Origin of the sequence: Nonomuraea sp. NPDC049725, from assembly GCF_040674795.1 — a bacterium.
Classification (GTDB): domain Bacteria; phylum Actinomycetota; class Actinomycetes; order Streptosporangiales; family Streptosporangiaceae; genus Nonomuraea; species Nonomuraea ceibae.
This window is the reverse complement of sequence record NZ_JBFANJ010000023.1, coordinates 57,672-113,240: the sequence shown is the minus strand read 5'-3', so window position 1 is coordinate 113,240 and position 55,569 is coordinate 57,672. Positions and strand designations below refer to the sequence as shown.

The 55,569-nt window shown below is 73.5% G+C and carries 54 protein-coding genes and 1 tRNA gene (2 of these 55 running past the window's edge); 32 read left to right on the top strand and 23 right to left on the bottom strand.

Translation table 11 applies throughout. The features are described 5' to 3' along the window. On the top strand, window positions 1-348 hold the 3' portion of the coding sequence (locus AB0J53_RS40295; protein WP_364182371.1) for a hypothetical protein. 42 nt of this gene lie to the left of the window's left edge; the window shows 348 of its 390 coding nt (coding positions 43-390); its start codon lies off the left edge, out of view; its stop codon occupies window positions 346-348. A 42-nt stretch (window positions 349-390) separates the two neighbouring features. Beyond that, window positions 391-1,266: a siderophore-interacting protein gene (locus tag AB0J53_RS40290; protein ID WP_364182368.1), complete on the top strand. Its 876-nt coding sequence runs from the start codon at window positions 391-393 to the stop codon at window positions 1,264-1,266. On the opposite strand, the gene AB0J53_RS40285 is transcribed toward AB0J53_RS40290, so the two are convergent. Then, window positions 1,233-1,661, bottom strand: coding sequence for a MerR family transcriptional regulator (locus tag AB0J53_RS40285; protein ID WP_364182365.1), 429 nt, complete (start codon window positions 1,659-1,661; stop codon window positions 1,233-1,235). The two genes, AB0J53_RS40290 and AB0J53_RS40285, sit on opposite strands and share 34 nt — an antisense overlap. Window positions 1,662-1,707: 46 nt before the next feature. On the opposite strand from AB0J53_RS40285, the gene AB0J53_RS40280 reads away from it, so the two are divergent. Further along, on the top strand, window positions 1,708-2,535 hold the full coding sequence (locus AB0J53_RS40280) for an MBL fold metallo-hydrolase (protein WP_364182362.1): 828 nt from the start codon (window positions 1,708-1,710) through the stop codon (window positions 2,533-2,535). A 17-nt stretch (window positions 2,536-2,552) separates the two neighbouring features. On the opposite strand, the gene AB0J53_RS40275 is transcribed toward AB0J53_RS40280, so the two are convergent. Continuing rightward, window positions 2,553-3,809, bottom strand: a complete 1,257-nt coding sequence (locus AB0J53_RS40275) for a hypothetical protein (RefSeq protein WP_364182359.1) — start codon at window positions 3,807-3,809, stop codon at window positions 2,553-2,555. Between the two features lie 69 nt (window positions 3,810-3,878). Here AB0J53_RS40275 and AB0J53_RS40270 point away from each other — a divergent pair, with 69 nt between their 5' ends. The 3 genes from AB0J53_RS40270 (at window position 3,879) to AB0J53_RS40260 (ending at window position 7,675) form a co-directional block, all read left to right on the top strand. Beyond that, window positions 3,879-5,183 carry an MFS transporter gene (locus tag AB0J53_RS40270; RefSeq protein WP_364182356.1) on the top strand — a complete coding sequence of 435 codons (1,305 nt, stop codon included), beginning with the start codon at window positions 3,879-3,881 and terminating at the stop codon, window positions 5,181-5,183. Between the two features lie 97 nt (window positions 5,184-5,280). After that, window positions 5,281-6,822, top strand: a complete 1,542-nt coding sequence (locus AB0J53_RS40265) for a beta-N-acetylhexosaminidase (RefSeq protein WP_364182353.1) — start codon at window positions 5,281-5,283, stop codon at window positions 6,820-6,822. A gap of 19 nt (window positions 6,823-6,841) precedes the next feature. Further along, a complete protein-coding gene (locus AB0J53_RS40260) occupies window positions 6,842-7,675 on the top strand; it encodes an MBL fold metallo-hydrolase (protein ID WP_364182350.1) in 834 nt (277 codons plus the stop codon). A gap of 5 nt (window positions 7,676-7,680) precedes the next feature. On the opposite strand, the gene AB0J53_RS40255 is transcribed toward AB0J53_RS40260, so the two are convergent. After that, window positions 7,681-8,859, bottom strand: coding sequence for a DUF418 domain-containing protein (locus AB0J53_RS40255; protein WP_364182347.1), 1,179 nt, complete (start codon window positions 8,857-8,859; stop codon window positions 7,681-7,683). Window positions 8,860-8,942: 83 nt separating this feature from the next. Here AB0J53_RS40255 and AB0J53_RS40250 point away from each other — a divergent pair, with 83 nt between their 5' ends. Both AB0J53_RS40250 and AB0J53_RS40245 read left to right on the top strand, forming a co-directional pair. After that, complete coding sequence (locus AB0J53_RS40250) at window positions 8,943-9,584, top strand: TetR-like C-terminal domain-containing protein (RefSeq protein WP_219508381.1); 642 nt, start codon at window positions 8,943-8,945, stop codon at window positions 9,582-9,584. Between the two features lie 96 nt (window positions 9,585-9,680). Then, window positions 9,681-10,853, top strand: coding sequence for an alpha/beta hydrolase (locus AB0J53_RS40245; protein WP_364182344.1), 1,173 nt, complete (start codon window positions 9,681-9,683; stop codon window positions 10,851-10,853). Window positions 10,854-11,013: 160 nt separating this feature from the next. On the opposite strand, the gene AB0J53_RS40240 is transcribed toward AB0J53_RS40245, so the two are convergent. The 5 genes from AB0J53_RS40240 to AB0J53_RS40220 all read right to left on the bottom strand — a co-directional run bounded on the left by AB0J53_RS40240 (window position 11,014) and on the right by AB0J53_RS40220 (window position 16,045). Continuing rightward, a complete protein-coding gene (locus AB0J53_RS40240; protein ID WP_364182341.1) occupies window positions 11,014-13,767 on the bottom strand; it encodes an FAD-binding and (Fe-S)-binding domain-containing protein in 2,754 nt (917 codons plus the stop codon). 60 nt (window positions 13,768-13,827) lie between these two features. Next, window positions 13,828-14,058, bottom strand: a complete 231-nt coding sequence (locus AB0J53_RS40235) for a hypothetical protein (protein WP_364182338.1) — start codon at window positions 14,056-14,058, stop codon at window positions 13,828-13,830. After that, window positions 14,055-14,177, bottom strand: a complete 123-nt coding sequence (locus AB0J53_RS40230) for a hypothetical protein (protein ID WP_364182335.1) — start codon at window positions 14,175-14,177, stop codon at window positions 14,055-14,057. The genes AB0J53_RS40235 and AB0J53_RS40230 overlap by 4 nt, the downstream gene beginning before the upstream one ends. A 75-nt stretch (window positions 14,178-14,252) precedes the next feature. Further along, entirely contained in the window at window positions 14,253-14,909 is a 657-nt protein-coding gene (locus AB0J53_RS40225; RefSeq protein WP_364182332.1) for a response regulator transcription factor, read from the bottom strand. Next, complete coding sequence (locus tag AB0J53_RS40220; RefSeq protein WP_364182329.1) at window positions 14,906-16,045, bottom strand: sensor histidine kinase; 1,140 nt, start codon at window positions 16,043-16,045, stop codon at window positions 14,906-14,908. Before AB0J53_RS40220 ends, AB0J53_RS40225 begins: the two co-directional genes overlap by 4 nt. Before the next feature lie 175 nt (window positions 16,046-16,220). On the opposite strand from AB0J53_RS40220, the gene AB0J53_RS40215 reads away from it, so the two are divergent. The 4 genes from AB0J53_RS40215 to AB0J53_RS40200 all read left to right on the top strand — a co-directional run bounded on the left by AB0J53_RS40215 (window position 16,221) and on the right by AB0J53_RS40200 (window position 21,604). After that, window positions 16,221-17,480 carry an erythromycin esterase family protein gene (locus AB0J53_RS40215; RefSeq protein ID WP_364182326.1) on the top strand — a complete coding sequence of 420 codons (1,260 nt, stop codon included), beginning with the start codon at window positions 16,221-16,223 and terminating at the stop codon, window positions 17,478-17,480. Window positions 17,481-17,531: 51 nt separating this feature from the next. Next, entirely contained in the window at window positions 17,532-18,539 is a 1,008-nt protein-coding gene (locus AB0J53_RS40210) for a DUF389 domain-containing protein (protein WP_364182323.1), read from the top strand. A 98-nt stretch (window positions 18,540-18,637) separates the two neighbouring features. Further along, entirely contained in the window at window positions 18,638-19,753 is a 1,116-nt protein-coding gene (locus AB0J53_RS40205; protein WP_364182321.1) for an AI-2E family transporter, read from the top strand. A 51-nt stretch (window positions 19,754-19,804) separates the two neighbouring features. Further along, the gene (locus AB0J53_RS40200) at window positions 19,805-21,604 is read left to right on the top strand and encodes an alkyl sulfatase dimerization domain-containing protein (protein ID WP_364182318.1); all 1,800 of its coding nucleotides are present in this window, start codon (window positions 19,805-19,807) and stop codon (window positions 21,602-21,604) included. Between the two features lie 3 nt (window positions 21,605-21,607). Here the strand turns inward: AB0J53_RS40200 and AB0J53_RS40195 are convergent, their stop codons facing one another. Genes AB0J53_RS40195 through AB0J53_RS40185 form a run of 3 tightly spaced genes read right to left on the bottom strand, consistent with a single transcriptional unit; the run spans window position 21,608 to window position 25,115 of the window. Then, window positions 21,608-22,798 (bottom strand): DUF2254 family protein, encoded by a 1,191-nt coding sequence (locus AB0J53_RS40195; RefSeq protein WP_364182316.1) that lies wholly within the window; start codon window positions 22,796-22,798, stop codon window positions 21,608-21,610. A 20-nt stretch (window positions 22,799-22,818) separates the two neighbouring features. Beyond that, complete coding sequence (locus AB0J53_RS40190) at window positions 22,819-24,459, bottom strand: SulP family inorganic anion transporter (protein WP_364182314.1); 1,641 nt, start codon at window positions 24,457-24,459, stop codon at window positions 22,819-22,821. Beyond that, window positions 24,456-25,115, bottom strand: coding sequence for a GAP family protein (locus AB0J53_RS40185; protein WP_364182311.1), 660 nt, complete (start codon window positions 25,113-25,115; stop codon window positions 24,456-24,458). Before AB0J53_RS40185 ends, AB0J53_RS40190 begins: the two co-directional genes overlap by 4 nt. 105 nt (window positions 25,116-25,220) lie before the next feature. Here AB0J53_RS40185 and AB0J53_RS40180 point away from each other — a divergent pair, with 105 nt between their 5' ends. The 5 genes from AB0J53_RS40180 (at window position 25,221) to AB0J53_RS40160 (ending at window position 30,380) form a co-directional block, all read left to right on the top strand. Further along, window positions 25,221-27,047 (top strand): SulP family inorganic anion transporter, encoded by a 1,827-nt coding sequence (locus AB0J53_RS40180; RefSeq protein WP_364182308.1) that lies wholly within the window; start codon window positions 25,221-25,223, stop codon window positions 27,045-27,047. Between the two features lie 39 nt (window positions 27,048-27,086). Next, window positions 27,087-27,404: a hypothetical protein gene (locus AB0J53_RS40175; protein ID WP_219508369.1), complete on the top strand. Its 318-nt coding sequence runs from the start codon at window positions 27,087-27,089 to the stop codon at window positions 27,402-27,404. A 364-nt stretch (window positions 27,405-27,768) separates the two neighbouring features. Further along, window positions 27,769-28,785 carry a helix-turn-helix domain-containing protein gene (locus AB0J53_RS40170; RefSeq protein ID WP_364182305.1) on the top strand — a complete coding sequence of 339 codons (1,017 nt, stop codon included), beginning with the start codon at window positions 27,769-27,771 and terminating at the stop codon, window positions 28,783-28,785. Between the two features lie 48 nt (window positions 28,786-28,833). Beyond that, complete coding sequence (locus AB0J53_RS40165) at window positions 28,834-29,472, top strand: hypothetical protein (protein ID WP_364182302.1); 639 nt, start codon at window positions 28,834-28,836, stop codon at window positions 29,470-29,472. Between the two features lie 224 nt (window positions 29,473-29,696). After that, window positions 29,697-30,380, top strand: coding sequence for a hypothetical protein (locus tag AB0J53_RS40160; protein ID WP_364182299.1), 684 nt, complete (start codon window positions 29,697-29,699; stop codon window positions 30,378-30,380). 530 nt (window positions 30,381-30,910) lie between these two features. On the opposite strand, the gene AB0J53_RS40155 is transcribed toward AB0J53_RS40160, so the two are convergent. Continuing rightward, window positions 30,911-30,982 (bottom strand) — tRNA-Arg (locus AB0J53_RS40155). Between the two features lie 115 nt (window positions 30,983-31,097). Between AB0J53_RS40155 and AB0J53_RS40150 the strand changes: the two genes are divergently transcribed. Beyond that, window positions 31,098-31,478 (top strand): response regulator, encoded by a 381-nt coding sequence (locus tag AB0J53_RS40150; RefSeq protein WP_364182297.1) that lies wholly within the window; start codon window positions 31,098-31,100, stop codon window positions 31,476-31,478. Here the strand turns inward: AB0J53_RS40150 and AB0J53_RS40145 are convergent. Next, on the bottom strand, window positions 31,475-34,225 hold the full coding sequence (locus AB0J53_RS40145; protein ID WP_364182294.1) for an AAA family ATPase: 2,751 nt from the start codon (window positions 34,223-34,225) through the stop codon (window positions 31,475-31,477). The genes AB0J53_RS40150 and AB0J53_RS40145 overlap by 4 nt on opposite strands. A gap of 91 nt (window positions 34,226-34,316) precedes the next feature. Here AB0J53_RS40145 and AB0J53_RS40140 point away from each other — a divergent pair, with 91 nt between their 5' ends. Together AB0J53_RS40140 and AB0J53_RS40135 are read left to right on the top strand one after the other, a co-directional pair. Further along, window positions 34,317-34,934, top strand: a complete 618-nt coding sequence (locus AB0J53_RS40140) for a LysE family translocator (protein WP_219508361.1) — start codon at window positions 34,317-34,319, stop codon at window positions 34,932-34,934. Window positions 34,935-34,938: 4 nt separating this feature from the next. Further along, on the top strand, window positions 34,939-35,484 hold the full coding sequence (locus AB0J53_RS40135; protein WP_219508360.1) for a TetR/AcrR family transcriptional regulator: 546 nt from the start codon (window positions 34,939-34,941) through the stop codon (window positions 35,482-35,484). Here the strand turns inward: AB0J53_RS40135 and AB0J53_RS40130 are convergent. From AB0J53_RS40130 to AB0J53_RS40105, 6 genes are read right to left on the bottom strand one after another with little or no spacing between them, the layout of a single operon-like run. Beyond that, on the bottom strand, window positions 35,474-36,673 hold the full coding sequence (locus AB0J53_RS40130; RefSeq protein WP_357583919.1) for a hypothetical protein: 1,200 nt from the start codon (window positions 36,671-36,673) through the stop codon (window positions 35,474-35,476). The genes AB0J53_RS40135 and AB0J53_RS40130 overlap by 11 nt on opposite strands. Before the next feature lie 9 nt (window positions 36,674-36,682). Continuing rightward, on the bottom strand, window positions 36,683-37,066 hold the full coding sequence (locus AB0J53_RS40125; RefSeq protein ID WP_219508358.1) for a Rid family detoxifying hydrolase: 384 nt from the start codon (window positions 37,064-37,066) through the stop codon (window positions 36,683-36,685). Further along, window positions 37,063-38,142 (bottom strand): alanine racemase, encoded by a 1,080-nt coding sequence (locus tag AB0J53_RS40120; protein ID WP_219508357.1) that lies wholly within the window; start codon window positions 38,140-38,142, stop codon window positions 37,063-37,065. The genes AB0J53_RS40125 and AB0J53_RS40120 overlap by 4 nt, the downstream gene beginning before the upstream one ends. Window positions 38,143-38,200: 58 nt before the next feature. Then, window positions 38,201-39,727 (bottom strand): amidohydrolase family protein, encoded by a 1,527-nt coding sequence (locus AB0J53_RS40115; RefSeq protein WP_364182289.1) that lies wholly within the window; start codon window positions 39,725-39,727, stop codon window positions 38,201-38,203. 18 nt (window positions 39,728-39,745) lie between these two features. Next, on the bottom strand, window positions 39,746-42,715 hold the full coding sequence (locus AB0J53_RS40110; protein ID WP_364182286.1) for a DUF4153 domain-containing protein: 2,970 nt from the start codon (window positions 42,713-42,715) through the stop codon (window positions 39,746-39,748). Next, window positions 42,712-43,398: a response regulator transcription factor gene (locus AB0J53_RS40105; RefSeq protein WP_364182283.1), complete on the bottom strand. Its 687-nt coding sequence runs from the start codon at window positions 43,396-43,398 to the stop codon at window positions 42,712-42,714. The genes AB0J53_RS40110 and AB0J53_RS40105 overlap by 4 nt, the downstream gene beginning before the upstream one ends. A gap of 73 nt (window positions 43,399-43,471) precedes the next feature. On the opposite strand from AB0J53_RS40105, the gene AB0J53_RS40100 reads away from it, so the two are divergent. The 3 genes from AB0J53_RS40100 to AB0J53_RS40090 all read left to right on the top strand — a co-directional run bounded on the left by AB0J53_RS40100 (window position 43,472) and on the right by AB0J53_RS40090 (window position 46,166). Then, window positions 43,472-44,311 carry an arylamine N-acetyltransferase gene (locus AB0J53_RS40100; RefSeq protein WP_364182280.1) on the top strand — a complete coding sequence of 280 codons (840 nt, stop codon included), beginning with the start codon at window positions 43,472-43,474 and terminating at the stop codon, window positions 44,309-44,311. Window positions 44,312-44,366: 55 nt separating this feature from the next. Further along, window positions 44,367-45,866, top strand: a complete 1,500-nt coding sequence (locus AB0J53_RS40095; RefSeq protein ID WP_364182277.1) for a protein kinase — start codon at window positions 44,367-44,369, stop codon at window positions 45,864-45,866. A 105-nt stretch (window positions 45,867-45,971) separates the two neighbouring features. Further along, window positions 45,972-46,166, top strand: coding sequence for a hypothetical protein (locus AB0J53_RS40090; RefSeq protein ID WP_219511221.1), 195 nt, complete (start codon window positions 45,972-45,974; stop codon window positions 46,164-46,166). A gap of 25 nt (window positions 46,167-46,191) precedes the next feature. On the opposite strand, the gene AB0J53_RS40085 is transcribed toward AB0J53_RS40090, so the two are convergent. Further along, window positions 46,192-46,509, bottom strand: coding sequence for a DUF3817 domain-containing protein (locus AB0J53_RS40085; RefSeq protein WP_364182275.1), 318 nt, complete (start codon window positions 46,507-46,509; stop codon window positions 46,192-46,194). Between the two features lie 2 nt (window positions 46,510-46,511). After that, on the bottom strand, window positions 46,512-47,297 hold the full coding sequence (locus tag AB0J53_RS40080; protein WP_364182272.1) for an SURF1 family protein: 786 nt from the start codon (window positions 47,295-47,297) through the stop codon (window positions 46,512-46,514). A 103-nt stretch (window positions 47,298-47,400) separates the two neighbouring features. Between AB0J53_RS40080 and AB0J53_RS40075 the strand changes: the two genes are divergently transcribed. Beyond that, window positions 47,401-47,571 carry a hypothetical protein gene (locus tag AB0J53_RS40075; RefSeq protein ID WP_219511226.1) on the top strand — a complete coding sequence of 57 codons (171 nt, stop codon included), beginning with the start codon at window positions 47,401-47,403 and terminating at the stop codon, window positions 47,569-47,571. A 69-nt stretch (window positions 47,572-47,640) separates the two neighbouring features. On the opposite strand, the gene AB0J53_RS40070 is transcribed toward AB0J53_RS40075, so the two are convergent. After that, window positions 47,641-49,383 (bottom strand): gamma-glutamyltransferase family protein, encoded by a 1,743-nt coding sequence (locus tag AB0J53_RS40070; RefSeq protein WP_364182270.1) that lies wholly within the window; start codon window positions 49,381-49,383, stop codon window positions 47,641-47,643. A gap of 94 nt (window positions 49,384-49,477) precedes the next feature. Here AB0J53_RS40070 and AB0J53_RS40065 point away from each other — a divergent pair, with 94 nt between their 5' ends. After that, a complete protein-coding gene (locus AB0J53_RS40065) occupies window positions 49,478-50,587 on the top strand; it encodes a sensor histidine kinase (protein WP_364182268.1) in 1,110 nt (369 codons plus the stop codon). Then, on the top strand, window positions 50,587-51,234 hold the full coding sequence (locus AB0J53_RS40060) for a response regulator transcription factor (RefSeq protein WP_364182265.1): 648 nt from the start codon (window positions 50,587-50,589) through the stop codon (window positions 51,232-51,234). The genes AB0J53_RS40065 and AB0J53_RS40060 overlap by 1 nt, the downstream gene beginning before the upstream one ends. Here AB0J53_RS40060 and AB0J53_RS40055 read toward each other — a convergent pair. Beyond that, the gene (locus AB0J53_RS40055) at window positions 51,215-52,438 is read right to left on the bottom strand and encodes an FAD-dependent monooxygenase (RefSeq protein WP_364182262.1); all 1,224 of its coding nucleotides are present in this window, start codon (window positions 52,436-52,438) and stop codon (window positions 51,215-51,217) included. The two genes, AB0J53_RS40060 and AB0J53_RS40055, sit on opposite strands and share 20 nt — an antisense overlap. Window positions 52,439-52,495: 57 nt before the next feature. On the opposite strand from AB0J53_RS40055, the gene AB0J53_RS40050 reads away from it, so the two are divergent. From AB0J53_RS40050 to AB0J53_RS40025, 6 genes are all read left to right on the top strand, one after another. Beyond that, the gene (locus AB0J53_RS40050) at window positions 52,496-52,693 is read left to right on the top strand and encodes a hypothetical protein (protein WP_197094079.1); all 198 of its coding nucleotides are present in this window, start codon (window positions 52,496-52,498) and stop codon (window positions 52,691-52,693) included. An 8-nt stretch (window positions 52,694-52,701) separates the two neighbouring features. Then, the gene (locus tag AB0J53_RS40045) at window positions 52,702-53,169 is read left to right on the top strand and encodes a Clp protease N-terminal domain-containing protein (RefSeq protein ID WP_364182259.1); all 468 of its coding nucleotides are present in this window, start codon (window positions 52,702-52,704) and stop codon (window positions 53,167-53,169) included. 116 nt (window positions 53,170-53,285) lie between these two features. Further along, window positions 53,286-53,531 carry an SHOCT domain-containing protein gene (locus AB0J53_RS40040; RefSeq protein WP_219511249.1) on the top strand — a complete coding sequence of 82 codons (246 nt, stop codon included), beginning with the start codon at window positions 53,286-53,288 and terminating at the stop codon, window positions 53,529-53,531. A gap of 93 nt (window positions 53,532-53,624) precedes the next feature. Continuing rightward, window positions 53,625-53,825, top strand: coding sequence for a hypothetical protein (locus tag AB0J53_RS40035; RefSeq protein ID WP_219511251.1), 201 nt, complete (start codon window positions 53,625-53,627; stop codon window positions 53,823-53,825). Next, complete coding sequence (locus tag AB0J53_RS40030) at window positions 53,795-54,700, top strand: sulfite exporter TauE/SafE family protein (protein ID WP_364182427.1); 906 nt, start codon at window positions 53,795-53,797, stop codon at window positions 54,698-54,700. Before AB0J53_RS40035 ends, AB0J53_RS40030 begins: the two co-directional genes overlap by 31 nt. Before the next feature lie 54 nt (window positions 54,701-54,754). Then, a protein-coding gene (locus AB0J53_RS40025) for a sel1 repeat family protein (RefSeq protein WP_364182255.1) crosses the window boundary here: on the top strand, window positions 54,755-55,569 show its 5' portion. It continues 613 nt past the right edge of the window; only the first 815 of its 1,428 coding nucleotides appear in the window; the start codon lies at window positions 54,755-54,757; its stop codon lies beyond the right edge, outside the window.

Here is a 55,569-nt window from a genome sequence, read left to right as displayed (position 1 = left end):
CGAGCGTGCGGGCGTGCACGGCGGGGTCGTGCCGGGTGTGCTCGGCGGCCAGGGCCGACGCCGGGCACCGGCCTGTCGCGCAACTTCAGTCCGGCGATCCGGCCGGCCTGGGCGCTGCTCGGCTCGCCGCTCGGCCGCCTGGTGCCGCGCACGAACACCCGGCAGGCCGCCGGCGCGACCCTCGCCGACCTGGCGCTCGGCGCCGTACGCCCGCCGTCCGGCCAGGGGTACGCGTCGCCGGTCCGGGGGAACCCGACCTGGCCACAGCCGTCCGAACCGGCCCGCGACCGAGACGTGGCCGCGACCCTTTGGCGCGACAGCGCGCCGCTCACCGGCTTGCCCGGATAGCGTTTTAGGTTAGGCTCACCTAATATGACGGAGCCTTTTGGTATGTTCGATGTCGAGGTGAGCAGGACCGAACGGCTCAGCCCGTCGTTCCTGCGCGTGACCTTCAGCGGTGCCGACCTGGCACACTTCGCCGACATCGGCTACGACCAGCGGATCAAGCTCATCCTGCCGCTGGCCGGGCACGGCCTGGCTCCCATGCCCCAGGGCCCCGGCTGGTATCAGCGCTGGCGCGAGCTGCCCGGCGAGCTGCGCAACCCCATCCGCACGCTCACCGTACGGCTGGCCCGGCCGCACCTGCGCGAGGTCGACGTGGACATCGCGCTGCACGACGACGACGGCCACAGCGGCCCGGTCGCCCGCTGGGCCGCGACCGTGCGGCCCGGCGCGCCCGCCCTCCTGTTCGGCCCGAACGCCGGCTTCGACGGCCCCAGCGCCGGCATGGCCTTCCGCCCGCACGCCGAGAACGGCCCGGTGCTGCTCGCCGGCGACGAGACCGCCGTCCCCGCGATCGCCGCCACCCTCGAACGGCTCCCCGCCGGGTGCACCGGCGAGGCGCTGATGGAGGTCCCGTACGAGGCCGACGCCCTCGACATCGAGACGCCCAGCCAGGTCAAGATCACCTGGCTGGCGAGGTCCGGCGTCCCGCGCGGCAGCCTGCTCCACCCGGCCGTCGTCGCCGCCGCCGACCGGCTGCTGCCCCCGCTGGCCGCCAACGACTCCGTCGAGGACGTGGACGTCGACGACCTGTGGGAGGTCCCCGAGGACGAGCGGCCTCCCGGCCCCCTGTACGCCTGGCTGGCCGGCGAGGCCGGGGTGATCAAGGGGCTGCGACGGCACCTGGTGGCCGACCGTGGCATGGACCGGCGCGCGGTCGCGTTCATGGGCTACTGGCGCGAGGGCCGCTCCGAGACCGACTGACCACCGCCGTCCGGCCGGAAGTGGCGCTTGAAGTCGGGGCATTCCACCAGGGGCTCGTGCGCGCAGGCCGAGGCGTGCCGCAGGGCGTCGCGCATGCGTTCCAGGCGGGCGATGTCGTCCTCCAGCCGCACGGCCTTGTCCGCCAGCCGGGCGCGCAGCTCCGGATCACCGGGGGCCGCCCGCAGGAACCCCGCGATCTCGGCGATGGTGAACCCGGCGTCACGCGCGCAGACGATCAACGCCAGGCGGTCGAGCACGTCCGGGCGGTAGCTGCGGCGCAGCCCGTTGCGCCCGGCCGGGGCGATGAACCCCTGCTTCTCGTAGTAGCGCAGCGCCGACGCCGCCAACCCGGTCCGTCGGGCCACCTCGCCGATGTCCAGCAGTTCGCCGTCCATCCCGCCTCCTTGACTTGAAGCGCGCTTCAAGTAAGACCCTAGCGGCATGAAGATCCATCACCTCAACTGCGGATCCGTACGCCGCATCGAACCCACCTACCAGGGCCCGCCCGGCGCGCACGCCGTCAACCACTGCCTGCTGGCCGAGACCGAGTCCGCCGGGCTGGTCCTCGTCGAGACCGGCCTCGGCCTGGCCGACGTGCGCGACCCCGCCGGCAGCCTCGGGGCCGACTGGGTCGAGCTGGCCGAGCCCGTGCTGGACGAGAGCGAGACCGCCGTCCGCCAGGTCGCCGCGCTCGGCCACGACCCCCGCGACGTGCGGCACGTCATCGTCACCCACCTCGACGTGGACCACTGCGGCGGGCTGCCCGACTTCCCGGCCGCCAAGGTGCACGTCCTGGCCGCCGAGCTCGACGCGGCGACCCGCCAGGCGCCCAGCTTCCGCTACCGCCCGGCCCACTGGGCGCACGGCCCGGACTGGGTGACGTACGAGAGCGGCCCGGTTCCGGACGGCTCAGGTGACGACTGGTTCGGCTTCACCTCCGTGCAGGTCGAGGGCCTGCCCCCGGAGATCCGGCTGGTCCCGCTCGGCGGCCACACCGAGGGGCACACCGGCGTGGCCCTGCACGACGGCGACCGCTGGCTCCTGCACTGCGGCGACGCGTACTACTACCACCGCGAGCTGGACGCCGACCCGCACCCGCACCCGGTCCTGAACCTCGTCCAGACCAGCTCGGAGGTCCACCACGACCTGCGGCTGGGCACCCAGGCCCGGCTCCGCGAGCTGGTGCGCCACCACGGCGACCAGGTGACGCTCATCAGCGCGCACGACCCGTGGGAGTTCGCCCGCGCCACGTCCGGCGGGGGCTTCTGACCGGTCGCACCCCGGCCTCAAGCGACCGATACGTCATCCCGGAAGAGGAAATATCCGGCGGCGTCCGCCTGGAAGTAGTTGTGGAACTTCGTCGCCTTGGATTCGGCCGCCTTGGTCGCCGTGACGATCGTGACGACCACGACGTTCCGGGCGTCACCCATGCGGATCTTGCCGTACGCGTAGCTCGCGTGCGTCCTGTCCTTGCGCCACAGCACCGCGTCCGACGACAGCTTGCCCAGCTTCGTCGAGGCTTCCTCGGCGTCCGCCTCGGTCGGGAACGCCATGACGATCCGCACCCCCTTGAGCGCGCCGCCATACGCCGTGTACGCCATCTGCACGGCGTGGTCGCAGTTGGTCTTGGCCAGCACGCCGGCGCCGTCGACCGGGTCGCAGGAGGAGTAGTTCCAGCCGCCCACCTTCTTCGCCTGGTACGAGACGCCGCTCAGCTTGAAGTTCCAGTCCTTGAACTCGTCATGGCTGAGTTTCGCCCCCGGCTCGGCCCGGGCCGTGTCGCTGGGGGACGGAGCAGGGGTCTCGGCCGCGGACGCCGAGGGGTCGGGAGTCGCCGGGGCGGACGTGGCCGGGTCCGGGGTGCCGGGCGGGGTGGTCTCCGGGGCCGTGGGGGTGTCGGAGGCGGCGGGCGGCTGGGCGACGACGCGTTCGTCCGGCCGGTTGTTCACCACGTAGACGACCGCCGTCGCCGCGCCGCCCAGGATCAGCACCGCCAGGCCCGCGACCAGCGCGATCACCAGGCCCTTCCCGCGCTTCGGCGGCTGCGGCGCGCCATAGGGAGGCTGCCCGTACGGGGGCTGACCATAGGGGGGCTGGCCGTACGGAGGCTGCCCGTACGGGGGCTGACCATAGGGGGGCTGGCCGTACGGAGGCTGCCCGTACGGGGGCTGACCATAAGGGGGCTGCCCGTGCGGTGGCTGGCCGGGCGGCGTCCCGTACGGGCCCTGCGGGCTGCCGTACTGGCCGGGGTTGTGCTGCCCGCCGTAGTGCCCCTGCCCCTGGCCCTGTCCGCCGTAGTTCCCCTGGCTCTGGCCCTGGTTCGGGGGTGGGGGGTACTGGCCCGGGGGGCCGTAGGGGGCCTGGCCGGGCGGGGGCGCGTACGGGGACTGGCCCTGGGGGGCGCCGCCGTACGGGCCGGGCTGTCCTTGCCCCGGTGCGGTGCCGTGCTGGCCCGGGCCGGCGGCGGGGGGTGGGCCGGACGGGCCGTGGGCGTGGTGGGGCGGGGTGCCGCCTTCGGGCTGGGGCGGCGGAGGATACGACATATCCCTATTTTGAGGGCCGCAGCGGCGTGGCGAGGAATTATGTCGGCAGCCCCCGCTAGCGTCAGACCCATGACGGAACCGACCACCACCGGCACGCGGGCCTCGCGCTGGCTGCGTGGCCCGCTCCGCCCTTTCCAGCACGGCCAGTACGGGCTGCTGACCGGCTCCCTCACGGCGTCCATGCTGGGTGAGGGCCTGTGGCTGATGGCCATGGTGTGGCAGGTGATCGAGCTGGGCGGCGGCGCGGGCGCGCTGTCGCTCGTCTCGACCTGCACGGCCTTGGGCATGGTCGCGACGGTGCTGCTCGGCGGCGTGATCGCCGACCGGGTGCCGCAGCGCCGGGTGCTGCTGACGACCGAGCTGCTGCTGGCCGTCTCCGCCACCGCGATCGCCGCGCTGGCGCTGCTCGGCGCCGTCCAGGTCTGGCAGCTCGCCGTGGTCGCGCTGGTCCGCGGCCTGTGCAGCGGCTTCTACTATCCGGCCTACTCGGCGATGCTGCCCTCGATCGTGCCCGCCGAGCACCTGCTGGCGGCCAACGGCATCGAGGGCACGCTGCGCCCGATCGTGCTGCAGGCCGGCGGCCCGGCGCTCGCGGGCATCCTCGTGGCCGGCCACTCCCCCGGCGCCGCGCTGGCCGTGGGCGCCGCGTCGCAGGTGGCGGCGACGGTGTTCCTGCTGCTGATGAAGCCGGTCCCGATCCGCCGCGACCGCACCGACGAGGAGCCGCGCCACCCTGTGCGCTCGATGCTGATCGACCTGCGCGAGGGCTTCGCGTACATGATCCGGACTCCGTGGCTGCTGGCCACGCTGGTCTTCGCCTCGCTGATGATCCTCGTGGTGATGGGCCCGATGGAGGTGCTGATTCCGTTCGCGGTCAAGGACGGCGCGGGCGGCGGGCCCGAGGATCACGCGCTGGTGATGGCGGCCTTCGGCGTCAGCGGGGCGCTGGCCTCGCTGGCGATGGCCTCGCGCAGGCTGCCCCGGCGCTACCTGACCGCGATGAACGTCATGTGGGGCCTGGCCTGTCTGCCGTTCGTGCTGATCGGCGTCGCCCGTGACGTGTGGCTGATCGCGCTGGGCGCGTTCGTGATCGGGGCGCTGTTCAGCGCGCCGATGGTGATCTGGGGCACGCTGTTGCAGCGCCGCGTCCCGCCCGAGCTGCTGGGGCGGGTGTCGAGCCTCGACTTCTTCGTGTCGCTGGTGTTCATGCCGGTGTCGATGGCGCTGGCCGGCCCGCTCAGCGAGGCGATCGGCCTGACGACGACCTTCGTGATCGCCGGTCTGCTGCCGTTGCCGATCGCGGTCGCGGCGGTCCTGCTGGCCCGCATGCCCGCCGACGAGCTCGCCCACCCGCTCGACCGCGCGAAGGCCTGACGGGCGACGGGGGCCCACGAGGCGAAACAGGTCTTGACAGAGCGAATCGGTTAGTAAAGCTTCCTATTGACTAACCCTACTGACAAGGCGGTGCACGGTGAGGCTGTTCGCTCTCGGGACCCTGCTGCTGGCCTTCGCGGTCGTCGCACCGCCACCGGCCATCGTCGCCCACGGGCGCACGGCGATGCACGACCTGGTGCCTGCCCCGGTCTCGGTGCGGCCCGCGCGCGGCGCGTTCACGCTGCGGCCCGGCACGGCCATCGCATCCGACGACGCGGGCGTGGCCGCCTACCTGGCCGGGGTCCTGCGCCCGGCCACCGGCTACGCCCTGCCGATCCGCCCCAAGGGCGCGATCTCGCTCCGGCTGGAGGGCGCGCCCGCGTCCGTCGGGCCGGAGGGCTACCAGCTCGACGTCACGCCCCGCGGCGTGACGATCAGGGCGCGGACGCCGGCCGGGCTGTTCAACGGCGTCCAGACGCTCCGGCAGTTGCTGCCCGCGAGCGTGGAGAGCCCGAGCGTGCGGCCGGGGCCGTGGCAGGTGCCCGCCGGGCGCATCGTGGACCACCCGCGCTTCGCCTACCGGGGCGCAATGCTCGACGTGGCGCGCCACTTCCACCCGGTCGAGACGGTCAAGCGCTACCTCGACCGGATCGCCCTCTACAAGATCAACCACCTGCATCTGCACCTGTCGGACGACCAGGGCTGGCGCATCGCCGTCGACTCCTGGCCCCGGCTGACCACCCACGGCGGGAGCACCCAGGTCGGCGGCGGCCCCGGCGGCTACTACACCAAGGCCGACTACCGGGAGATCGTCGCGCACGCCGCCCGGCGGCACATCACGGTCGTGCCGGAGATCGACGTCCCCGGCCACACCAACGCCGCCCTCGCCTCCTACGCCGAGCTCAACTGCGACGGCGTCGCCCCGCCTCTCTACACCGGCGTCAAGGTCGGCTTCAGCTCGCTGTGCACGTCCAAGGAGATCACCTACACCTTCGTCCGCGACGTCCTGAGAGAGCTGGCCGAGCTCACCCCCGGCCCGTACGTGCACCTCGGCGGCGACGAGGCCGACGCGACCTCCGACGCCGACTTCGCCACCTTCGTCAACCGGGTCCACCCCATGGCCTTGTCCCTCGGCAAGAAGGTCGTGGGCTGGCACCAGATCGCCGCGCCCGACGTGCGCCACTCCCCCGGCCGCGTCCTGCAGTACTGGGGGCTGACGAGCAACGACGCGACCGTCACCCAGGCCGTCGCGAACGGCGCCAAGGTCATCATGTCCCCGGCGAACAAGACGTACCTGGACATGAAGTACGACGCCACGACCAAACTCGGGACGACCTGGGCGGCCCTCATCGAGGTGCGTGACGCCTACGACTGGGACCCGGGGACGCACCTGGCGGGCGTCCCCGAGTCGGCGGTGCTCGGCGTCGAGGCGCCGCTGTGGACCGAGACGCTCGCGACCGAGGAGGACCTGGAGTACATGGCCTTCCCCAGGCTGCCCGCCGTGGCCGAGCTGGCCTGGTCCCCCCGGTCCACGCACGACTGGGCGAGCTTCCGCGAGCGCCTGGCCGCCCAGGCCCCGAGATGGCAGGCCCTGGGCATCGGCTTCCACCGCTCATCCCAGGTCCCGTGGCGCGCCTGACCACGGCAGACTCACAGGGGTGATCCATCACTTCACGGTCGGCGACCTGTCCTGCGCGGTGATCAGCGACGGGCAGCCCCGGCCGCCCTGGGAGCCGCCGCTGGCGGAGTTCTTCACCCCCGCCACCGGCGTGCCGGAGCGGGAGCTGAGCGCGGCGGCGGCCGGGCGGACCACGCTGACCTGTGGCTACAACTGCGTGGCCGTGGCGACCGGGGCCGGGACCGCGGTGATCGACGCCGGTCTCGGCCGCGGCTTCACCGGCTACGGCCCCGCGCTCGCCCCGCTTTACGGCAGGCTCGCCGACGGCCTGGCCGAGGCGGGGCTCGCGGCCTGGGAGACGGCCGCCGTGGTGTTCACGCATCTGCACGAGGACCACACGCGCGGCGCCCTGGCCGCCTTCCCGACGGCGTCGGGGTTCGCCCATGCGGCGGAGGTGGCGTACTGGAAGGAGGCCACGTCGCTGCCGGACGTGCGCCGCCGCCCGGCTCTGGACGCGATCGCCGCGTTCGGCGACCGGCTGCGCGAGGTGGAGTACGGCGAGGAGATCCTGCCGCACGTACACACCGTCGACGCGGCCGGTCACACCCCGGGGCATACGGCGATCCTGCTGCGGTCGCGGGGCGAGCGGCTGCTGTGCGTCGGCGACTCGTTCTACGACCCGCTCCAGCTCGCGCACCCCGCCTGGCGCACGCCGTGGGACCACGACGCTGAGCGGTCCGTACGCAGCCGGCGCAGGCTGCTCGCCTGGGCGGCCGACGAGAACGTGCCAGTCCACGCCTACCATCTGCCGTTCCCCGGTCTGGGGCGGGTGGAGCGGTGGGGTGACGCGTTCGCCTGGCGCCCCGGGCTCTGAGCCGGCTACCTCACGCGGCGGTACGTCAGGCGGCGCAGCAGCGTCTCGGCGGGACCGCGGCGGCCCGTACGCGACAGGGTGGCGGCGAGCACGACGGTGAACAGCCAGGTGACGATGGCGACGCCGGAGGCGGCGGCGTCGCCGAGCTGGGTGCCGAGCCCGCCGAAGTAGGGCGCGAAGAGCGCGACGAAGACCACCGACTGCAGCAGGTAGCAGGTCAGCGACCACTGGCCGCACGCGGCGAGCGCGCGGGTGACCGCCCCCGGGCGCGCGTGGCGTTCCCGGCCGGCGACGGCGAGCCCGATGAGGGCGGCGTACGCGAGCCCGCCCGCGATGCCGGTGACGCTGTGCAGCGCGTACGCGGTGATGCCGATCGCGTCGGTGGCGTCCCAGAGCCGGGTGTCGATCAGCGTGAGCGGCACGGCGCCGACGACGGCGATCAGCGTGCCGATGACGCCGACCCGGCGGAGCAGCGCCCGGTGCTCCGCGGGCTGCTCCAGCAGGCGGCGGCGGGCCGCCCAGATGCCGAGCAGGAAGGCGGGCACGACGCTGACGGCGAAGTACGTCGGCGTCATCCCGGACCAGCCGATCATCCGCATCACGGCGGCCTCCATCGGGTCGGCCATGGCGGCGGGCGTGTCGCCCTTCTCGGCGGTCACCGTGAGCAGCCCGAACAGGCCGAGCACGGCGACGTGCAGCACGGTGCTGATCCCGGCGGCCCAGAACAGGGCCCGGTCGCTGCGCCGGATGAACCCGACGAGCACCAGCCCGACCAGTCCGTACGCGCCGAGGATGTCGCCGAAGAAGAGCAGGAGGGCGTGGCAGAACCCGAAGGCCAGCAGCCACAGGCTGCGTGCGCGCAGCACCTTCCGCACCTGCGGCCAGGTGCGCCCGGCGGCGAGCTGGCGGTCGGCGAGCTGGACGAGGCCGTAGCCGAACAGCCCGGCGAACATCGGCAGCGCCCGCCCGTCGACGAGCAGGATCTGGATCCCGGCCACCAGCCGGTCGAGGAGGCCGCCGTCGAGGGTGTAGCCGCGGAAGCCGGCGGGGTGGCCGGACAGGTACATGTGCGCGTGCGCCACCGCGATGAGCAGCAGCATGAGGCCGCGCGCGAGGTCGGGGGCCAGGGACCGCCGGCTCAGCGGCACGGCCTGCTGGACGGGGGGTGGGGCGGTGATGGACATGGGTGTCCCCTCAGCATTAGATACACGACTGTAGCTTATGTTGGACAGTAAGATACAGCCTTGTAGCTGAGCAAGGGGCAAACGTGAGCGATCGAAGCGGGCGGACCCGGCGGCGCGGCGACGACCTGATCAACGCCATCCACACCGCTGTGCTGGAAGAGGTGGTCGAGGTCGGCGTCGGCAGGCTCACCATGGACGGCATCGGCAAGCGCGCCGCCACCCCGCGCAGCACCCTCTACCGGCGCTGGTCCGACCCCGTCGAAGTGCTGCTCGACGCGCTCTACCACGCCCACCCGGTCGAGGAGCCGACCCCCGGCGCCGACGACCTGCGCGGCGACCTGATCCGGGCGCTCAAGCTCATGGTCACCTGGACGCTGAGCCCCGCCGGACGCGCCGTGGCGGCCATCCTCACCGACCCGTTGAGCGCGACGAAAATGTCCGAGGCGCTGCAGGAGCGGGTGTTCGCCCACCGGGGCGGCACGTTCACCAGCACCGTGCTGCGTCACTACGCCGAGCGCGGCGCCTTCCCCGCCGGCCGCCTCACCCCGGTGGTCGCCGACATCGGCGAGGCGCTCGTCGTCAAACGGCTGCTCGACGGCATGCCGCCGAGCGACTCCGACCTGATCGACTTCGTCGACCAGGCGATCCTGCCCGCGCTCGGCCTCAGTGCCCCGAGCTCTGATAGTGATCGAGCTGACGCCGCCACACCACGACCGCCAGCATGATCAGCCCCACGCCCAGCACCCCCTGACTTTCGTCAGGGGTCGCTCTGGACTTTCGCGCATGTCGGCGCTGACGTGCGCCTTCGTACGCTCCCTTCCATGAACACGATCCGGCGCAACGCCACCGCTCTCCTCCTCTCCCTGGCCGTCGCGACGCCCCTGGTGCAGACCGCGCAGGCCGCACACGCCGCACCCGCCGCCGACGACGTGCGGCTGGCCATCCCCGCGCCCACCGGCTCGTACGCGGTCGGCCGCGACACGCTGCACCTGGTCGACCGCGACCGGCGCGACCCGTGGGTGCCCTCGGCGGGAGCCCGGCAGCTCATGGTCTCGATGTACTATCCGGCCCGCGACGGCGGGAAGCCCGCCCCGTACATGTCCCTCAAGGAGGCCGAGCTCCTCCTGCGCGGCCAGAACCTCGACAAGCGCTTCCCGCCGAAGATCCTCGCCGCCACCCGCACCAACGCCCGCACCGGCGCGCGCCCCGCCGCCGGCAGGCACCCGCTCGTCCTGCTCTCCCCCGGCTTCACGCTCAACCGCGCCACCCTCACCTCGCTCGCCGAGGAGCTCGCCTCCACCGGGTACGTGGTCGCGCTCGTGGATCACGCCTACGAGTCGTTCGGCACCACGTTCCCCGGCGGCCGCACGCTGACCTGCGTCGCCTGCGACACCATCGAGGGGGCCGGGTCGGACGCCGCGGAGAAGAAGCTGCTGGCCAAGGCCGCCACCGGCCGGGCCGCCGACCTCTCCTTCGTCGTCGACCGGCTGACGAGCCTGCCCGCGTGGAAGCGCTCGATCGACCCACGGCGCATCGGCGCGACCGGCCACTCGCTCGGCGGCAACGCCTCGGCGAGCGTCATGGCCGCCGACCGCCGCGTCCGCGCCGGGGTGAACATGGACGGGACGTTCTTCGCCCCGGTCCCCGAGCGGGGCCTCGGCGGGCGGCCGTTCCTCATGCTCGGCACCCAGGCCGGCCACTCCCCCACCGCACGCGACACGAGCTGGCCGCGCGACTGGAAGCGGCTGGACGGCTGGAAGCGCTGGCTCACCGTCGCGGACTCCGGCCACTTCACCTTCATCGACCTGCCCATCCTCGGCGGCCAGGCCGGCCACAGCGACCCCTCGGCGCCGCTGTCGGGCAAGCGCTCGGGCGAGATCACCCGCGCGTACGTGGGCGCGTTCTTCGACCAGCACCTGCGCGGCAAGCAGCGCCCCCTGCTCGACGGCCCCACCCCGGCCAACCCGGAAGTCACCTTCCAGAACCCGTCCTGACGACCTGCACCTTCCACCAGGGCGTCAGAGCGGCCTCCGCCCCGCTCCAGCGCACGCCGGGCGACCCGCCGCAACCGCTCGTCGGCCCACACGTCGCGGTCGGTCACCCGGGCTCTGACACGACACCGCCTCTCTCACGGGGCTGTGACAATCGGCGCTGTCATCTGGTGACGCGGTCGAGGAGTTCGAGCAGGTGGTGGTACGGCTTGCCGGTGGCGCGGGTGAGGCCGAGCTCGCAGGTGCGGTTGACCGAGGCGTGGGCGGTGAAGTCCCCGGCGGTGACGGAGGCGGCCTCGGCGCGGGTGGCGGAGGCGGTCAGCTCGGGGTGGAGCAGGCCGCGGTCGCCGGCGAAGGCGCAGCACTGCCAGCCGTCGGGCACGACGACCCGTTCGGCGACGGCCTCGGCGATGCGGGTGATCGCGGCGTCGAGGCCCAGTCGGGTTGAGGAGCAGGTGGGGTGCAGGGCCAGCGAGGGCAGGCGGCGGGCCTCGGGCAGGCGGGGCAGGATGCGCTCGGCGGTGAACGCGACCGCGTCGACGACCTGGAAGCCGAGCTTGTCGAACCCTTCGGTGCAGGAGGCGGCGTCGGTGACGACGGGCAGGCGGCCGCCGTCGGTGGCCTCGGTGAGCACGTCCGCGACGCGGCGGGCCATCGTGTCGTGGCCGTCGGTGAAGCCCTTGGACGACCACGGGGTGCCGCAGCACAGGCCGGCGATCTGTTCGGGGACGTGCAGGCGGATGCCGGCGCGCCCGGCCAGGCGGCGGAAGGCGGCCATGACGCCGGGGCCGCCGTCGGCGGGGGCGAACAGCGTGTTGAGGCAGGACGGCAGGTAGACGGCGTCGGGCGAGGCGGCCGGGGCGGCGCGGCGGCGGGTCCCGCCGCGCGGCAGGTCGCGGCTCCATCGGGGCACGGTCTCGGCGCCGACCAGGTCGCGGCCCAGCCCGCTGGCGGCTTCGGGCAGCGCGGGCGGGAGGCTCGCCGCCGTGTCGAGGGCCAGGTTCATGGCGCGGGTGACGCCGTCCCAGTGCTTGGCGGCGCTCTTCCAGCCCGTACGCGCGGCGCGGCCGTGGCGTTCGGCGCGCAGGCGCCGGGTCAGGTCACCGGTGTTGATCTGGACGGGGCAGGCGGTGGCGCACATGCCGTCGACGGCGCACGTGTCGACGGCGTCGTAGGCGTACTCCTCCTCCAGCTCGCGGGCGAGCGCGTGGTCACCGGCGGCCTGGGCGGCGGCGAGCTCGCGGCGCAGCACGATGCGCTGGCGCGGGGTGGTGGTCAGGTCGCGGCTGGGGCAGACGGGCTCGCAGTAGCCGCACTCCACGCACCGGTCGACCTCGGGCTCGACGGTGACGACGGTCTTGAGGTCGCGCAGGTGGGCGTCCTCCCGGTCGGTCAGCAGCACGCCGGGGTTGAGGCTGCCCGCCGGGTCGCACAGCCGCTTGACCTCGCGCATCACCTCGTACAGCTCGTCGCCGTACTGCCGGCGCACGAACGGCGCCATGACCCGGCCGGTGCCGTGCTCGGCCTTGAGCGTGCCGCCCCGGCCCAGCACCGCCTCCACCATGTCCTCGGTGAACTCGGCGTAGCGCCGCAGGTCGGTGGCGAAGCGCTCGTTCAGCATGAAGTGCAGGTTGCCGTCCTTGGCATGCCCGAAGATCACGCTGCGCTCGTAGTGGTGCTTGGCGAACAGCGCGCCCAGGTCGTCGCACAGGTCGGCCAGCGCGGTCACCGGGACGGCCACGTCCTCCAGCAGCGCCGTGGTGCCGCTCGGCCTGGCCCCGGCGACGGACGCGTACAGCCCCTTGCGGATGTGCCACAGCGCGGCCCGGCCGCCCGCGTCCCTGCTCAGCCGCGCGGGCGCGGACAGCTCCAGCTCGCCGAACACGGTGGCGGCCGCGCCCTCGCGCTCGCCGAGCGCGCCGGCGTCGGACTCCTGCCACTCCACCAGCAGCGCCGCATGATCGCGTACGGTCAGCGTACGCAGGAGGTCGTCGGCCTTGGGGTCGGTCTGCGCCACCCGCAGCGACTCGGCGTCCAGCAGCTCGACGGCGGCGGGCTCGGCGGCGACCAGGCCGGGCATCGCGGCCATCGCCTGGTGCAGGCTGGGGAAGACGAGCAGCCCGGTGGCGGCGAGCGGGTGGGCGGGCACCGTGCGCAGCACCGCCTCGGCCACGAACCCGAGCGTGCCCTCGCTGCCGACGATCAGGTGCGCGAGGATGTCCACCGGGTCGTCGTGGTCGAGGAAGCTGTTGAGGCCGTAGCCCATCGTGTTCTTCAGCGCGAACTGCGCCTCGATGCGCCGCACCGAGTCCGGGTTGCCGCGGATCCGGTCGCGCAGCCGTTCCAGCCCGGCCGCCAGCTCGGGTTCGAGCGCGCGCAGCCGCTGCGCGGCGTCGGGCGCGCCGGTGTCGACGACCGTGCCGCTCGCCAGGACCAGCGTCATCGACTCCAGCGTCCGGTACGTGTTCGCGTGGGTGCCGCAGGTCATGCCGCTGGAGTTGTTGGCGACGACGCCGCCGATCGTGCACGCCGACTCGCTGGCCGGGTCGGGGCCGAGCTTGCGGCCGTAGGGCGCCAGGCGGGCGTTCACCTGCCGCAGCACCGCGCCGGGCTGGACCCGCACCCGCGCCCCGCCGTCGAGCACCTCGATCGAACGGAAGTGCCTGCGCGTGTCGACCAGCAGGTGCTCGCTCACCGCCTGCCCGCTCAGGCTCGTCCCGCCCGACCGGAACGTCAGCGGCAGCCCGGTCCGCAGCAGCGCCGCCACCTGGTCGGCGCTCTCCGGCACGAGGACGGCCTGCGGGGTCAGCAGGTAGTGGGAGGCGTCGTGGGCCATGCCCAGCCGGTCGCTCGCCCGTGTGCGGGTGATCCCCGGAACGGCGTTCTCCACTGCGGCGAGGGCGGTGCTGTCGATCACGTTCGTACTCTCTCATCGGCGCGGATGTCGATCCACAACGGGACACGCTATCCCGGCCGATCAGTAGCCGTACCCGCTGCGGCGGAGCTGCCAGGCGCCGGAGAGGCGGTTGGCGACCGACAGTCCGTCCTGGCCCGGCCTGGTGAGCGAGACCGCGTAGAACGCGAGGATCACGGTCACCGGGTCGATCTGGGCGACGGCCACGGCCAGGATCATGGCGCGGGGATCGCCGGTGACCAGGTGGACCACCCCGGCGATGAAGGCGGCCTTGAGCGGCACCCCGACGGTCACGGCGAGCAGGATGAGCCGGGTGTGCTGGCGCGCTTCGGCCGGTCGATGCCGTACGTGCTCCCGTACAGCCCGACGGCCAGCAGCAGGCTGCTGAGCAGCAGGAAACCGATTCCGACCAACGTTCTTCCGAGGCCGCACGAGCCGGCTGGAACGAGGATCAGGCCGGACACGGCCAATGTCCAGAGCGGGCGGCCTCACGCCGGGGGGCCGAGGCCGGATCGCATGGCGAACACCACGAGCTGCGCCCGGTCGCGGGCCTTCAGCTTGAGCATGGCCCGGCTGACGTGGGTGCGCACGGTCTCGGCGCTGACCACCAGGCGGGCGGCGATCTCGTCGTTCGACAGGCCGGCGGCGACCCAGGAGGCGACCTCCCGCTCGCGGGCGGTCAGGTCCTTGATGCCGGGATGCGCGATGCGGGCGGGGGCGCGGCCGGTGAACTGGGAGATCACGCTGCGGGTGACCGACGGCGACAGCAGCGACTCCCCGCGCGCCACCACGCGGACGGCGCGCAACAGCTCGTCGGGGTCGGCGTCCTTGAGGATGAAGCCGCTGGCGCCGTCGCGCAGCGCCTCGAACACGTACTCGTCCAGCCCGAACGTGGTCAGCATGACGACGCGCACCGAAGCCAGCGCCGGGTCGCCGGCGATCTCCCGCAGGGTGGCGAGGCCGTCCATCTCCGGCATCCTGATGTCCATCAGCACCACGTCGGGGGCGGTGTCGCGGACGACGGCCAGCCCGGCGCGGCCGTCGGCCGCCTCGCCGACGAGCTCGGTGTCCGGCTCGGAGCGCAGCAGCGTCCGCACCCCGACCCGGATCAGGGCCTGGTCGTCCACGATCACGACGCGGATCACGCCGTCACCTCCGCCGGCATCCGGGCCCGGACCGCGAAGCCGCCGCCGGGGAGCGGGCCCGCCTCCAGCCGTCCGCCGTGCCGCTCGGCGAGCGCGCGCATGCCCCGGATGCCGAGGCCGGTCGCCGGGGCGGGGGCCGCTCCGACTCCCGAGTCGGTGACCTCGACCAGGAGATCGGGCCCGTCGCGGGTGACGGTCACGCGGGCGGTGGCGGCGCCGGCGTGGCGCAGCACGTTCGTCAGCGCCTCGCGCACGATGCGGAACGCGGCGGCGTCCACCGCTCCGGCCAGGCGGAGTCCCGGCTCGACGGTCACGCTGACCTGGATCCCGGCCGCCCGGACGCGCTCGGCCAGCCCGTCGAGGGCGTCCAGGCCGGGGGCGGGCGCGTGGCGGGCGGGCTCGTCGCCGCGCAGCCGTTGCAGCTCGGCGCGCAGGCCGTCCAGGGCCTCGCGGCTGGTGGCGCGCACGGCCTCCAGGGCGTGGCGGGCCCCGTCGGGGTCGCGGTCGAGCACGTGCAGCGCCACTCCGGCCTGCATCGCGATGGCGGCGAGCCCGTGGCCGATGCTGTCGTGCAGGTCCTGGGCCATGCGCAGGCGTTCCTCGGAGGCCACCCGGCGGGCGTGCGCGTCGCGCATCCCGGTGACGGCCTCCCGCCGCACCCGGACGCTGACGCCGGCCGCGAGCGCGACCAGGGCGATCGCCGCCCAGAGCAGCGTGTCGGAGGCCACTTCGGACGCGGTGCCGTCCGCCTGGACGGTCCTGGCGAACAGGGCCACGACGAGCACGCCGAAGTTCGCCGCCACCAAGACCGCCGCGCGCCCGGCCGGCCGGGCGGCCGCCACCGCGTAGATCGCGACGGGCACGGTGAGCAGGATCGGCCCGTACGGGTATCCGGCGGCCAGGTAGGCGGCCACCGCCGCCCCGTTGACGGCGAGCGCGGCACCCGGCCTGCGCCTGCCTGCCGGCGCGAGCGCCGCGACGATCACCAGCGCGTACGCGAGCGCGTCCAGCGGGCGGGCCGCCCGGGGCTGGAAGACGGCCGCCGGTCCGGTGCCGATCAGGCCGGCCGCGAGGAGCGGCAGGCAGGGCCATGCCTGGGCCGTCCGGCCCCGGGCCCGCTGCCACAGATCCGTCACGACCCCGACCATAACCCGGGGCGAAGGTCACGTACTGTACGCAACTTTGCGTATGCCGCTTAGCCGCACGCATGGGGACGACCCGGTCGCGTCCGCCCGTGGACAGTGAGCCTGTCCGGCCACCGTGACCGCCCATCCGCCCATCCGCCCATCCACCCGAACGGGAAGGATCATCATGTTGCGCACTCTCATGGCAGCCGTCCTGGCCGCAACCCCAGCCGCCGCCCCGGCCGAGCCGCAGGTCGTCGACTGGATCGAGGCGAACGCCCGGCAGCGCGTCACCGCGGAGTCGATCGGCGGGGCCACCGTCGTCGGCCTGGGCGAGTCCACGCACGGCACGCACGAGGAGGCGACGCTCAAGTTCGGCGTGCTGCGCCTCCTGGTGGAGGAGCTGGGCTTCCGGTCGATCGCCTGGGAGGAGGACTGGACGACGAGCGTGCGGGTCAACCGCTACGTCGTGCGCGGCGAGGGCGACCTCGACACGCTGATGGGCGAGCTGACGACGACGTGGCGGATGCGCGAGGTGCGTGACGTGCTGGCCTGGCTGCGCGCGTACAACGCGGATCATCCCGGCCGCGAGGTGCGGTTCGTCGGCGTGGAGTACTACGCCACCCGCTCGCTCGCCTACGACGCCGTCTCCTCCTACGTGGCCGGGGCCGCCCCGGGCAAGCTGCGCGAGCTGCAGCGCCACCTGCGCCGCATCCGACCGCGCCACGAGGACACCCGCGCCAATCTGACCTGGTACCGCGAGGTCAAGAACAAGCGGCCGTTCATCCGCCACGCCCGCGCGGTGCACGAGCTGGTCGCCCGGCTGCCCGGGAGCGACGGCCAGCGGCTGGCCCTGCACCACGCGCGGCAGATCCTGTCCTGGTACGAGGCGTTCGCGCTGCCGTTCGAAGACATCTACGCCTACCGAGACGCCCGCGCGGCCGAGAACCTGCGCTGGTGGCAGCGCCGCACCGGCGACAAGGTGGCCTACTGGGCGGCGAGCGCGCACACCGCCGCCGCGCCCGGCCTGCGCGTCACGCTCGGCGGCGGCCCGCCGCTCGTCTTCGACAATGCCGGCTCCTACCTGCGCCGCTGGTACGGCGAGCGCTACCGGTCGATCGGCGTGCAGTTCGACCACGGCACGCTGGGCACCGGGTCCGGCTGCGGCGTGGCTCCCGCGCCGGTGCCGCGCCCGGACCCGGGCTTCGTCAACCGCGTCTTCGGCGACGCCTTCGCCGGCCGCGACCGCCCGCAGTACGTCGTCGACCTGCGCGCCGACGCGCCGCAGGCCGTGCGGGAGTGGTTGCGCGCCCCGGCCAGGCTGCGCGGCTACGCGGGCTACGACCCGGCGCTGGCTCAGCGGTCGTACCTGGAAGGAGGGGCACTGGCCCAGTGGTTCGACGTGATCGTCCACCGGCAGGTGATCACCCCGTGCACGCCGCTGTAGAGGCCGTGTCGCTGCCCACTGTCGGCGTGACCTGCTCGGATACTCGGGGGCATGCTGAGCGGACTTCGAGAGCGCGTGCTGCCCGACACGCAGCGCCGCCCGCTGGAGGATCTGGTCGAGAGCCTGGATCTGTCGGCGGGTGACAGCGGGGCCAAACGGTCGGCGTTCTGGACGATGCTCACGCTGTCGGCGGTGATCGCGTCGGCCGGGGTGCTGACGGACTCGACGGCCACCGTGATCGGGGCGATGATCATCGCGCCGCTGGCCACGCCGATCATGGGGACCGCGCTGGCGACGGTGCGGCACAGCGGGCAGGGCGCGGTCGGGTTCGTGTTCTTCGGCGGGCTGCTGGTGGTCGGGATCGGGGTGGTGTTCTCGGCGTTGCTGCCGGCCTCGTACGAGCTGCTGACCAACAGCCAGATCGCGGGGCGGACGTCGCCGAAACTGATGGATCTGGTGGCGGCGCTGGCGACCGGGCTGGCCGGGGCGGTGGCGCACGCGCGGCGGGACGTGGCGGCGGTGCTGCCGGGGGTGGCGATCGCGATCTCGCTGGTGCCGCCGCTGGCGGTCGTGGGGGTGTGCCTGGGCCGGGGGGCGGGCTGGCTGGCGCTGGGCGCGCTGGTGCTCTTCCTGTCGAACCTGCTGGCGCTGATCCTCGGCGGCATCGTGGTGTTCACGGCGACGGGGTACGGGGCCGAGGCCGTCGCGGAGTCGGGGCGCAGCCGCCGCCGGGCCCGGCTGGTGCTGGCGTCGCTGCTGGTCCTGGTGGTCGTCCCGCTGTCGGCGAACACCGTGGTGAGCTGGCTGCTGACGACGTGGAGCGCGCGGGCGAAGGCGGTGGCCGCCGAGTGGATCTCCGGCGTGCCGGGTTCGTCGATCGCGGGCGTGGACGTGGTCTCCCGGGAGCTGCGCGTCCGGGTGCAGACGCCGGGTGAGCTGCCGCCGGTCTCCGGCCTGCTCGGGGCGCTGCGCGGGCAGATCCCGGACGGGGTGCCGGTCGTGGTGGAGACGACGCGCGGGAGCACGATCCGGGCCGGCCGGGTTGGCGGTGACTCGTGAGGATTTACCCGTTCTTGCTGGGCCGCTGACGCGCCGCGCCCGCGTGCCGCGACGCCGCTTGAAAGGCTGGACGGCGGCGAGCCGACCAGGAGGAACCCATGATCAAGCCGGGCAGGGCGGCGCGGACCGACCGGCCGCGACCGGTGCGGGTGGTGCTGTCGCCCGCGAACGTGGCGCGGGCCGGGCTCGCGCTGGCCGTCCTCGTCGCGGCGGCGTTCTTCCTGCACTTCGTGCTGACCGACGCGGGCTGGCTGGTCGTCCTGGTGGTGCTGGCCTGGTTCGTGTCGCTGGCGATGGAGCCGGGGGTGCGCCGGCTGTCGAGGTGGATGCCGAGGGGCCGGGCCACGATGGTGATGATGGTGGCGCTCATCCTGGCGGCGCTGATCTTCCTGGCGCTGTTCGGCAACCTGTTCCTGGAGCAGGCCGCGCAGCTCCTGCGCCACCTGCCCACCGTCGCCGAGGCCGTGATCTCGTGGATCAACGCCCGGCTCGGCACCCAGTACCGGGTGCACGACATCCTCGCCTCCATCCACCTCACCCCGCAGCAGGCCGCCGAGTACGCCCAGGGGGTGCTCGGCGGCGTGCTGAGCCTGCTGGGCGCGGTGACGAAGACCGTGTTCAACCTGATCACCATCCTGCTGCTGGCCTTCTACCTGTCGGCCGACGGCCCGCGCCTGCGCCACTGGATCGCGCGCCTGCTGCCGCGCCGGCCGCAGCAGCTCTTCGGCCGCGTCTGGGACCTGTCGATCGAGAAGACCGGCGGGTACGTGTCGGCCCGGCTCATCCTGGCCACGATCAACGGGTGCCTGTCGGCCGCGGTGTTCCTGCTGATCGGCATGCCGTCGTGGCTGGCGCTCGGCGTGTGGACGGGGGTGGTGGCCCAGTTCGTGCCGACGATCGGCACGTACATCTCGATCGCGCTGCCCGCGGTGGTGGGGTTCGCCTCGCCGCAGCCGTGGGTGGGGGCGGTGGCGCTGGGCTGGGCGATCCTGTATCAGCAGGTGGAGAACCTGACGCTGGAGCCGAGGATCAGCGCGCGCTCGGTCGACCTGCACCCGGCGGTCTCGTTCACTGCCGTGCTCCTGGGTGCGGCGCTGTTCGGGCCGGTGGGCGCGCTGCTGTCCATCCCGGTGGTGGCGATGCTGTTCGCGCTCGTCGACACGTACGCGGCGACCCGGCCGGAGCCGGTGCAAGAGATGGCCACGGGCGGGTGAAGGTACCGGCTGCGGCCGGGCACCAGGACGCCCGGGGGGAAGGTCGCTTTCATGGCTGACCTTCCCTTTCATGACCGGGCGGACTTCGAGGCCGCCGACCGCGGGTTCCTGGCCGCGCTCGACCCCGCGGTGATCAGAACGGCCGACGGCCGCGTCGTCTGGGACTCCGACGCGTACGGCTTCCTCGACGGCGAGTGCCCGGACACCGCGCATCCCAGCCTGTGGCGGCAGGGCCAGCTCTGCGTCAAACAGGGCCTGTACGAGGTCACGGACGGCATCTACCAGATACGCGGGCTGGACCTGTCGAACATGACGCTGATCGAGGGCGACGAGGGCGTCATCGTGGTCGACCCGCTGCTGTCCAACGAGTGCGCGGCGGCGGGACTGAAGCTCTACCGCGAGCAGCGCGGCGACCGGCCGGTCACCGCCGTCGTCTACACGCACTCGCACGCCGACCACTTCGGCGGCGTGCGCGGCGTCACCGACGGCGACGTGCCGATCCTGGCCCCCGCCGGGTTCATGGAGCACGCGGTGTCGGAGAACGTCTACGCGGGCACCGCGATGAACCGCCGCGCGGTCTACATGTACGGCCCCGACCTGCCCCGCTCGCCGGAGGGCCAGATCGGCACCGGGCTCGGGATGACCACCTCGACCGGCACCATCTCCCTCATCCCGCCCACGCTCGACATCACGCGCACCGGCCAGGAGGAGACGGTCGACGGCGTGCGGCTGGTCTTCCAGCTCACGCCGGGCACCGAGGCCCCGTCCGAGATGAACTTCCACGTCCCGGACCGCCGGGCGCTCTGCATGGCCGAGAACGCCACCCACAACCAGCACAACATCCTGACGCTGCGCGGCGCGCTGGTCCGCGACACCCGGGTGTGGGCGCGCTACCTCGACGAGGCGATCACGCTGTTCGCCGGCGACGCCGACGTGGTCTTCGCCTCGCACCACTGGCCGACCTGGGGCAGCGAGAACATCGTCACGTTCCTGACCCAGCAGCGCGACATGTACGCGTACATGCACGACCAGACGTTGCGCATGATGAACCAGGGCATGACGGGCATCGAGATCGCCGAGGCGATCCGGATGCCGCCGGCCCTGGAGCAGGCGTGGCACACCCACGGCTACTACGGCTCGGTCAGCCACAACGTCAAGGCCATCTACCAGCGCTATCTCGGCTGGTTCGACGGCAACCCGGCCCACCTGTGGGAACACCCGCCGGTCGAGCAGGCCCGCCGCTACGTCGAGTGCATGGGCGGGCGCGAGGGCGTCCTGTCGTACGCCCGCCGCTACGTCGACGAGGGCGACCTGCGCTTCGCGGCCACGCTGCTCAACCACGCGGTGTTCGCCGACGACGGCGACCGGCAGGCGCGCGAGCTGCTCGCCGAGGTCTACACCCGGCTCGGCCACGGCTCCGAGAACGGCACCTGGCGCAACTTCTACCTGGTCGCCGCCCGGGAGCTGACCTCCGGCGTGGTGCCGCCCGACCTCGACACCACCTCGCCGGAGATGCTCCAGGCCCTGTCGCTGGAGCAGGTCTTCGACTCCATCGCCATCCGCGTCGACGGGCCGAAGGCGTGGAACGAGAGCCTGGCGATCGACTGGCACCTGACGGACCTGGACCGGCGGCACCGGACCGCGCTGTCCAACGGCGTGCTCATCCACCAGGCCGATCCGCCGTCCCGGCCGGTGGACCTGACGCTCACGCTCACCAAGCGGGACCTGCTGGGCCTGCTGACCGGCGGGCCGGCCGACGGCATCCGGCACGAGGGCGACCTGAACGCGCTGAACCGCCTGACCGCCGTGCTCGACGACCCGGCTCCGGCGTTCGCGATCGTGACGCCGTGAGCGTCAGCCGCTCCGCCGCCTGAGGCGCGCCTCGACGCGGCTCAGGCGGGCGGCGACCGCGTCCCTGCGGGGGCGCGGCGCCTCCTCGTGCAGCCCGCGCAGCAGCTCGCGCAGCCGCAGCAGGACCATGGGGCTGCGCGCGGTGGCGATGAGCTCATCGAACGTGATCCGCAGGTAGTCCTCCCAGGAGGGCAGCGGGATCACCACGCGGACCCGGCCGCGGGCGTCGGCCGCCGAGCCCACGTCGAGCGCCTTGCCCACGATGCGGCGCAGCAGGTCCTCGGCGTGGTCGAGGGCCTGCACGGCGGTGACCGGGTCGTTGACCGCCGCCGAGAGCGCCCGGAGCGCGATGTCGGCCAGCAGCCGGAACCCGAACGCGGCGTCCTGGGCGAAGGCGCGTTCGGGCCCGGTGAGCACGTGGCGCAGCAGCAGCCGTTCGGGCACGGCGTGGTGGTGCACGTCGGCGAGCGGGTCGCCGTCGAAGAGCTGCCCGCCGATGGGGGCGCGCAGCACGATGACGGCCTCGCGCCGGACGGCGAGGGCGACGAGCGCGGCCACGTCGACCTCCTGGAGCCGGGCCGGCCTGCCCCGCCAGAGGATCGACGACACCGGGGCGGGCAGGTCGAGCGGTTCGCGGTCTGCCCGGTAGGGGCTGCGGTAGACGACGTCGACGACCCGGCGCGTACGCCGGTTGATCACGTTCAGGCAGGGGGCGAGCTGGATGGAGATGAAGGCGCGGATCTGCACGGTGCGCATGAGCAGCGCGGCGACGAGCGCGAGGAGCACGGCCAGCACGGGCACGCTGAGCGAGACCGCGCCTCGGTGGGCGACGACGAGGGCCGCGGTGATCGTGTAGACGAAGACGCCGACGGCGAAGGCGAAGGTGCGCCAGACGGTCGGATCGTCGCGGAACAGGGTGAGCCGCAGGCTGAAGGTGCCCGCGGCGAACTGCATGACCAGGAACAGCAGCGAGAAGATCACGCTGGCCAGGCCGAGCACGCCGAACCCGATGGTGAACAGCGCCCCGGTGGCGTCCCTGGTGGGCAGCGGCACCGTGGGGGGCAGGTTCGGCAGGATCAGCCCGGCGGCGAGCCCGGCCCCGGCGCAGCCGACCTGGACCACGCCGGCCCGCAACCGCCGCCGGGGACGCCGGAAGAGGGCCGGCGGCACGCGTTCCCCCTTGCGTGTGAACACTGCGGGACTCTCCGGCGGCCTCATGGGGCTGAGCTCTCCCGGAAGGCGTCGGCCGCGGCCTCGTTGGAGTCGTAGTAGGTCAGCTCGGTCAGGCCGTAGTGGGTGAGCAGGCGGCGCAGCCCGGCGGTGGCGCGGGAGACGGCGAAGGTGACGCCGCGCTCGCCCAGCAGGGCGACGGTGTCCCGCAGGGCCTGCGCGCCGGTGGTGTCGACGTCGGGGATGGCCTCGGCGTCCAGCACGATCCACCGGGCGCCCCGCTCGGCGAGGCGTTCGACGTCGGCCTTGAAGGTGGCGGCGTTGGCGAAGAAGAGCTGGCTCTCGAACCGGTAGACGGTCAGCGGCCCGGCCTCGCCGTCCCCGTCCCGGTGGTCCTCCTCGCGCACGTACCGGCCCTGCTCGCCGGGACGCAGGACGGCCGTGCTGGGGCGGGCGGCCCGCCGTACGACGTCCACGGCCGACAGCAGGAACGCGATGACGACGGCGGTGAGCGAGCCGAGCACCGGGACGCCGAGCAGGCAGACGACGGCGATCCAGAACTCCGAGCGGCGCAGCCGCCACAGCTCGGCCAGCTTGCGCACGTCGATGAGCCGGACGACGGCGACGGCCACGATGCCCGCCAGGGCGGCGTTGGGCAGGTACGCGAGCACCCCGGAGAAGAACGCGACCAGGACGGCCACCACGAGCGCGCACACCACGCTGGGCACCTGGGAACGGGAGCCGGTGGCGTCCATGGCGGCGGTGCGCGAGGCGCTGGAGCCGACCGTCATCGACTGGGTGAGCCCGGCGGCGACGTTGGCCAGGCCGAACGCGCGCAGCTCCTGGTTGGCGTCGATCCGGTAGCCGCGCTGCTCGGCGTAGCGGCGGGCGGTGAGCAGGCCGTCGGCCAGGGTGACGGCGGCGATCGCGATGGCGCCGGGGACGAGCCCCGCCCACTGCCCGAGCGTGATCGACGGCCAGTGCGGCAGCGGCAGCCCGGACGGCACGTCGCCGAGCACCGACACGCCGCGCTTGTCCAGCCCGGCCCAGGCCACCACCGCCGTCGCGGCCACCAGCGCGACCAGCGGCCCGGGCAGCGCCGGCACGAACCTGCGCAGCGCGACGATCACCGCCACCGTCGCCAGGCCGATGACCACGCTCCACTTCTCGGCCTGCGGAATCCTCGTGATGATCTCCCACAGCTCCGGGAAGAAGCGGTCGGCCGTGGTGTGGACGCCGAGAATCTTCTCGACCTGGCTGGTGAGGATCTCCACGGCCAGCCCGGCGATGAACCCGACCAGCACCGGCTCGGACAGGAAGTCGGCCAGGAACCCGAGCCTGAACACGAAGAACAGCAGGAACACCCCGGCGCACACGAGGGCCTGGGCGTAGGCCAGCTCGACGTACTGCGCGCTGCCCGGCCGGACCGCCATCGCCGTCAGCAGCGACGCGATGAGCGCCGCGATCGGCGCGTCCGGGCTGGCCACGAGCTGCCGCGAGGAGCAGAACAGCGCGAACACCAGCATCGGCACGATCGCCGCGTACAGGCCGACGACCGGCGGCAGTCCCGCGATCTGCGCGTAGCCGATGTTGAGCGGGATGGCCAGCGCCGCCAGCGTGACCCCGGCGGTGATCTCCTTCGGCCAGTCCAGCGGCCTGCTGATGCCCGCGGCGAACCACGTCACGGCAGCAGCCCGCCCAGGCCCTTGCCGATCAGCACCACGCCGATCACCAGCAGCAGCACGAACATCACCGTCGCGTTGTCCCGCTCCAGCCAGCTCTTGAGCCGGTCCAGCGGCGCCCGCATCCGCTCGGCCGCGACCGCGTACACGACGACCGGGACCGCCACGCTGCACGCGGCCAGCAGCGTGAACACGACGAGCAGCGCGAGCTCGTGGACCGCACCCTGCGCGATGGTGACGCCGGCGGCCACGCACATCATCAGGTTCTTCGGGTTGACCGCCGCCAGCGCGGCGGCCAGCCCGGCCGCCTTCACCGGCGTGAGCCTGTCGACGGCCTTCATCCAGCCCGGCAGGCCGGGCCGCCCGCGCGAGCGCCACTGCTTGCCGGCCAGTCCCAGCATGAGCACGCCGAGCACCAGCTTGATCCACGAGACCGCCGCCGACGGCTCCCCCGAGCCCGCCGACAGCCCCACCGTGCGCGCCAGCACGACGAACACCCCCGTCGCCACCGCGATCCCGGCCACCCAGCCCGCCAGGAACCCCGCGCTCGTGCCGCCCGCCCGCGGCGCCAGCAACATCAGGATCACCGCCATGATCGGCACCGGGCTGATCGCCACGGCCAGCGCGAGTGGCAGCAACTCCCCCAGCACCCCACCCATGCGGCCTGGCGTACCCCTTTTGAGCAGGAATGATGCTCTCCCAGGCTTTCCCTTGCCCCGCCGTTGGCAAGGAACCAGAGGAGCCCGACCAGGGGGAGGAACCGGGTGAACCTGTCCGTCATGCCCGGCTGGGCCGCCCTGCGCGGCTACCGGCGGGCCTGGCTGCGCCCGGACCTGCTCGCTGCCCTGTCGCTGTGGGCGGTGCTCGTGCCGCAGGCGTTCGCCTACGCCCAGCTCGCCGGCCTGCCCGCCGCCGCCGGCCTCTACACCGCCCTCGGCGCGATGATCGGCTACGCGCTCTTCGGCGGCGCCCGCTTCCTGAACGTCGGCCCCGAGTCGTCCGTCGCCATCGTCGTCGCCGGCGCGCTCGCCACCGTGCCCGGCGGCGACCCCGTCCTCGTGTCCGCCCAGCTCGCCCTGCTGATCGCCGCCTTCCTCACGATCGGGTACGCGATCCGCGCCGGCGTGCTGATGCGCCTGCTGTCCACGCCCGTCCTGACCGGCTACCTCGCCGGCTCCGGCGTCGTCATCATCGTCAGCCAGCTCCGCAAGGTCACCGGCATCGAACCCCGGGGCCACCACCTGACCAAGATCGGCGCCGTCCTGCGCAACCTCGGCGACCTGAACCCGTGGGCGCTCGGCTGCGCCCTCCTCACCGCCGCCGCCGTCCTGCTCATCGGCCGCTACGCCCGGCGCCTGCCCGGACCGCTCATCGCCCTCGTCGCCGCCACCGCCGTCGTCGCCCTCGCCGGGCTCGACGACCGGCTCGCCGTCCTCGGCCCCGCCACCGGCGGCCTGCCCGTGCCGCGCCTGCCCTGGACCGGCCTCGCCGACACCATGCGCCTGATCGGGCCCGCGCTCAGCCTCGCCCTGCTCGTGTACGCGAGCAGCGTCCTGACCGCCCGCTCCCTGGCCGCCAAGGAAGGCGAGGACGCCGATCCGCAGCAGGAGTTCCTCGGCCTGGCCGCCGCCAACGCCGGATCGGCCCTGCTCGGCGGCTTCCCCGCCAACGGCAGCGACTCCCGCAGCGCCCTGCTGTCCGGCTCCGGCGCCCGCACCCGCCTCGCCGGCCTCGGCGCCGCCCTCGCCGTCATCATCACCCTGCTGGCCCTCATGCCGCTCATCCGCGACCTCCCCCAGGCCGCCCTCGGCGCCGTCATCATCCTCACCGCCGCCCGGCTCATCGACCTGCCCGCCTTCCGCAGGCTCTGGCGCCTCCGCCGCACCGACTTCGTCCTCGCCGCCGTCACCGCCGCCGGCGTCCTCGTCTTCGGCGTGCTCGAAGGCATCGTCGTCGGCGTCGCCGTCTCCCTCCTGGAAGTGCTGCGCCGCGCCGTCATGCCCTACACCGCCGTGCTCGGCCGCACCGGCGACGAGCGCGCCTACCGCGACGTCGTCAACTACCGCGACGCCGAGACGCTGCCCGGCCTCGTCGTCTACCGCTTCGACGCGCCGCTGTTCTTCGCCAACGCCGACGTCCTCCGCGCCGACCTGCGCCGCCTCATCGCCGACGCCGAACCCCCGCTCCGCGAGATCGTCATCGACGCCGAAGCCGTCTACGACCTGGACACCACCGGCGTCGAAGCCCTGCACCGCGTCGCCGACGACTGCGACCGCGCCGGGGTGCGGCTGTCCTTCGCCCGCACCCGCGTGCCCGTACGGACCCTCATGCGCGAAACGGGGCTGGACGAGCGCGTCCGCTTCTTCCACCGGGTGGCCGACGCCGTCGCCGCCTACCGCGCCGAACACCCCGGACACCGCCCCGCCGTACGCTCCACCCGGCCACACCGGGGCGGCCTCGGGCGAAGCCGGATCTGGCGGAGCCGTATTTGGCGGAGCCGTATTTGGCGGAGCCCGATCTGGCGGAGCCCGGTTCGATGGTTGCGCGCCTGGCTCCGGCGCCGTTTGATCAGCACCTCCCGGGACGGCTAGCCTGATCGCCGTTCTGCCTGACGAGTCTTGGGGGCACCGGTGAGCGCAGAAGAGGACTTCAAGCAGGTCGGCGCCGAACTGGCCGACCTGGGCGTGCTGGTCTCCAGCATGATGGGCAGACCGGCGCTCAAGGACCAGGCCGGCAAGGTGTTCGCCAGCCTGCAGCGAGACGGCGCCATGGTCTTCCGCCTCGTCCGCGACACCCCCGAGCACGCGGCCGCGCTGCAACTGGACGGCGCTTCCCTCTTCGACCCGACCGGGCAGGGCAAGGTGGTCAAGGACTGGGTCGTCGTCCCCCACGCCTTTGCCGACCAGTGGACCGACCTCGCCGAAGCCGCCCACAACCGCCCCCGCTGACCCCGCCCGGCCCCTGGCCACCCCTCCCGCCGAACCTGGCCGGCACAGGCCGTAGAACATGGTGATCGCGTCGTAGCTCGGCCACCAGGCTTCCAGCTACGGGCGGCGTCGACACCACCTGATGTGGGCGCCGTCGAGCCCTCTGACGCTCCCCGGGGCAGTCACGCCGAAGGCTTCAGCGTCGTGCCGACCTAGCCGCCGTCCGGAACGGGCCGGCACCGCGAACGTCCCGTTTCAAGCGCAAAGACCCCGGTCTGGTGCGTCTGACCGGGATCCACTGTGATGACCGTCATTGCCCTGCGCGAAGCTTGATCGCTAGCGTCACGGTCCGAAGGGCCGGTCACAGGGATCACCGGGGGTAGGCATGACGGGGATGGAGCACACCTGCCCGCCGTACATCACGAGACTGGTCCTGCTGGCAGGTGAGGCGGCCGGGCTCGATCGGAGCGGGCTGTCGCGTGTTCCCGGGCTGGACGTGGTCGGCGACGACGGCATCCGGCTGCCGTCCGCCTCGCTGGTGCGCATCTGGCAGGAGTGGGAGACGGCGCTGCGCGAGCGAGGCGGCGGCACGCTGCCGTGGAAGCTGTGGCGGCCCGGCCTGCTCGGGGTGTGGGACTACCTTTTCGCCGCCGCCGACACGCTCGTCGACGCGTTCGGCGAGGGCGACCGGCACGCGGCGGCGATCACCGATCCGGCGGAGTCCTTCGCCGTCACCGTCGAGGCCGATGGCCGGCTGACGGTCGGGTTCCGTGGCGTGTTCGCCGGCCATCCGGTGTACCCGATCATTTCCGAGTTCGCGGCCGGGCTGATCCTGATTTCGGCGCGGTCGGGCGCCGGACGGCCGCTGACCCCGGTGCGGGTGACGCTGCCCTGCGCGCCGCCCCGCCGCCACGCGTACCTGATCGAGGCGTACGGCACCGACCGGCTGGAGTTCGGCGCCGCGCTGCCTTCGGTCACCTTCTCGGCCGCCGATGCGCGGGCGCGGCTGCCGCGGGCGGATCCGGCGCTGGCCAGGATCTTGCGCGAGCACGCGCGCACCACGCTGGCCGGCGCCCGGCCGGTGCTGGGCTGGCTGGACCGCTTCCGGGTCGAGGTCGAGCTGAGCCTGCCCGACGGGGACCTGGCCGCCGTCGCGCGCCGGCTGCGCATGGCGCCGCGCACCTTGCAGCGCCGCCTGCGCGAGGAGGGGACGAGCTGGCGCGAGGAGGTCGAACGGGTCAGGCGAGCACGGGTGGAGCATCTGCTGCTGAACACCCCCATGACGGTGGCCTCGATCGCCGCCCGCACCGGCTATGCCGACCAGCGCGCGCTGCGCCGGGCGATCCATCGCTGGTACGGCTCCGGGCCCGCGGCGCTGCGGCGGGTCAGGTCCCCTACCTGACGCGCCCGGCCCTCCTGGTGGGCCCGGCCTGATCCGTACGGTCCCGGCATGAACGTTCGCACTGAACACAAGGCCGGGCCCCGGCAGTGGCTCGGGCTGGCGGTCCTGTTGCTGCCGACCATGATGCTCACCGCCGATCTGGGCGTTCTGTGGCTGGCCACCCCGTTCCTGACCGCTGACCTGCGGCCGTCGAGTGCCGAATTTCTGTGGATCATCGACATCTACGGCTTCATGACCGCCGGGTTCCTGGTGGTGATGGGCACCCTGGGCGACGGCTGGATGGGCCCCGCGCTCAACGAGACCCTGCGCACCCCGGCCCTGCTGGCCGAGCTCGGCCTGAGCTACGTGCTCGACTGGACCTGCGACGACCAGCCGTTCCGGCTGAACGTGCCCGGCATGCTGAGCGTGCCGTACACGGTGGAGCTCAACGACCTCGGCCTGTTCACGATGCACGGCATGACGGGGCCCGACTTCCTGCAGCTGGTGAAGGACCAGTTCGACCAGCTCTACGCCGACTCGGCCACGAGCGGGCGGGTCATGGCGCTGGCCCTGCACCCGTTCGTGATCGGGCAGGCTTTCCGCACCAAGTATCTCGACCAGGCACTGGCCTACATCGCCGGGCACCCCGGCGTGTGGCTGACCACCAGCGACGACATCGCCGACCACTACGCGAGCACGATGCCATGAGCAGCATGAACGCCCCGACTGCGCGAGCCAGGGCCAAGCAGTAGTGGGTCCTGGCCGTCCTGCTGACCCCGTCCATGCCTGTCGTGTGGCCAGGGTCTCTGATCCATGGAAACTCCGGGTCCGCCATCAGCGTCGGATAGAACGCCTCAAACATCGGCATCTCGCTGGACGTACCCCGACCGCTCGATCACGCTGTACAGGTGGGGGAACTCTGTGATCTATGGATGCGCTGGCGGGACGGCCAGCAACTCACTGGCGCCATCCTCTGGGGGCAGCCCCTCTTCTATTGGGCCCGCTGGGGGAAGGCGCTCCAGTTTGTCGCCGCGCTTACAGTCGTCCTCGATCTGATCGGCCCCGACGCGCTCCGTGCGTTCGGCAAGCAACTGGCCAGAATTCCATGGCGAGCACGGTTCACCCGAGGCGCCGAGCGGGCGGCAGCCATACTCTCTGTCCTTTCCGCGATCACCTGGATAATCATCGCCGTCATCGGCCTGTTCGATGACACGTTCGGTCCTGCGCGAGCAGCTACCAAGGCTTACAACGAGGCCGTCGGCGCCCTCGACGGCAGATGGAAGATCGCGATCGGCGTCCTCCTCGCGATCTTCTTCATCGCAGTATTTGCGGCGCCCTTCTGGTATATCAGCTCCTCCGACGCAACAGGAAAATCCAAATCTGAGCTGAAATCCGAAGGCTACTTGGTAATGCTTATAGCGCCCGTGCTCGTGATGGCGCTGATAGCCGTTGGAATCTTCATGCTGCCGTGGGTGATTTTCATCTATGGCTTGTGTCTGCCGGCAAGCCGAGGTCTGGCCTTCCTGCTGGACCGCGCTCGGCCGGCTCACCCTGCCCGATGGCTCGCGTTCGGGTTATTCCTCGTCGGTTTCCACTTCGATTTCCTCGCCTCCTGAACCGTCCGCACGAAGGGCGTGTCCTTCGTGCATCCAGCGCCCGCCCGCCAAGCCGCCGGCGGGCCCGCCGCTACGAGGGCCCGCCGCTACGAGGCATTCGCCCTCCGCCGGATTGGCCGCGAGGTCGTCTACAACCACGACGACCTCGCCACGATCGAGGCCGCACCCGGCGTGGCGACCCGGCCCCCTGGCCCGAAGACGGATCGGACGGTGCCGAAGTCCACCCGTCCGCGCCGGGAATCGCCGGGCGGCTGTCCATGGGCGTTGCTGCGGCTCAGATGGCCGAGTGGGCAGGGCACGGCGTGGAGGTCCTGCAGCGGATCTGCCGCGGATGCGTGACCGGACAGGACGAGGTGTGGATCGAACGCATGAATCGCGCACGGGAGCATCGCCAGTGGTCCCCGACTCGCGAATGACTCGCGAGACTCGCCGCATCGTGCGAGCGGAAGCGCGGCGAGAGGGCACGGCCGAACGATCGGCCGATAAGCAAAAAGCCAGGTCAGACGATGTCTGACCTGGCTGTCGAGCGGTGCCCCCTGCAGGATTCGAACCTGCGCACCCGGCTCCGGAGGCCGGTGCTCTATCCCCTGAGCTAAGGGGGCTCGACGAGTGATAAGGCTACCAGCATCCCGCGACCACTCGGCACCAGATAACCGTCCGTGCACACATCCCGCGAAAACCGCACGTGAGCGCCCTGCTACGGGTAGCTTTGCCGCCGTGGGCGAGGTTCTTGGCAAAGTACTGGTCGTGGACGATGACGAGGTCATCCGTCAGCTGATCGCGGTCAATCTCAACCTTGAGGGGTTCGAGGTGACGACGGCGACCGACGGGCAAGACTGCCTGGATCAGGTGCTGGACGTGATGCCGGACGTGATCACGCTGGACGTGATGATGCCGTGCCTCGACGGCTGGACGACGGCTCAGCGGTTGCGTGCCGAGGAGGCGACGAGCCACATCAAGGTGGTGCTGATCACGGCCAGGGCGCAGGATGACGACAAGCGGCGCGGCCGGGGCCTGGGTGTCGACGCCTATCTGACGAAGCCGTTCGATCCGGCGGAGCTGATCCAGGTGGTCAGGGAGCTGGCGGCGAAGTTCTAGCCGAGGAGGCCGTGGCGGCGGGCGGTGGCGGCGGCCTGGGTGCGGGTGGAGGCGCCGAGCTTGGCCAGGATGTTCGAGACGTGCACGCTGACCGTCTTCTGCGCGATGAACAGCCGCTCGGCGATCTCCCGGTTGGTCAGTCCTTCGGCGACGAGCCGGAGCACTTCCTGTTCGCGGGCGGTCAGGGCGCCGTCCACGTGTCCACCGGACTGGCCGGCGCCGAAGCGGGCTCGTTTGCCGAACTCGGCCAGGGCCGACTCCAGGGGGGCCGCCTTGAGCTTCAGGGCCGTCTCTCGCGCCCGTTCCCACTCGGCCTGGGCCTCGTCGCGTTCGCCGGCGGCCAGCAGGGCTTCGGCGAGCCGCCAGCGGGCCCGCGCCTCCTCGTAGACGAACCCGTACGAGAAGGCTTCGACGACCTGGCGCCACAGGGAGACGTCGAGGCGGCCGTGGACGCGGTGCCATTCGGCCTCGACGCGCAGCGCCCACGCGTTTCCTTCGGGGCCCATGGGACCGCGTTCGCCCACCGGGCCGGAGTCGACGGCGAAGCGGGCGCGGTCGGCGAGTTCGTCGGCGCCTTCGGTGGTGCCGAGCGAGGCCATCGCCCACAGGCCGATGGCGGCGATGCGGACGGTGCCGGATTCGCCGGGCAGGAGGGAGTCGAGTGCGGCGGCGACGTGGTCGAGGGCGGCGGCGGGGTCGCCGGTCCACAGGGCGTGTTCGGCGGCGAGCCCGCGTGACATGTAGACGACGAGCGCGTCGTCCCAGAACGGGCGCAGCCAGGCCAGCCGGCTCTCCACGGCGGGCAGGCCGCGGGCGACCTCGATGAACAGGGCGAAGGACGACAGCGTGGCCTCGGGCACGGTGCCGACGCGGGCGCCGAACCCGGAGGCGACGGCTTCGGCCTCGTCCCATTCGCCGGCCACGTAGTGGATGAGGAAGCGCAGGAAGCGCAGGTCGGTGCCGTAGGTGCTCCAGCGCAGGCCGGTCTCGTCGGCGAGCCGGATGCCTTCGTCGGCGACCTCGGCGGCCTGGCGGAGCAGGCCCTGCTCGTAGTGGACGCGGGCGTGGTGGAAGTGGGCGCGCAGGTCCATGGCGAGGTCGCCGGTGCTCTCGGCGGAGGCGAGCTCGATCAGCTCGTGGGCGCGGATGACGTCGTGGCGGACCTCGGTGAACGTGGCGAGCGTGAGCAGGGCGCCGGCCTCGGCGTCCTTGGCCCCGGCGGCGCGGGCGGTCTCCAGCGCGCGGTGGGCCAGCTGCTCGACCTCGGCGTGGCGCGGGGTCCACAGCAGGGCGCGGGCGTACGTGGCGAGGGCCCGGGCCAGGGCGGTCTGGTCGAAGGCGGTGTTGACGGCGTGTTCGGCGGCGGCGATGGCGCCTTCGGTGTCGTCCATCTCGAACAGGTAGTAGGCGAGCCGTTCGCTGACCTCGGAGGTGGGCGGCAGGGCGCGCAGGGCGTGCACGGCGCGGTGGTTGTCGCCGCTGTCGGCGGCCATGACGGCGCTGCGGAAGGCGAGCGCGATGCGGCTCTCGCCGGCGAGTTCGGCGGCGTCACTGACGCGGTCCCACAGGCTGAGCACCTGGTCGTAGTGGCGGTGGGCCTCGGCGGGTGCGCCCAGGCGCTCGGCGAGGCGGCCTGCCTCGGCGGAGGCGGCGACGGCGCCTGCCAGGTTGTGGCTGGCCAGGTGGTGGTGGGCGAGCTCGGCGGGCGAGGTGAGCAGGCGGGCGAAGTCGGCGTGCAGGCGGGTGCGCTCGCCGGGGAGCAGGTCGGTGTAGACGGCTTCCTGGAGGAGGGCGTGGCGGAAGGCGTAGCCGTGGCCGTGGACGCGCAGCAGGCCGCGCGAGACGATCTCCCGTACGGCTTCCTCGAAGTCGGGCAGGGGCAGGCCGGAGACCTCGCGCAGCAGCTCGTCCTCGACGCGGCGGCCGGCCACGGCGGCGGCGCGCAGCACCTGCTGGGAGGCGGGCGAGAGCACTTCGACGCGGGACATGAGCAGGCTGGCCAGGCTGTCGGGCAGGGTTTCGCCCTCGGCGACGGCGCCGGCGAGCTCCTCGGCGTAGAAGGGGTTGCCGTCGGCGCGGGAGACGACCATGCCGAGCTCGCGGGCGTCCAGCGAGCCCAGCGTCATGACATAGTCGGACATGTCGCCGGAGCCGAGCGGGCCCAGCTCCACGTTCGTCACCGTGGGCAGCCGCTTGAGCTCGGCCAGCACCGACCGGAGCGGGTGACGCCGATGCAGGTCGTCGGTGCGGTACGTGCCGGCCACGCACACGCGCTCGGTCTGGACCATCCGGCTCAGGAACACCAGCAGGTCGCGCGTGGACCGGTCGGCCCAGTGCAGGTCCTCGATCACGAACAGCACCGGCTGCAGCTCCGACAGCAGCCCGAGCAGCGTGCCGAACAGCCGCTGCTGGGTCAGCGCGGCCGACTGCGTGCCCTCGGTGCCGGGCAGGAGCTGGCTGAGCATGGGGTGGGCGGCGGCGGCCTCGCGCACCTCGGGGTCGGCGCTTCGCAGCGCGTCGGCCAGCGGCAGATAGGGCAGCGCGTCGCCGAGCTCGGCGCACTGGCCGACGAGGACGTTGAAGCCGCGCTCGCGCGCCTCGGAGACCACCTCTCCGACCAGGCGGGACTTGCCGATCCCGGCGTCGCCTCCGATGAGGGCGACCCCGGCGGTGCCCTCGGCGGCGGCGTCGAGCACCCGGACAAGACGGGCGAGCTCGATCGAGCGGCCGACGAGAGTTCCATTCACGCAGTTACTATGCCACGCACCGCAATGGACCGTATTTCAGGCCGTGCATTGGCCCTTCTGCCCGGACCAAAGCCGCCTTTACCCTCATCAGGTGATCTCCTGGACGACGTTCGTCTTCTTCGTGAGCGCCTCGCTGGCCCTGGTGCTGATCCCGGGACCCAATCACCTCTACATCATGGCCAGAGGGCTCTCCCAGGGCCGTGCGGCGGCACTGGTGAGCGCGGTCGGCGTGGAGGTGGCCACGCTCGTGCACATCGCCGCGGCCGCCGCCGGGCTGTCGTACGTGATCGCACGCTCGGCGACGCTGTTCGCGATCGTCAAGTGGGCGGGGGTGGCGTACCTGGTCTATCTGGGCATCCGCGCCTTCACCGGCGGCGACGGGGCGGCGGCGCGGACCCCGGAGCGGCAGCCGCTGCGCAAGGTGTTCCTCGAAGGCGTCGTGGTCAACCTGCTGAACCCCAAGGTCACGCTCTACTTCCTGGCCTTCCTGCCCCAGTTCGTCCGGCCGGAGGCGGGCTCGCCGGCGGCGCAGATCGTGGTGCTCGGGCTGACGCTGCTGGCGCTGGGCACGCTGTCGGACATCGTGTACGCGTTCGCGGCCGGCGCGCTCAGCGACCGCCTGACGAGCCGGGCCAGGGCGTTACGCCGTCTCAGCGGCGTCGTCTACCTGGGGCTGGGCGTGGCCACGGCGTTCACCGGGAGAAAATGATCGCATGGCGCCGAGGAAGCAGCAGGAGATCTTCGATGCGACGTTGCGGCTGGTGGCCGAGAAGGGCTACGCGGGGCTGACCGTCGAAGGGGTCGCCGAGCGGTCGGGCGTCAACAAGACGACGATCTACCGCTGGTGGCCGTCGAAGGCCGCGCTGCTCGGCGCCGCGCTGGTGGAGGCCGATCTGCTGGCGTTCGAGGCGCCCGACACGGGCAGCCTGCGCGGCGACCTGGTCGCGCTGGTGGAGGGGCTGCGCCGGCTCCTGACGGAGCCTCCGGCGCGCGACGTCGCCGTGGCCGCGCTGGCCGCCGCCGTCGACCATCCGGAGCTGGACGTACGGCGCTTCTTCGCCGACCGGTTCGCCCGCGAACGCCAGGTCTTCGAACGCGCGGCGCGGCGCGGCGAGCTGGCGGCCTCGGCCGACCCGATGCTGATCGTGGACCTGCTGGCCGGGGCGGTGTGGGTGCGGGCGGTGTTCCGCGGGCAGCCGCTCGGGCCCGGGTTCGCCGAGCGCACGGTGTCGCTGGTCCTCGACGGGGTCAGCCCTTGACCTCGGCCAGCGCGGCCGGGATGCGCTCCAGCACGGGGTGCGGCACCAGCCCGTAGGCGTAGAAGTCGACGGCCGCCGCGCCCGCCGCCTTGGCCCCCCGCGCCTTGGCCACCAGCCGGTCGGCGGAGTCGCTGTCGGGAAACCCGGGCCGAAGCACGGCCCGCACCTCCCGGTCCTTGCCCACGGAACGCAGGTAGGCGCCCACGTCGTCGGCCACCCGGGCGGCGTCGCGGGCGTAGGCGAGCACGCCGAAGGCGGGCACCAGGTCGCCGAGCGCCACCAGGTCGACCCCGAACTGCCAGGCGTCGTGGGCGGCCAGGCCGGGCGTGGGCAGGCCGTCGGTGTAGCCCTTCACCGCGCCGGTCGAGTCGATGAACACCAGCTTGGAGCCCTCGTCGGCGACGGCGGACGCCACCTCGGAGACGAGCGTGGTGACGGTCTCGGAGCGGGCGCGGGCGTAGGCGACGACCTCGGGGCCGGCGTAGGCGGTGAGCGCGGCCCTGGTCACCTCGCCCTGCGCGGGCGGGTCGCCGTCGAGCACGCTGCCGACGATCCTGGCGCACTCGTCCCGCGCCACCTCGGCGTTCACCCCGAGGTCGGTGGCGCGGCGCATGCAGTAGTCGCAGAAGCACAGGCCGAACAGGTAGGCGTCCATCGGCCCGAGCGGCACGAACGAGCGCTGCGGCTTGTGCGGCCTGAAGTGCAGCGACTCGGCCACCACGCTGTCGACGCCGAGCCGGGCGACGGCCCTGGCCAGGGCGACCGCGTAGTCGCGCACGTCGGGGTGGGCCGGGCACAGGTCGGCCAGCGCGCCCCGGTCGCCGAAGCAGTCGCGCACGCTCACGTCCGGGTGCGCCTCGCCGATGGTGGCGTTGCGCAGGAAGACGGTCCAGCCGTGGAGCTTGAGCCCGCGCGCCGTGCAGGCGGCGCGCAGGCCGTCGAGCGCGTCCTGGTGCCCGGCCGTCGGCGTGAGCCGCAGGCCGGAGAACAGGTCGGCCGGCGGGACCAGGTGGGCCCCGTCGTGCCTGATGGTCAGCCGGGACAGCCCGTGCGGGGTGACGTCGCGGGAGGCGTGGTGGACGGCGCCGACGGTGACTCCCGCCACGCCGTAGGCGCTGATCCTGTCGAGCACCCGCTCGACCCCTTCGCCTCGCAGGTCCTCCACGAAGACGTACACCGAACTGTCCACGAGCCGACCTTACGCGCTCTTGTGCGCGACGAAGTCGATCTCCACCAGGATGTTCATCAGCTCGGACCCGACGGTGGTGCGCACCGGGTACGGCTCGGTGAAGTAGGACTTGTAGACCTCGTTGTAGGCGGCGAAGTCGCGGTGCAGGTCCTGGAGATGGACGGTCGCCTTGATCACGTCGTCGAAGCCGAGGCCGTGGGCCGCCAGGATCGCGCCGAGGTTGCGCATGACCTGGTGGGTCTGCGCGGCCACGTCGTCGCCGCCGACGATCTCGCCGGTCTGCGGGTCCAGCGGGCCCATGCCGGAGGTGTAGACGAAGTCGCCGACCACGAGACCCTGCGAGTAGGCGCCGACCGGGGCGGCGCCTTCGGTGGTCCTGAGCTCTTTCTTCATGTCAACTCCTGGAAACGGGTGGTGATGGTGCCGACGACCCGGTATTCGCGGTCGACGAGGGGAAGCGCCCGCCACTTGTCGAAGGCGGTGCACGGGTGCGAGATGCCGAAGGCCAGCAGGTCTCCGGGCCTGAGCCCGTCGGCGTGCACCACCGCGTGCTGGTCCTGCATCTTGACGATGGTGACGCCGCCGCGCCTGGGGATGGGCAGCCCCTCGTCGTACGGGGCGTCGCGCTTGCCCATGCCGACGACCGCCAGGCCGGGCTCGGGGGTGGACAGCACGTGCGCCCACACCTCCAGGGCGGGCCACAGCTCGCCGTCGATCCGGTTGAACGGGGTGCGCTCGCGGTAGTAGCCGTCGTCGTGGGTGACGTAGGCGCCGCTGCGCAGCAGGATGCGGGCCTGGGTGGCGGCGAGGTGGCGGCCGATCACGTCGAACCACTGGCTGCCGCCGACGCTGAGGATCGGGGTGCGGATGCGCAGGTGCTCGGCGGCCTCCTGCAACTGGTCCAGATATTTCCGGACCTCTTCGGCCGACTTCAGCGACCCCTCGTACCCGGCGACCCCGGCCAGCTCGACCCCGCCGGTCTGCTGGACGTACGCGGCCAGGGTCAGCAGGTCGTCCAGGCTCCGGCATCCGGCCCGGCCCCCGGCGTGCCCCAGCTCGACCAGCACCCGGAACGGCCGCGCCCCGGCGTGCGCGGCCAGGATGTCCACCCCGGCCGCCGAGTCGGCGAACGACAGGAACTCGAACTCCGGATCGCGCTCCAGCTCACCGGCCGCCCACCGCAGCCCGGCGGGGTCCACGACCTGGTTGGCCACCATGATCCGGCTCACGCCGAACTCGCGCACGGTCATCGCCTGGCGCGGCGTGGCCACGGTCAGCCCCCACGCCCCGGCGTCGAGCTGCATCGCGGCGATCTCCGGCGACAGGTGCGTCTTGGCGTGCGGCGCCAGCTCCAGGCCGTGGTCGCGGGCGAACGCGGCCATCGTCGCGATGTTGTGCTCCAGCGCGTCGCGATGCACGACCATGAGCGGGAACCCGAGCTCGCCATCGAGCACGGAGTGTCCAAGCATCTCCCGCACATCTCCCCCTTTTGTCCGCTTCTGACCTTATCCTGTGGATCTTGTACGGTCAGCGCGGGCGCAGGGCCCGGCCGGGGGTCGCACCGGTCAGCTCACCGGCCGCCAGCACCCGCTGACCCGACACCAGCACGTCGTCCACGCCGGCGGCCAGCGTGCGCGGCGCCTCGTAGGTGGCCTGGTCGCCCACCGTCAGCGGGTCGAACACCACCACGTCCGCCGCGAACCCGGGCCGCAGCAGCCCGCGGTCGTGCATGCCGAACCGCCTGGCCGGATGCGAGGCCAGGTGCACCACGGCCTGCTCCCACGTCCAGTCGCCCAGCTCGCGCACGTGCCGCCCGAGGAACCGGGCGAACGCCCCGAACCCCCGCGGATGCGGATGGCCGCCCACGTAGATGCCGTCGGAGCCGCCGGTCTGCGACGGATGCCGCAGGACCGCCCGTACGGACTCCTCGCCCGCCGGGCCCTCGTCGGGGCGCGCGGCCACGCAGCCGGCCTCCAGGCGGGTCTCCACGAGCAGGCGGCGGCAGAACGCGGCGGGATCGACGCCCGCCCGCTCGGCCGCCTCGACCATCGTCAGCCCCTCGGCCCACTCCAGGCCGGGCGCGTGCGAGATCGTCAGCCTCGGCCACGTCGGCGCCAGCCCCGCCCACCAGGCGTCGAGCTCGGTGGAGGCGATCATCTCCAGCGCCCTGTCGACCTCGGCGCCCGGCACCGACGGCGGCAGCACCACCATGGCCAGGATCGTGCTGGCCCGCAGGTAGGGGTAGGTGTCGAAGGTCAGGTCGACGTCCTTGCCGTGCGCCTCGTCGATCAGCGGCAGCAGCACGTCGGCGGGGCCGTGCAGGTGGGAGACGTGCACCGCGGCGCCCGAGAGCTGCGCGATCTCCACCACGTCCGCCATGCCGACCCCGGCGCGGGCGCCGTAGGCCCGCATGTGCGTGACGTACGGCAGGCCCGCCAGCGGCCGGCAGAGCTCGGCCAGTTCCCCGGCGGAGGCGTAGCGGCCCGGCAGGTACTCCAGCCCGCTGGACAGCCCCACCGCGCCCTCCGACAGCCCGCGCTCCACGCGCGCCAGCATGCCCGCCAGGTCCTCGGGCGAGGCGGCGTCCGGCGAGGCGCCCATGACGTCGTAGCGGATCGTGCCGTGCGGCAGCAGGTAGGCGGTGTTGAGCGCCACCGAGCGGTCGTAGCCGTCGAGCAGCTCGGCCACCGTCAGCGGCCCCTCGGTGAGCAGCCCGTTGACGGCGGCGAAGTAGCGCGAGGCGTAGGCGACGGTCTCGGCGGAGCCCGGCGCGAACGACAGCCCGTCCTGCCCCAGCACGAACGTCGTCACGCCCTGCCGCAGCGCCGCGAGCTGCACGCCCCGGTCGAACACCACGGCGTCGCCGTGCGCGTGGCAGTCGACGAACCCCGGGGCCACCAGCCGCCCGGCCGCGTCGATCACCACCGCCGCGCCGGCCCCGTCGAGGCGGCCCACCGCCGCGATCCTGTCGCCGGAGATCGCCACGTCGGCCCGGTACGCCGGCGCTCCGGTGCCGTCGAGCACCCGGCCGCCGCTGATGACTACGTCGAACATCACCCCAAGATTCAACCATCAGGAACCGCGGCCGGACACGGCCTGACAGGACGACTGCGCGATCACCGGGCGTTCCGCCAGCAGGGCGCGGGCCCGTGACCTGTCCAGGTTCCAGCCGTTCCACGAATCCGGCTCGTCCAGGCCGTTGGCCCTGACCACGTCGGCGAGCACGCAACTGCGCTGCGGCTCCGGCAGCCGGTCCAGCGCCGGGACCGCCTCCGCGCCCAGATCGCCCAGGTAGTCGGCGTCGAGGTTCTGCACGCCGCGCAGCGTGGCCTGCGACTCGGCGACCCGCAGGTCCGGGTTCACCATCCCGAAGACGCCCAGCCCGACCGCGGTCACCAGCACGATCGTGCGCGGCAGCCAGCCCGTGCCGCGCCCCGCCAGCCGGACCGCCCCGGCCAGCAGCACCAGCGCGAACACCGCGCCCAGCCACCACACCGTCGCCTCCACCGACAGCCGCAGCCGCGACAGCCCGTACGCGTCCGTGTAGAGCTCCATCCGGTGCAGCGCCGAGACCAGGATCACCAGCGTCAGCCCGCACAGCAGGCCGAGCGGCGCCGACAGCAGCCACCGTTCGCCCCGCTCGGCCCGGACCGTCCCCACCGCGAACGCCACGATGCCCAGCACCGCCACGCTGGCCACGACGAGCTGGAAGAAGCCCTGCCTGGCGTACTCGGCATAGGTGAGCCCGGCCGTCTCCAGCACCCACGCGTCGCCGCCGAACAGCGCCGTGATCTGGACCGCGACGAACGCCGCGAACAGCAGGTTCACCGCCGTCAGCGGCACCAGCCAGACGGCCTTGCTGACCCGCACCCGCACCTCAGGGGCGATCGGGTCCACCACCGGCCGCAGCGCCACCAGCACCACCGCCGCCAGCAGCACCGCGAACACTCCGGCCAGGAAGATCCGCACCGGCAGCGACTCCGCCCACTCCGGCGCCGCCGTCAACCGGTCCACGTAACCGGCGAACACCGGGTCCGCCGAGGCGAACAGCACCCCGAACACCAGCAGCAGCACCGCCGTGATGCCCAGCCCCGCCAGCGTCGGCAGCACCCGCCGCCGCGCCGCCAGCCCCTTCAGCGGCCTGGCCACGAACCACGGCAGCGGCCCCAGCGCCAGCAGCACCGACGCGCCGCCCCTGATCACGCCCAGCCAGCCCAGCCCGGCCCCCGACACCGCCAGCGCCACCAGCCCCGCGCCCGCCACCAGCAGGAGACCCACCAGCCAGTCGGCGTCCCGCACGGCCGCCATCGCGATCAGCCAGTACGCCGCCAGCCCGAACGCGACCGTCCACGGCGTCATCCGCCGCATCACCGCGGGCAGCGCCGCCGCCCCGATCATCACCGCGACCAGCACGATCCCCAGCCCGACGTGCGCGTCGGGCAGCGCCACCGCCGCGAACACCCCCGCCCCCGCCGCCGCCGGCAGCAGCCAGCGCGGCGTCTCCGGCACCTCCGGCCTCGGGAACACGGGCGGCGGCACGTACGCGGGCGGCCCGCCGCCGTGCTGCGGCTGCGCACCCCGCTCGCCCTGGTACGGGACGGCCGTGGCGCGTGCCCTGTCCGCGGCGCGGCGGGCCGAGGCCGCGCCCATCGACGCGCCCGCCGCCCCGAGCACCAGCGTCGTCCCCGCCACCCACACCAGCAGCCCGGCGCCGTCACCGAACACCATGGACGCGAACACGGCGAGGAACAGCCCCCCGACGAACCCCGCCATCACCCCGAGGACGAGCCCCACCAGGACCCGCGCCAGCCCCTCCGCCGCCCCGATCCCCTTCGCCGCGACGGGCCTCTCCGGCATGCGTACGGGCTCCTTCGGGGTGGGGGCGACCGGCGGGCCCTCGGCGGGCGCCGCAGGGGCGGCCTGAGGGGCTCCGGCTGCCGCGTCGCCGGTCACCGCCGCCCCGACGAGCGCGGCGGGGACGGCGACGGGGGGACCCTCGCCGGCCTCCCTCGCGGTCACGGGGGCGGCGTCCGAAGGACGGTCGGCGGGCATGGTGATCCTCCCGGGCAGTTCGACGACCATGCGGCACCCCGCGCAGTCGTCGATGCGGATGGAGCCGCCGTGCAGTTCGACGATCTCCTTGACGATGGCCAGCCCCAGCCCCGCGCCGCCCGCGTCGGCGGTGCGGCCGGCGTCGAGACGGGAGAAGCGCTCGAACACCCGCCCCCGGGCGTCCGGTGGGATGCCCGGCCCCTGGTCGGCGACCGAGAGCGTCACCCCGGCCGCCGACGCCGAGGCGGTCACGGTGACCGACCCGCCGGAGGGGCTGTGGCGTACGGCGTTGTCGAGCAGGTTGGCCAGGACCTGCGCCAGCAGGTCGGGGTCGGCGCTGACCGCCAGCCCGGCGGGGACCGCGGCGCGCAGCCGGACGTCCTCGCGCGCCAGCGACGCCTCCAGCACCGCCTGCTCGGCGAGCGGCGCGAGCTCGACGACCTCCGGCTCGATGAGCCGTGAGCCCGAGTCGAACCGCGACAGGTCCAGGAGCTGCGCCACCAGCCGCCCGAGCCGCTCGGTCTGGGCGAGCGCGGTGCGCATGGTGACGGGGTCGGGCGTGGAGACGCCGTCGACGACGTTCTCCAGGACGGCACGCAGGCCGGTGATGGGGGTGCGCAGCTCGTGGCTGACGTTGGCGACGAGCTCGCGGCGCTGCCTGTCGACCTCGCCCAGGTCGTCGGCCATCGCGTTGAACGCCCTGGCCAGCTCGCCCACCTCGTCGCGGGAGGTGGCCCGCACGCGCAGCGTGTAGCGGCCCTGGGCGATCGTCTGGGCCGCCCTGGCCATCTCGCGCAACGGCTTGGTCATGCCCATCGCCAGGAGCTGCACCATGATCAGGGCAAGCACCACGGCGACCGCGATCCGGACGTCCCTGGAGAAACCGGCGTTGATGCCGACCTCGTTCACCACGAACGCCGTGCCGACGGCCAGCACGATGACAATGCCGAGCTTCACCTTGATCCGGCCGAGGAAGTCCAGCGGCCTCATCGGCGCACCAGCGCGTAGCCGACGCCGTGGACGGTGCGCACCACGTCCGGGCCGAGCTTGCGGCGCAGCGCCCGTACGTGACTGTCGACGGTCCTGGTGGCGGCAGCCTCGGAGAACCCCCACACGTCCGACAGCAGCCGCTCCCGCTCGAACACCTGGCCAGGCCGCTCCGCCAGCCGGCGCAGCAGGTCGAACTCGGTCCGCGTGAGCTGCGCCTCCGTACCGCTCACGAACACCCGCCGCGCCGCCGTGTCGATCTCCACCTCGCCGACCCGGACCACGGCGTCCTCGGTCGTGGCGAGCTGCCCGGCGCGCTCCACCCGCCGCAGCAGCGCGTGGATGCGGGCGACCAGCTCCCGCATGCTGAACGGCTTGGCCAGGTAGTCGTCCGCGCCGACGCCGAGCCCCACGAGCACGTCGGTCTCCTCGCCCAGCGCGGTCAGCATGAGCACCGGCACCGGGCGGGCCGCCTGCATCCGGCGGCACACCTCCAGCCCGTCGAGCCCCGGCAGCAGCCGGTCCAGGATGACCAGCTCCGGCTCCGCCCTGCCGTACTCGGCCAGCGCGGCGTGCCCGTCGGCGGCGACCCGCACGTCGAACCCCTCGGCGGCGAGCCGGTCGCGCACGGCGCGGGCGATGGTGGCGTCGTCCTCGACGACGAGGATGCGTCGCTGCTCTGTCACGCCGGAAAGCCTAGAAGGGGGCTGTGCAGAGGGCACTCCCCAATTCGTGCACATCCGGTGCAGACTTGGGCAGGTGAACGTGCCCGCGTACCTGAACCGCCTCCGCCAGCCCGCCGCCCCACCCTCCGCCGACGCCCTGCGCGCGCTGCACGCCGCCCACGTCGAACGGGTCGCGTACGAGGCTCTGGAGGTCTGGCTGGGCCGGCCGACCACGATCGACCCGGACGAGTCGGCGGCGCGGATCGCGGCCGGGCGCGGCGGCTACTGCTACCACCTCAACGGCGCGTTCGCGGCGCTGCTCACGGCGCTCGGCTACGACGTCACCCGCCACGTGGGCGGCGTCCAGAACCGGGGCGGCGAGGCCGGCATCACCGCCAACCACCTCGTCCTCACCGTGCGCGGCCTCCCCGCGCCGGACAACCCCGGCGGCGCGTGGCTGGTCGACGCCGGGCTCGGCGACGGCCTGCACGAGCCGCTCCCGCTGGTCGCGGGCACGTACCGGCAAGGACCCTTCACGTACGGGCTGCGTCCGTCGCAGGTCGCGCCCGGCGGGTGGCGGTTCGACCATGACCCGGCCGGTTCGTTCATCGGCATGGACTTCGGCCTCGCCCCGGCGGAGATGAGCGCCTTCGAGGCGATGCACCGGCATCTGACCACCTCGCCCGACTCCGGGTTCGTGCGGACGGCCGTCGTGCAGCGGCGCGACGCGCTCGGCGTCGACACGCTGCGCGGGCTGGTGCTGTCGCGCACCGGCGGCAAGGTGCTCACCGTGACCCTCGACTCGGCCCGCGACTACTACGCCGCCCTGGCCGACATCTTCGAGCTGCCCCTCGACGACGTGAGCGCGGCCGAGAAGGACAAGCTCTGGATCAAGGTGCACGCGGCGCACGAGGCGTGGCTGACGAGCACCTGACCGGGTACACCATCCCCTGCAACGGCCCCCCGGTCCCGGAGGCGAGAAGCCGGCCATGACACAGACCAGGAAGCTCGGCGGGCGCTACCGGCTGCTGAACCCCCTCGGCGGCGGAACGCTGCTGCTGGCGTTCGACGAGCACGAGCACCGCGACGTCGTCGTGCGGATGCTGCGCGTCCCCGCCGAGTCCCGCGAACTCGCCGTGATCGAGGCGCGGCGGGCCGCCGGGTTCGCCCACCCCTCGGCGGTGCCACTGCTCGACGTGCTGGTCGACTCCGGCGAGGCGTGGCTGGTCATGGAGTTCGTCTCCGGGGCGTCGCTGGAGCAGAGCGTACGGGCGCGGCGGCCGCTGGCCGTCCAGCAGGCGGCGCGCATCGGGGTGTGCGTGCTGTCGGCGCTGGAGGCGGCGCACGCGGCCGGGATCGTGCACGGGCGGGTCAACCCGGCCAACGTGCTGCTGACCGGGACCGGGCGGGCGCTGCTCACCGGGTTCGGGATGCCCGCGCCCGGCATGCGGGAGTCGGCCGACCTGTGGTCACTCGCCGCCACCCTGCACTTCGCCGTCGAAGGCCGCCCGCCCGGGCAGGCCCCCGCCACCGGCGCCGACCCGCTGCGGACGCTCATCCGGGCCATGCTGCGGCCCGCCGGGACACCGCCCACGCCGCTCGTCGCCGCCACGCTCGCCCGGCTGGCCGTCGACACCCCGCTCGACCACGTCCTCGCCGCCCGGGGGCCGCTGCCGCCCGGCGAGGTCGCCGCCATCGGGCTCGCCGTCCTCGACCAGCTCACCGCCCTGCACACCGGCGGCGCCTGCCACGGGGCCGTCCACCCGGGCGCCATCCTCCTCGACGCGGCCGGCCGGGCGACGCTCATGCCCAGCCTCGCCCCCGCCCGCCACGCGCTCCCCCCGGGCCCGGCCCTCGGCCGCCACGCCCTTCCGCCCCCCGCCCCGCCGTCCGGCCCCACCACCCCGCCCCCCGGCGCCGCACCCCCCGACTGGCCCCAACCCGCCCCGCCGGACGGGCGCACGCCCCTCCAGAGCCCTTCGCCCTCCCCCCAAGAAGGCGCACCCCCGTACGGCAGCGGGGCCGTCCCCAACGGGCGGGACGCCGCGCAGGGAACTCCCCGGGAAGGCGCACCCCCGTACGGCGGGGTGGCCGCACCGCCGGGAGCCGCCCCGCCCGGGTGGGCCGGCAGCCGCGCCCCCGGGGAAGCCGCGCCCCAGGCGCCCCCGGCCTCCCCCCGGGAAGGCGCGCCCGCGGGGCGGGGTGACGGGCACACCCCAACCCAGGGGGCGCCCCCGTACGGCGGGTTTCAGGGCAGTGTGTACGCGCCGCCGGAGGGGGTGGTGAGTGCCGCGGGGGACCTGTGGTCGCTCGGGGCGGTGCTGTTCGCGGCCGTGGAGGGGCGTCCGCCGGTGCCGGGGGCGGCGCTGGCCAGGGCGGGGGTGATGGCGCCTGTCCTGGTGGGTTTGCTGTCCGGGGACCCGGCCCGGCGCCCGGCGCACGGGGTGCTGCGGCGGGAGTTGCTGGCCGCGCTGGCGCACGCCGGTTGAGATAGGTCGCGAATTGGAACCACGCCGGTGGCTCCAATCGTTGGACGGGCGACGCACAATGTGGGAGAGGCGGGGCGTGGGCCCCGCGTTCGGAGGAAGCTGAGGATGTCGCCAATCACGAAGTACGCCATCGGCGCAGGCGCCGCCGTCTTGCTCTCGCTGTGGTTCTTCGGCCCCGGGTTCATCACCCTGCTCGTCATCCTCGGCGTGGTCGCGGCCCCGGTGGTCGGCTACATGATGCTGGACCCGTCGCAGCGTGAGCGGTTGAAGCGGGCGCGCAGGCGCGGCATCGGCCGTTGACGGAGCGCGGCGGGCGGCGGGGGCGTCAGGCCTCCGCCGTCTGCCCGTCCACCTGCCCGGCGACGCGCACGGTGACGCGGCGCTCGACGTAGAACGACAGGAACGGCACGGTGCCGCCGAGCATCACGCCCAGCATGTACGGCCAGGACCAGCGGGCTTTCATGCCCAGGTTCATCACGGCGACGAGGTAGAGCATGTAGAGGCCGCCGTGGATGGGCGCGATGATCTTCGACAGCCCGTCGACGCCGAAGCCGTAGCGCATCACCATGGCGACGCAGAGGATCAGGAGCATGACGCCGACAATGTAGGCGAGCACCCGGAAGGGCTTGAGAGCCGATTCCACCGTTAACCTTCCAGAACCATCTCGGGGGACCCGGCTGCCCGGTCCCGGTCACTCCGTACGGCGTCGCGTACGAAGTGGAACCACATGAACACGGCGAATCCGGCGAAGATCCACCAGTTGGCGGCGTAAGCCAGGTTACGCCACGTGAGCGTGCCTCCGACCACGGGCGGTGACACCTCGACGGGGGTGAGGGCGGCGCCGGCGGCGGGCTGGGCGACGACGAAGCCGTTGCGCACCTTCTGCCCGCTCCACAGGTTGATCAGCTCACCGGTCGACACGGTCTGTACCTGGCCCGCGGGCACGCCTTCGGGGCGGCGCTGGACGCTGTCGGTGCCCTGCGGGGGGCGCAGCCTGCCTTCGACGGTGGCGCGTCCGGCGGGCACGGCGGTGCCGGGGTCGCCGGCCTGGGCGACCCAGCCCCGGACGACGGGCATGAGGGTGCCGTCGTCGAGCCGGAGCGGTGTGAGGACCCAGTAGCCCTCGCCGCGTGAGACGTTGCCGCCGGGCGCGTCGACGTGCGGCGGCCGGTCGGCGACGAGGAGCTGCCGGTCGGCGTCGTAGACGCCTTCGGCGGTGACCCTGCGCCCGACCGCTGCGGTGAGCATGTGGCCGCCGACGTCGGAGAGCGTGGTGACGCTCACCGGCGCGGGGTCGGTGCTGGCCTGTGGCTTGCCCGAGTCCTGGAACACGCCGAGTTGCCAGCGCCCGAGCAGGATGAACGCGGTGACGACCGCGATCGTGAGCAGGTGCAACCCCATGACGCGCAGCGAGAACAGGGTCTTGAGCATGGTTCCAAGCTATCCGCCCGGGGGGCCGGTCTCGTAACCAACCCACCCGTGGATCACGCGAAAAGGCGCAAAAGCGGCAGGCGATCCCGCTAGGCTGCTGCGCATGTCTGACCAGCATATCGACCCTGCGGGCAACACTCAGCAGTTCCGCGCGTTCGCGCAGCGGTCCGAGCAGGAGTCCAAGACGGTGAAGAAGTCGCCGGTCCTGCCGATCGTCGCCGTCGTCGTGGTGGTCGCCGCCATCGGCGTCGCCGCGTTCCTGCTCCTGCGCTAGCGCCCCGGGGCCGGACCCTCCCCGCCACGCGCCGTGGCGGGTTCTCGTCGTGCCCCGGGGCCGCGCCGCTCAGCGGTGCGAGCCGGCCACCATCGCGCTGCCGCCGCCGCGCCTGACCGGCTCGGCGACCGCCTGGATCCGGCCTCGGCCGAGGAACTCCAGCGCCGTGGCCGCCCCGATCTCCGGGTTCAGCACCAGGTCGTGCCCTCTCGCCTCCAGTTCGGTCTCGTACGCGTCGAGGAACGCCTGCTCGGCCTGCGTCTGGGCGGTGTTGCGCTGGGTGGCGCGCGGCGCGGCGAGCGCTTCCGGCAGCCGCATGCCGAACTCGTACCGGTTGACCAGGATCTGCAGCACGGTCGTGATGATCGTGGAGCCGCCGGGCGAGCCGAGCGCCATCACGGGCCTGCCGTCGTCGAACACGAGGGTGGGCGCCATCGACGAGCGGGGCCGCTTGCCGGGGGCGGGCAGGTTCGGGTCGCCGGGGGCGGGGCCGAAGGTGAAGTCGGTCAGCTCGTTGTTGAGCAGGAAGCCCCGGCCGGGGACGACGATGCCGTTGCCGCCCGTGGACTCGATGGTGAGGTTGTAGGCGACGACGTTGCCCCACCGGTCGGCGACGACGAGGTGGGTGGTCTCGGGGCCTTCGGCGGCGGTGGGGGTGGCCGGTGCGGTGTCCGAAGGCGGGGCGCAGGGCCCGTAGTCGCCGTCGGGGGCGCCGGGCCGGGCCGGGTGCGCGATGGCGCGCTCGCCGATCAGGCAGGCGCGTTCCTTGGCGAAGCCGTCCGACAGGAGCTCGCGCAGCGGGACGCCGGGGATGTCGCCGACGTAGGCGTTGCGGTCGGCGAAGGCGAGCCGGGACGCCTCCAGATATTCGTGCACGCCGACGCGGGGCAGCGCGTCGAGGATGTTGAGCGCCTCCCCCACGGTCGAGCCGCCGGACGACGGGGGCGCCATGCCGTAGACGGTCAGGCCACGGTAGCCGACGCGCGTGGGCTCCCGCAGGAGGGCCCGGTAGGCGCGCAGGTCGCCGAGCTCCATCAGGCCGGGCCGGACGTTGCGCGTCGAGCCAGGGGTCACGGGGGGCCGTTTGACCGTTTCCACGATCTCGCTGCCGAGCCGCCCGCCGTACAGCCAGCCGGGGCCGCGCCGGGCCAGCTCGCGGTAGGTGGCGGCGAGGTCGGGGTTGCGGAAGACGGAGCCGACCGCCGGGGGCGCGCCGCCGGGCAGGTAGAGGGCGGCGGTGGAGGTGAAGTCCTTGAACCGGGCGGCGTTCTGGGCGGTCTGGTCGTGGAAGGTCTGGTCGACGACGAAGCCCTTGGACGCGACCTCGATCGCGGGCTGGAGCGCCTGGCGCAGCGAGAGCGTGCCGAACCGGCGCAGGGCGAGGTCCCACTGGGCGACGGCGCCGGGGACGCCCGCCGACAGGCCGCTGGTGACGGCCTCCTCGAACGGGATGCCTTCGAGGCTGGTCGAGGTCATGGCGCGCGGGGCGGTCTCGCGGCCGTCGATGGTGTGGACCTGGCGTTTCCTGGCGTCGTAGTAGACCATGAAGCCGCCGCCGGCCAGCCCGGCGGAGTAGGGCTCGGTGACGCCGAGCACGGCGCCGGCGGCGACGGCGGCGTCCATGGCGTTGCCGCCGCGCCTGAGCACGGCGACGGCCGCCCGGCTGGCGTCGAGGTCGACGGTGGCGACGGCGCCGCCGTGGCCTTCGGCGACGGGGACCTTCTGCGGGGGCGGGTGGTGCGCGGCCACGGCCGGGGCGGCGGGGGCCAGTGAGACGAGGACTGCTGCTGCGGGAACGATCACTCGGCGCATGGTGTCCACGATGACCCAGCTACGCCTGTCGTGGTAGGGCCCCCTGCCACAACCGGAGGATGCGATGGTCATGCGCGGGGCCTAGCGTGGGGGTGTGGGCAAGAAGACCGGGTTCGATCCCTACCTAGCTTTGATCATGGCGGTCGCCCAGGTCGTGCTGTCCCAGGGGGCGGCCTGGGGGCAGCGGGAGTTCAGGCGGCCGCTCGACGCGGTGGCGTACGTGCTGCTGCTGATCGGCCCGGCGGCGATCGTGTTCCGCCGCAAGTTCCCGGTCGCCTCGTCGGTCGTGGCGCTGCTGGCCACGTACGCCTACACCTGGCTCGACTACCCGCTCGGGCCCGTCTACTTCGCCCCGGCGATCCTGCTGTTCTGCCTGATCACCCAGGGGCGGCGGCTGGCCGGCTGGATCATGGCGGGGGTCACGCTCGCGGTCTTCGTCGCGTACGGCTACATCGGCAGCGAGCTGTCGCTCGGGCTCTTCCACGACCTGGCCGTCACCGCGTTCATCCTGCTCATCATGGTCGTCGCGGAGCTCACCCGGATCTGGCGCGAGCGCCGCGCCCAGCAGCAGCGGGCCGCCGAGGAGGAGACCAGGCGCCAGGCCAGCGAGGAGCGGCTGACGATGGCGCAGGAGCTGCACGACGTGCTGGCGCACAACATCTCGCTCATCCACGTGCAGGCGTCGACCGCGCTGCACCTGATCGACGACCAGCCCGAGCAGGCCCGCACCGCGCTGACCACGATCAAGGCCGCCTCCAAGGAGGTGCTGGGCGAGATGCGCTCGGTGCTGAACGTGCTGCGCGAGGGCGCCCCGCGCGCCCCCACGGCGGGGCTCGACCGGCTGGACGACCTGGCCGAGCGCAGCGGCCTGGACGTGACGATCAAGCGGGTGGGCTCGCGCCCGCTGCCGCTGCCGGTCGAGCGGGCCGCGTACCGGATCGTCCAGGAGTCGCTGACCAACGCCGCCCGCCACGCGCCCGGCTCGCGGGTGACGGTGCGGCTGGAGTACGGCGCGGACGAGCTGGCCGTCCGGGTGACCGACTCCGGCGCGACGGCGCCGGGCGCGCTGTCCGAGGAGGGCAGCGGCAACGGCATCCCCGGCATGCGTGAGCGGGCCTCGGCCCTGGGCGGCACGCTGGTGGCCGGCCCGTCGGGCGACGGCTTCCAGGTCTCGGCCCGGCTGCCCCTACCCCAGGAGGATTGATGATCAAGCTGTTGCTGGCCGACGACCAGGCGCTCGTGCGGGCCGGGTTCAAGGCGCTGCTCGACGCCCAGCCGGACATGTCGGTGGTGGCCGAGGCGGCCGACGGGGCCGAGGCGGTCCGCCTGGCCGCCGAGCACCACCCCGACGTGGTGCTGATGGACATCCGGATGCCGGGCACCGACGGCCTCACCGCGACCCGGCAGATGCCGGAGGGGCCGCGCATCGTCATCCTGACGACGTTCGAGCTGGACGAGTACGTGTTCGAGGCGCTGCGCGGCGGCGCGAGCGGCTTCCTGGTCAAGGACACCGAGCCGGCCGAGCTGATCCAGGCCGTGCGGGTGGTGGCGGCCGGGGAGGCGCTGCTGTCGCCCAGCGTGACCCGCCGCCTGATCGCCGAGTACGCCTCCCGCGCCAAGGAGCCGCTGGCCGCCGGGGGCCTGGACCAGCTCACCGACCGCGAGCGGGAGGTGCTGACGCTGGTCGGCTCCGGCATGACGAACGACGAGATCGCCGCCCGGCTGTTCATGTCGCCGGCGACGGCCAAGACGCACGTGAGCCGGGCGATGATGAAGCTGCACGCCCGCGACCGGGCCCAGCTCGTCGTGATCGCCTACGAGTCCGGCCTGGTCAAGCCCGGCTGGCTCTGAGCGCCGGCCAGCGCCGCCGGCGGGCCGGCGCGCCCGGGGGCGCGTACGGGCCGGTCGAGCCGTGCAGCAGCGCGGCCAGGTGGCGGGCGGACTCCGGGTGGGCGAACACCTCGCCGAGCAGGTCGCGCAGGGCCGCGCCCTCCTCGCCGGACAGCCGTTCCAGCGCCCGCTGGGCGCGGGTGTGCGCGAGCGTCCGCTCGGCCTGCGGGCGGCGCTCGGCCTCGTACGCGTCGAGCACCCGGGCGGGGGCGCCGGCCAGGTGGGCGGCGAGCTTGGCGGCGAGCTCGGCGGCGTCGACGAGGCCGACGTTCAGCGCCGACCCGCCCGCCGGGAACAGGTGGGCGGCGTCGCCCGCGAGGAACACCCGCCCGGCCCGGTAGCGCTCGGCGAGCCGGGCCTGGGCGACGGTGGCGGTCAGCCAGATCGGCTCGCCCAACGGCAGGTCGCGGCCGGTGACCCGGCGCAGGGCGGCCCGCAGGTCGCCGACGGTGACGCCCCCGGCCTTCTCGCCCAGGCCGCCCTCCTCCCCCAGGCTGCCCTTCTCGCCCGGGCCGCCCTCCTCCCCCAGGGTGCCCTTCTCGCGTACGGCGACGATGTGGACGCCGGGCCGCAGCGAGGTCAGCAGGACCCGGCCGCCGGGGAACTCGTTCCAGCCCCGCGCCAGCCCGCCGAGCTTCGGCCTGCCCCGGAAGTGGCCGAGCCGCAGCACCTCGTCGTCGGTGGTGCCGGGGAAGCCGATCCCCGCCTGCTCGCGGACCAGGCTGCGGCCGCCGTCGCAGCCGACGGCGAACCTGGCCCGCACCGGCCGCTCGCCCGCCACCTGCAGCGTCACGCCCTGCTCGTCCTGGGTGAGCGAGCGCACCTCCCGGCCGCGCCGGATCTCCGCCCCCAGCTCGGCGGCGCGCCCGGCCAGCAGCCTCTCCAGGCGCGGCTGCTGGATGACCACCGTCCGGAACGGCACGTCCAGCCGGGCCAGCGGCAGCGTCACCGGCCCGAACGGGAAGCGCGGCGGCCTGCGGGCTCCCTTCAGCAGTCCGCGCTGGTCGAGCAGGTCGACGGCCTGGCCGATGACGCCGTTGGCGCGCGGCAGCTCGCTCGGCTCCGGCCTCTTGTCCAGCACGAGCGGCCGCACTCCGGCCAGCGCCAGCTCGCCCGCCAGCATCAGCCCGACGGGCCCGGCTCCCACGATCACGACATCGTTCATGCCTGTCAGGCTAGATTGACAAATCTCCGGCTGTCAATCTAGCCTGACAACGTGGACATGGGAGAACTGTCTGAACGCATCAAGTCCCACGACCCCGCCGTGGGCCTGCGCGCTGTCGGCGCACTCCACCGGCTCGCCGAGCAGGTCGAGGCCGTCTCGGTCGGGCTCGCCCGCGAGCAGGGCTGGACGTGGGAGCAGATCGGCGACGCCCTCGGGATGTCGCGCCAGTCGGTGCACGCCAAGTACGGAAAGTGAGGCCCGCCATGTTCGGCATGGACAAGAGCCCGTTCGGTCAGGCGATCAAGGCCGCCCAGGACGAGGCCCGGCAGCGCGGCGACCGCCGCCTGGGCACCGAGCACCTGCTGCTCGGCCTGCTCCGCGACCCGTCCGGCGCCCCGGCGCGGGCGCTCGGCGTCGACGCCGCGACGGCCCGGGGCGCGCTCGACACCCTCGACCGGGCCGCCCTGCGCGCGATCGGCATCGACGTCGGCGACGCCCCGGAGACCAGGCCGCGCAAGCACCCGCCGCTCCCCGGCACCGCACTGTCCTCCAGCGCCCGCGCCGCCATCGTCCAGGCGGCCAAGGCCACCACCAGGAAGAACCGCGACCAGGAAGGTCCGGGCCGGCTCCTGCTGGCCCTGCTCGACCAGCGCCACCCCGACCCGGTGGCCGAGCTCATCGACGCCCTCGGCGTCGACCGCGCCGCCGCCCGCGCCCGCCTCTCCCCCTGAGGCGTACGGCCGCTGGGCAGCGCGTACTCCCCCGGGCGGACCCCGGGACACGCCCGCCGTCCGATTCGCCGCGACCCTCCGGCGGCGACCCTGGAGGTACGCCGAAGGAGGAGAACATGAACACGTTCGCGCACGCGGGCTTCTGGCCCGTCATCCCGATGATCTGGGGCCTGTTCTGGATCGCCGTCGTCGCGCTCGCCGCCTGGACCTGGCGCCGGGGCGTCTGGGGCCGGCGGGGACGCCCCGCGGAGACCAGGCCCACCGCGCCCGCCGAGCAGATCCTCGCCGAGAGGTACGCCCGCGGCGAGATGAGTGACGACGAATACCTCGAAAGGATGTCCGTGCTCAGAGGCGGGGCCTGATAAACGGTACGCAGGGTGAAACAACTGTCACTGGCCGCATTCGGCACGCAGGGTTACTTTCCCTACAGGACCTCTTCCAGAAGTGGGGATGAGATGCGGTCAATCGCCAGGTTCTGCGGCCAGTGCAGCTGCGGCTGCCCGGAGCTGTTCGTCGACCCGACGGCGCCTGAGGATCGCCAGGTGGTCATCACGGACGACTTCGGCCAGCGGGTCGAGATGAGCCACGACCAGTTCGCCTCGATCGTGGAGGCGGCCAAGGCCGGATCGCTGGACGAGCTGGCGCTGGTCCACTGAGCACCACGGCACAGGCGCTCACGCTGCTCGGCAGCGGCCTGGCCGCCGGGCTGCTGGCGGGCACCGCCTCGTGCACCGCCGTGCACGGCGGCCTGATGGTCGGGCTGGCCGAGGGGCGCGGCCGGGCGGTGGCCTGGTTCCTGGCCGGCCGGCTCGCCTCCTACTCGGCGGCCGGCGCGCTGCTCGGGCTGATCGGCGCGGCCGTCAAGCCGCCGCCCGCCGCCCGGGCGGTCCTGCTGGTCGCCGCGGGCGTACTGGTGATCGTCTTCGCCGTGCGGGCGCTGCGCCGCACCGGCTGCGCGCCGGGCGGGCGGGAGCTGCCCCCGATGGCCGCGCCGCTGCTCGGGGCCGCCACGATCCTGGTGCCGTGCGGGGTGACGATCGGCATGGAGCTGGTCGCCGTCTCCAGCGGCTCGCCGCTGCCGGGCGCGGCGGTGATGGCCGGGTTCGTGCTCGGCAGCTCGCCCGCGCTGGCGCTCCTGGGTTACGTGCTGCGGCGCGTGTCCCGTACCCGGCTGTCCAAGGTGACGGCGGTGCTGGCGGTCGCGGCGGGGCTGTGGACGATCGGGGCCGGCGTCAACCTGGGCGGCTGGCTGCCCGCGGGCGCGAGCGCCGGGCCGGACCGGCCGCTGAGCAGGACCGTCACCATCTACGCCACCCACGACGGCTACCGGCCCGCGGCCGTGGAGGCGCCGGCCGGGGTGCCCGTCGAGGTGGTGTTCAAGCTGGTCGACCGGGGATGCGCGCAGACCGTCGCGTTCGCCGGGCGCGACCTGGCCGTGCCGGCGACGGTGAAGCTGCCGCCGCAGCCGCCGGGAGAGCTGCGTTACGCCTGCGGGATGGGCATGTTCACAGGCTTCATCAAGTTCTCCTGACAGGCTCGGCGATTACCGTTCGCGATCGGGCGATCACGTGCCACCCTGTGGGCCATGGCGTGGAGGCAAGGTGACGTGGCGCTGCCGGCCGTGCCGGCGCCACGGGTGGGGGACGAGGCCGAGCTGCTGATGGCGGCGCAGGCAGGCGACGCGCAGGCCGCGCACCGGCTGGGCAGGCTCTACGCGCAGCGCGGCGACCGCCTGTCGGCCCGGCAGTGGTGGGAGCGCGCCGCCGCGGGCGGCAACATCGACAGCGCCTACAACCTCGGCATCTGGCACGAGAAGCACGGCAGCCTCGACGAGGCCGTCACCTGGTACGAGCTGGCCGCCGGCACCGGCGACGCGGAGGCCGCCGTCAACCTGGCCACGCTGCTGCTGGAGCAGCGCGGCGACTACGCGATGGCGCGGAGCTGGTACGAGAACGCCGCGCGGGCCGGGTCGCGGGCCGCGGCGCGCCGGCTGGCGCTGATGTGCGAGGACGCGGGCGAGATCCAGGCGGCGCGGGAGTGGCACCGGCACGCCGCCGCCGCCGGTGACGCGCCCTCCGCGCACGACGCCGGGTTCCTCGCCTACTCGGGCGGCGACGAGGAGGAGACCGTGCGCTGGTGGGAGACCGCCTCCCGGGCTGGGCACGCCGAGTCGGCCTACTGCCTGGGCCTGTTCCTCCAGGCCAGCCGCGACCCCGAGGGCGCGGAGGGCTACTACCGGCTGGCCGCCAAGAGCGAGCACCCGGGCGCCGCCTCGCAGCTCGGCGCCATCGCGCTGTCGCGCCGCGACCTGCGCACCGCGCGCGGCTGGTACGAGCAGGCCGCCGGGGCGGGGCGGCTGGAGGACCAGCGGATGGCCGGGTTCGTCTGCGTGGAGCTGAA

Excerpts from the sequence above, each read along its gene's own strand:
- AB0J53_RS40210 (WP_364182323.1), top strand. The coding sequence starts at position 17,532 with ATGCTGAGCGGACTTCGAGAGCGCGTGCTGCCCGACACGCAGCGCCGC.
- AB0J53_RS40185 (WP_364182311.1), bottom strand. The coding sequence starts at position 25,115 with ATGGGTGGGGTGCTGGGGGAGTTGCTGCCACTCGCGCTGGCCGTGGCG.
- AB0J53_RS40095 (WP_364182277.1), top strand. The coding sequence starts at position 44,367 with ATGACACAGACCAGGAAGCTCGGCGGGCGCTACCGGCTGCTGAACCCC.
- AB0J53_RS40040 (WP_219511249.1), top strand. The coding sequence starts at position 53,286 with ATGAACACGTTCGCGCACGCGGGCTTCTGGCCCGTCATCCCGATGATC.
- AB0J53_RS40050 (WP_197094079.1), top strand. The coding sequence starts at position 52,496 with ATGGGAGAACTGTCTGAACGCATCAAGTCCCACGACCCCGCCGTGGGC.
- AB0J53_RS40035 (WP_219511251.1), top strand. The coding sequence starts at position 53,625 with ATGCGGTCAATCGCCAGGTTCTGCGGCCAGTGCAGCTGCGGCTGCCCG.
- AB0J53_RS40285 (WP_364182365.1), bottom strand. The coding sequence starts at position 1,661 with ATGGACGGCGAACTGCTGGACATCGGCGAGGTGGCCCGACGGACCGGG.
- AB0J53_RS40045 (WP_364182259.1), top strand. The coding sequence starts at position 52,702 with ATGTTCGGCATGGACAAGAGCCCGTTCGGTCAGGCGATCAAGGCCGCC.
- AB0J53_RS40280 (WP_364182362.1), top strand. The coding sequence starts at position 1,708 with ATGAAGATCCATCACCTCAACTGCGGATCCGTACGCCGCATCGAACCC.
- AB0J53_RS40165 (WP_364182302.1), top strand. The coding sequence starts at position 28,834 with ATGAACGTTCGCACTGAACACAAGGCCGGGCCCCGGCAGTGGCTCGGG.
- AB0J53_RS40200 (WP_364182318.1), top strand. The coding sequence starts at position 19,805 with ATGGCTGACCTTCCCTTTCATGACCGGGCGGACTTCGAGGCCGCCGAC.
- AB0J53_RS40215 (WP_364182326.1), top strand. The coding sequence starts at position 16,221 with ATGTTGCGCACTCTCATGGCAGCCGTCCTGGCCGCAACCCCAGCCGCC.
- AB0J53_RS40160 (WP_364182299.1), top strand. The coding sequence starts at position 29,697 with ATGCGCTGGCGGGACGGCCAGCAACTCACTGGCGCCATCCTCTGGGGG.
- AB0J53_RS40055 (WP_364182262.1), bottom strand. The coding sequence starts at position 52,438 with ATGAACGATGTCGTGATCGTGGGAGCCGGGCCCGTCGGGCTGATGCTG.
- AB0J53_RS40090 (WP_219511221.1), top strand. The coding sequence starts at position 45,972 with ATGTCGCCAATCACGAAGTACGCCATCGGCGCAGGCGCCGCCGTCTTG.
- AB0J53_RS40245 (WP_364182344.1), top strand. The coding sequence starts at position 9,681 with ATGAACACGATCCGGCGCAACGCCACCGCTCTCCTCCTCTCCCTGGCC.
- AB0J53_RS40080 (WP_364182272.1), bottom strand. The coding sequence starts at position 47,297 with ATGCTCAAGACCCTGTTCTCGCTGCGCGTCATGGGGTTGCACCTGCTC.
- AB0J53_RS40075 (WP_219511226.1), top strand. The coding sequence starts at position 47,401 with ATGTCTGACCAGCATATCGACCCTGCGGGCAACACTCAGCAGTTCCGC.
- AB0J53_RS40275 (WP_364182359.1), bottom strand. The coding sequence starts at position 3,809 with ATGTCGTATCCTCCGCCGCCCCAGCCCGAAGGCGGCACCCCGCCCCAC.
- AB0J53_RS40110 (WP_364182286.1), bottom strand. The coding sequence starts at position 42,715 with ATGAGGCCGCTGGACTTCCTCGGCCGGATCAAGGTGAAGCTCGGCATT.
- AB0J53_RS40170 (WP_364182305.1), top strand. The coding sequence starts at position 27,769 with ATGACGGGGATGGAGCACACCTGCCCGCCGTACATCACGAGACTGGTC.
- AB0J53_RS40070 (WP_364182270.1), bottom strand. The coding sequence starts at position 49,383 with ATGCGCCGAGTGATCGTTCCCGCAGCAGCAGTCCTCGTCTCACTGGCC.
- AB0J53_RS40125 (WP_219508358.1), bottom strand. The coding sequence starts at position 37,066 with ATGAAGAAAGAGCTCAGGACCACCGAAGGCGCCGCCCCGGTCGGCGCC.
- AB0J53_RS40205 (WP_364182321.1), top strand. The coding sequence starts at position 18,638 with ATGATCAAGCCGGGCAGGGCGGCGCGGACCGACCGGCCGCGACCGGTG.
- AB0J53_RS40290 (WP_364182368.1), top strand. The coding sequence starts at position 391 with ATGTTCGATGTCGAGGTGAGCAGGACCGAACGGCTCAGCCCGTCGTTC.
- AB0J53_RS40270 (WP_364182356.1), top strand. The coding sequence starts at position 3,879 with ATGACGGAACCGACCACCACCGGCACGCGGGCCTCGCGCTGGCTGCGT.
- AB0J53_RS40115 (WP_364182289.1), bottom strand. The coding sequence starts at position 39,727 with ATGTTCGACGTAGTCATCAGCGGCGGCCGGGTGCTCGACGGCACCGGA.
- AB0J53_RS40060 (WP_364182265.1), top strand. The coding sequence starts at position 50,587 with ATGATCAAGCTGTTGCTGGCCGACGACCAGGCGCTCGTGCGGGCCGGG.
- AB0J53_RS40120 (WP_219508357.1), bottom strand. The coding sequence starts at position 38,142 with ATGCTTGGACACTCCGTGCTCGATGGCGAGCTCGGGTTCCCGCTCATG.
- AB0J53_RS40135 (WP_219508360.1), top strand. The coding sequence starts at position 34,939 with ATGGCGCCGAGGAAGCAGCAGGAGATCTTCGATGCGACGTTGCGGCTG.
- AB0J53_RS40255 (WP_364182347.1), bottom strand. The coding sequence starts at position 8,859 with ATGTCCATCACCGCCCCACCCCCCGTCCAGCAGGCCGTGCCGCTGAGC.